Raw genomic sequence first — 57,671 nt, 5'->3', positions numbered from 1 at the left:
CTCATTTTTATTTTTTTTAATTGTAATTTCTAATCACAGCAATTTCCTGCTCATCATAATAGGAAAACAAAATTAGAAAAAGATATAAGGTCGTCAATTGCAATATTTCATTATATACGATACCCAAACTGAAATACAAATTAGTATTCGCTTTTTTGCTGTTCAATTTGATTGTAGAATGAATATAAATTGGTTTTACTTTCTCTTTTTGTGTTAATTTTGATTTGACTGCTTTAATTGTAATAGTTGGCAAATTTATCTCAAAATCATTACAGAATATAGGTTTTAATTGAAAAAAATGTAACAAAATGAATTAAAATAGTAATAATTGTTAGTTTTGGATTCTTTTGTATTTTTTTGAGATTACATGTAAAAAGACTTTTGATAGTGTAAAATAGAAGGTTTTAAAGGATGTTTTTTTTAGAATTTTTAATTGAAATACTACGACATCCAAGAAGTGTATTTTTATGAAATTTCATGAATTTTAAGAGAAAAACTGATTACTTAATAAGAATCATTTTTTAAAGATTTAACCGTTTTCTATCTCCAAAAAAAGCGTAAATTTGGACTTCCTCCAAATTTTATTTGTCGATTTTTATAGTTCATGTAATCAGTTATTTACAATGTTGAGAATTGGAATTTGGAATTTAATTTTTGCTATTTAAACTTATGTATTTAATATTCGATACCGAAACAACCGGATTACCAAAACGCTGGGATGCTCCAATTACCGATTCTGATAACTGGCCTCGCTGTATTCAGATCGCATGGCAGCTTCATGACGAAATGGGAACACTTGTCGAACATCAGGATTATCTGGTGAAACCTGACGGATTTAATATTCCGTATGATGCCGAACGTATTCATGGAATCTCGACCGAATTGGCTGAAGCCGATGGAATCACTTTGGCTGAAGTTTTGGAGAAATTCAACATCGCTTTGAGCAAAACCAAATTTATTGTGGGTCAGAATTTAGGTTTTGACGTTAATATCATGGGAGCTGAATTTCATAGAATGGGAGTAGATTCTTCTATGAGTTCAATGCCGGTTTTGGACACTTGTACTGAGGTTACGGCTTCATTATTAAAACTTCCGGGAGGTCGTGGAGGAAGATTTAAATTACCAACATTAACAGAATTACACGAATATCTTTTTAATAAACCTTTCGCGGAAGCGCACAACGCAACTGCCGACGTTGAGGCAACTACGCGTTGTTTTTTGGAATTAATCAGGAGAGAAGTTTTTACGAAAGAAGAACTGGATGTTGATAAGGATTATTTTAAGGAATTCCAAAATAGAAATCCACAGGAATTTCCTTTAATTGGTTTAAAGCACATCAATTTAAAAGCCGCTTCTGATAAAATTAGAGAGCAGCTAAAAGCATTAGAATCGGTTGGCAAAGAAACTACAGTTTCACATTCTGACAGAGAAGATTTTAAGGAGGCAAAATACGCGCATTTACACAATCATACCCAGTTTTCGGTTCTTCAATCTACTATAGGAATTGGTAATATTGTAGCGGCTACGGCCAAAAATGGTATGCCGGCTGTTGCGATGACCGATACCGGAAACATGATGGGAGCTTTTCATTTTGTGAGTGCCGTTATGAACCACAACAAAGCAGCATCTGCAAAAAATAAAGCTTTGGTTGAAGCTGGTGAAGAACCAACAGAAACGGAGATAAAACCAATCGTAGGTTGTGAATTTAATGTCTGCGACAACCATCTTGATAAAAGCAAAAAAGACAACGGAAATCAGGTTGTATTACTGGCCAAAAATAAAAAAGGGTATCACAATCTGGCCAAAATGTCATCGATTGCTTTTACTGACGGATTTTATTATGTTCCAAGAATTGATCGAAAAATTGTCGAACAATATAAAGAAGATATCATGGTTTTGTCCGGGAATTTATACGGAGAGATCCAGAGTAAAATCCTGAACGTTGGTGAAAACCAGGCCGAAGAAGCTTTGATTTGGTGGAAAGAACAATTTGGCGATGATTTTTATTTGGAAGTAATGCGACACAATCAGGAAGACGAAAATCGTGTGAATAAAACGCTGATTGAGTTTTCGCAAAAACACAATGTTAAATTAATTGCGACCAACAACACCTATTATTTAAATAAAGAAGATGCCAACGCACACGATATTTTATTGTGTGTAAAAGATGGCGAAAAACAAGCGACACCAATTGGTCGTGGTCGTGGCTATCGCTACGGATTACCCAATCAGGAATACTATTATAAGTCATCAGAAGAGATGAAAAAACTCTTCGCTGATTTACCTGAAGCCATTATTAATATTCAGGAAATCGTTGATAAGGTCGAGATTTATTCGCTTTACCGTGATGTATTGCTTCCTAAATTTGATATTCCCCAGGAGTTTGTAGTTCCTGAAGATGATGCAGATGGAGGGGTTCGTGGTGAAAATAAATACTTACGTCACCTTACGATGGAAGGTGCAAAAAGAAGATATGGCGAAATTACAGAATCGATTCAGGAACGTTTGGATTTTGAGTTATTAACGATTTCGAATTCCGGATATCCGGGTTACTTTTTGATTGTACAGGATTTCATCGCCGAAGCCAGAAATATGGACGTTTCGGTAGGTCCAGGTCGTGGATCTGCTGCCGGATCTGCGGTAGCTTATTGTTTAGGAATTACCAATATTGACCCCATTAAGTACGATTTGCTTTTTGAGCGTTTCCTAAATCCTGACCGTGTATCCATGCCCGATATTGATATTGACTTTGATGACGAGGGTCGTGGTCGTGTAATGGAATATGTAATCAATAAATACGGTAAAAATCAGGTTGCACAAATTATCACTTATGGTAAAATGGCAACCAAATCAGCGATTCGTGATACGGCTCGTGTACTGGATTTACCTTTATTTGAAGCCGATAGAATTGCCAAATTGATTCCGGCAATGATGCCATCAAAATGGAATCTGGCGCGTTTTATTTCTGAAAACGAGGATGAAGTTAAAAAAGCCCTTCGTTCTGATGAATTTGATAATGTAAAAGAATTAATCGCCATTGCCAATGAAGATGATTTGGCCGGAGAAACCATTCAACAGGCAAAAATCCTTGAAGGATCAATGCGAAATACCGGAATTCACGCCTGTGGGGTAATTATTACGCCATCGGATATTACGAATTTCGTTCCCGTAACCACCGCAAAAGATTCTGATTTGTATGTAACCCAGTTTGATAACTCGGTTGCAGAAAGTGCAGGATTGCTGAAGATGGACTTCTTGGGTCTGAAGACCCTTACCTTAATAAAAGATACCGTTAAACTTGTAAAATACAGAAACGGAATTGATCTTGATCCGGATACATTCCCGATTGATGATGTTGAGACTTATGCACTTTTCCAGAGAGGAGAAACGGTTGGAATATTCCAATACGAGTCACCCGGAATGCAGAAATACATGAAGGATCTGAAGCCAACGGTTTTTGGGGATTTAATTGCCATGAATGCCTTGTATCGTCCGGGACCTTTAGAGTATATCCCTTCTTTCGTAAGAAGAAAAAATGGCGAAGAAGAAATCAAATACGATTTAGATGCTTGTGAGGAGTATTTGGGAGAAACCTACGGGATTACCGTTTACCAGGAGCAGGTAATGCTTTTGTCGCAATCGCTGGCTGACTTTACAAAAGGTGAGGCCGACGTTTTGCGTAAGGCGATGGGTAAAAAACAAAAAGATGTACTCGATAAAATGAAGCCTAAGTTCGTAGAACAAGCGGCAAAAAAAGGTCATGATGCAAAAGTTCTGGAGAAAATCTGGAAAGACTGGGAAGCCTTTGCGAGTTACGCCTTTAACAAATCACACTCGACTTGTTATGCGTGGATTGCCTATCAAACGGCGTATTTAAAAGCACATTATCCGGCAGAATATATGGCTGCGGTGCTTTCGAATAATATGAATGATATCAAACAAGTATCATTTTTTATGGAAGAATGCAAACGAATGGGATTACAGGTTTTAGGACCAGATGTAAACGAGTCGTTTTACAAATTCACGGTAAACGATGAATATGCAGTACGTTTTGGAATGGGCGCTATTAAAGGTGTGGGTTCCGGAGCTGTGGCAACTATTGTAGAAAGCAGAAAAGACGGTAAATATAAATCGATTTTTGATTTGGCGAAACGTATCGATTTACGTGCAGCAAATAAAAAAGCGATCGAAAATCTGGCTTTGGCCGGAGGTTTTGATTCGTTTGAAGGAACCACAAGAGCGCAATATTTTCATGATGATGGCGACGGAATAACCTTTTATGAAAAAGCAATTCGTTACGGATCTAAGTTTCAGGAAAACGAAAATTCATCGCAAGTGAGTTTATTTGGTGAAACCAGTGAAGTGCAAATTGATGAACCAGTTGTGCCTCCTTGTGAAGACTGGAGCACGATGGAAAAATTAGCAAAAGAGAAAGAAGTCGTTGGAATTTACATTTCGGGACATCCTCTTGATGATTTTAGATTCGAGATGAAATACTTCTGTAATTCCCGACTAGAATCGCTGAAAAGCATGAATGAATATGTGGGTAAAAATTTAAATTTTGCCGGAATCATTAATAACGTTCAGCATCGTGTGGCAAAAAACGGAAAAGGCTGGGCGGTGTTTAATTTAGAAGGATACGATGAGAGTTATGAGTTTAAGATTTTTGGTGAAGAATACTTAAAATTTCGCCATTTCCTGATTCAGAATAATTTTGCTTTCATTAAAATATTAATAAAAGACGGTTGGGTCAATCATGATACAGGTAAAAAATCAGATCCAAGAATGCAGTTTGTTGAGATCAGGCAATTGCAGGATATTCTGGAAGCTTTTGCTAAAAAACTGATTTTGTTATTGAACATAAAAGATTTGCAGGCTGAATTTATTCATAATTTAAGTCAATTGTTTAGTGCAAACAAAGGAGATAATTCTGTGACTTTTGAGATTATGGAATTAGAAAAGATAAAGCGTTTGGTCGAAGTAGAAACTCCTACAGACTTTGAAGAAGCCGATGATGCCGTTTTCGTAGATGAAAATGCCGAAGATGGAGAAACACAACTTGAAGAAACTAAAATTCAGGAAGTGAATGAAGTCGAAGAAATAAAGGTTGTCACCAAGCTTGCTATGCCAAGTCGCAGGTTAAAAGTTAAGATTTCTACTGAGTTATTGATAGAATTAGAGAAAATGCAGGTAAATTTTAAGCTAAACTAAATTTTAACAGTTAAAATTTAATGGAAAGCATTTTTTTTAAGTTAAAAATATGCATGCATAATACTTTTTTAGTAATATTGCTTAAAATTACAACGATTTCGTACCAAGTCTAACAATGCAAACTATAAGAATATGTTAAAATAATCTAAGTTTGTAAAAATTAATTAAATCAGAATTATGAAAAAGAACCTATTTTTATTAGGATTATTAGTTTGCTCTATGGCCACAATGGCGCAAACAGAAAAAGCAGATAAACCAGAAAGTTGGTATTTTAAATTAGGAGGATCTTATTTTATTCAGACTGCTGCAACTGAATTTCCAACTGTAGGAGGAAATCTTCCATTGGATAGAACTTTTGTAGGAGGAAAATTAGTTTCTGAAGAAAGTGTTACAGGTTCATTTGGTGAAGGTTTTAGAACAGGAATAACAGCTGGATATAGATTTAATGCTCGTTTAGGAGTTGAGTTGGGAGTTAATTACTATACTAGTAAAGATAAGACAATGGCACAAACCAGATCAGATGTGCCTATTACGCCAGCTGGTGTATACGCTTTTAAATCAGTAGGTCAGATTACTGCTTTTGATTTAGCGCCTGCATTGGTTTTATTTTTAGGAGAACACAAAGGTTTTGAACCATATACTAAAGTAGGTGTTTTAGTTCCTATTCATGGGGATTTAGAAATCACTTCTGATGCGTACGCTCCAATTGCTTTTAATCCAACAACAGGAGCTCCGGTTGCTTTTGGAAATGTTCATAGTGTTGATAAAGTAAAACCAAATCCAACAGTTGGGTTTGTTGCTGCTTTAGGAACATCTTATAAATTAGGAAAAAACATTTCGGTTTTTGGTGAATTGGAATACCGCAACTTTACTGTACACGGAAAAACTAAAGAAACTACAGAGTTTAATGTTAATGGAAATGATGCTCTAGCTTCTAGAAGCACTTCTCAAATACATACAAATTACAGAGATAGATTAGACGTCAATTCTAATAATGCTTTAACAAATCCGAATGGTGTTGATAAAACAAAACCGATGGATGAGTTAAGTTCTTACGTTGGAATTTCAGGTTTAGGTTTGACTTTGGGGCTTAAATACAGTCTATAATTCTAAAGAAATTTATAGTTTATAAAAAGAGAAAGAGGATATTCGTTTAGAATATCCTCTTTTTTTGTGCTTTTGTCATTTCGACGAAGGAGAAATCTTCGCCAGAAGCTCGACAAAGATTGAATTCTCGTTGCGGAGTTTCTGGCGAAGATTTCTCCTTCGTCGAAATGACAAGATTGTGCGATATAAATTGTTTCAACAGATTAAAATCCGTTGCTACAAAATGCTCCGTTCCTCCCGAACCCTACGTAAAGAGCCTTCGGCTCGATTTATTTTGTAGGGATGGATTTTAATCCATTCATCGCGATGATGATATTTTAGAAAATTATTTCGAATTCCTAAACTCCTTCAAAACTTGATCAATTACCCAGGTTGTTCTTGCTGCTGATGTTCCTCTTGAAGGATTAATACCTTCATTGCCCAGAATTTCAGCCACTACAGTTTCGACAAGAGGCTGTTGAATATGAAGTGGATTTTCAATAGTGATGCTTTCTTTTTCGCCATTTGTATATTGAATATGTATCGGGTCGTTGCCGAAAGTAGAGAAAGAGATTTTTCCTTTATCACCAACAATATCAGTGTTGTCATAACGTTCAAAACTGGCAAAATTCCATAAACCCGTTCCGTGAATTCCATTTTCGAATAAAAAGGACATCGAAACCGAATCTTCAGCAGGATACGCTTTAAGCTGAGAACTTGCATGCCCGCGAACAGATTTGATCGGGCCTAAAACAAAATCAAGAAAATCTAACGTATGACAAGCCAGATCAACAAAGATTCCGCCACCTGAAATATGTGGCAAAACTGTCCAGGGCAAATTGATTTCGTCATCGTATCTTTCTTCAAACGGATGATATAAAACGCAATTTACATGTCTTACAGTTCCAATTTTATTTTGATCAATTAGTTCTTTTATTTTTAAAAAGCGAGGTAAACTTCTTCTGTAATAAGCTACAAATAATGGAACGTTGTGTTCTTTGCAAATACTGATCATTTCGTTACATTCTTCAAAATTTAGCGCCATTGGTTTTTCTACGTAAACCGGTTTTCCGGCTTTGGCACACAAAATAGTATATTCTTTGTGAGAGGATGGAGGAGTAGCGATATAAACGGCATCGACCTCAGGGTCATTAATTAAATCCACAGCATTCGAATACCATTTGGGAACATTATGGCGTTTCGCATAATCTTCTGCAAGTTTTGCATCTCTTCGCATTACCGCAACTAAAGCCGAGTTAGGCGATTTTTGAAAAGCAGGTCCGCTCTTAACTTCGGTTACATTACCACAACCTATAATTCCCCATTTTACAATTTTCATTTTTCTGGTTTTTTAGTTTCTCAAATTTAAAAAAGGTTTGCCACGAATTGCACTAATTTTCCCGAATTATTTTTTCATATAGATTTTGCAGGATTTAATTTTACCGCAAAGCACGCAAAGATTTTATGCTTAGAGGATTTTATAAAAACACAAAGTTCGCAAAGCTTTGTATTGAACCAGCTTTGCGAACTTTGTGTTTTTACAAAGCCAAGCTGATACAAAAACTTTGCGTGCTTTGCGGTAAAATTCTTCACAAAAAACAAAGCCACGAACTCACAAAAATAATTCGTGAATTCGTGGCTAATAAAATTAAAAGGTTAAAGTTTTATTTTTTAGGTAAAGCTTTAAATCCCATATTGTAAAGCGTGAACGCCTGAATGTCTACATTCTCCTGGATCGTAGCGGCAACAGATTTTCCTGCTCCGTGACCTGCTTTTACATCAATACGAATTAAAACCGGATTAGGTCCTGTTTGTTTTTCTTGTAATTCAGCAGCGAATTTAAAACTATGTGCAGGAACTACACGGTCATCATGATCTCCAGTGGTAACCATTGTTGCAGGATATTTAACTCCTGCTTTTACATTTTGTACAGGAGAATATCCTTTTAGGTATTCAAACATTTCTTTGTTGTCCTGAGCTGTTCCGTAATCGTAAGCCCAACCTGCACCTGCAGTAAAAGTATGGTAACGTAACATATCCATTACACCAACTGCCGGCAACGCCACTTTCATTAAGTCAGGGCGTTGAGTCATTGTTGCTCCAACTAATAAACCTCCGTTAGAACCTCCACGAATTGCTAAGAAATCTGATGAAGTGTATTTTTGGGCGATTAAATATTCGCCTGCCGCAATAAAATCATCAAATACATTTTGCTTTTGCAATTTAGTTCCGGCATCGTGCCATTTTTTACCGTATTCTCCACCACCTCTTAAGTTGGCAACAGCATATACGCCTCCGTTTTCTAGCCAAACCGCATTTGCAATGCTGAAACTTGGCGTTAAACTAATGTTGAATCCACCGTAACCGTAAAGAATAGTTGGATTTTTACCGTCTAATTTCGTTCCTTTTTTATAAGTAATAATCATCGGGATTTTTGTTCCGTCTTTTGAAGTATAGAATACTTGCTTAGATTCGTAATTTTCACTTTTAAAATCCACTACAGGTTTTTGATATACTTCAGATTTACCAGATTTTGGTTCCAATGAATAAATTGTTCCCGGAGTTGTGTAATTCGTAAAGCTATAGTATAAAGTTTTTTCTTCTTTTTTACCGCCAAATCCACCAGCAGTTCCTACAGCAGGAAGTTTGATTTCGCGAATAAGTTTACCACTGTAATCATATTGTTGTACAAATGAAACAGCATCTTTTGTGTAATTAGCAAAGAAAAATCCACCACCGGTTGAAGGTGATAGGATATTTTGAGTTTCTTTGATAAAATCTTTCCAGTTTTCAGGTTTTGGATTGCTTATATCAACAGTAACAACACGTGTATTTGGCGCATTTAAGTCAGTTTCGATAAACAATTTAGTTCCTTCATTCTCGATAATCTGATTGCTGCTGTTAAAATTATCTACAATCGTTACAATCGGACTATTTGCTTTCGTTAAATCTTTGATATATAATTCGTTTCCGTAAGTAGAATTAGCAGCAGAGATTACCAAATATTTATCATCTTCAGTAACATAACCACCTACGTATCTTCTTTTTTGATCAGCACCAAAAATCACTTTGTCTTCTTTTTGAGCAGTTCCAAGTTTGTGGTAATACAATTTATGCTGATCCGTTTTTGCAGATAATTCGCTTCCTTTTGGTTTTTCGTAACTAGAGTAGTAAAACCCTTCGTTTCCGTGCCATGCAACACCACTAAATTTTACATCTACCAAGGTATCTTCGATCGCTTTTTTAGACAAAGCATCAATAATGATTACTTTTCTCCAGTCGCTTCCGCCTTCAGAAATGGCGTAAGCCGCTTTATTTCCATCTTTAGAAAAATTTAAACCGCCAAGAGAAGTTGTTCCGTCTTTAGAAAAAGTATTTGGATCTAAGAAAACTTCTTCTTTACCATCTTTTCCTTTTCTATAAATAACCGACTGATTCTGAAGTCCGTTGTTTTTAGAATAATAAGTAAATTTTCCTTCTACAAACGGAGCACTGATTTTCTCATAATTCCAAAGTTTTTCCATTCGTTTTTTAAGTTCTTCACGAAACGGAATTTTATCTAAATACCCATAAGTAACCTCATTTTCAGCTTTTACCCATGCACCGGTTTCAGCTGATTTGTCATCTTCAAGCCAACGATAAGGATCGGTTACTTTTGTGTCAAAATAGACGTCAACTGTTTCGCCTTTTTTGCTTTCGGGATATTGAATTTTATTCTGCCCGAACGAAATTCCTGCAGTTGTAATTGCCATTATAAGAAATGTTTTTTTCATAATTTATGTTTAACAGTTGTCACAAAAATAGCGTTTTTTGTTAGATCAATGCTTATTTAACCGCAAAGTCCGTAAAGATTTTATTTAATAAAGCTTTTAAAAAATACAAAGTTCGCAAAGACTGAAATCAACATATTGGCTTTGCGAACTTTGCGTTGATGTAGAAAAAGACTTTGCGAACTTTGTTTTTAAATGAGATTACAGATTGAAGTTTACTCCCAGAACAATATTTCGTCCTATATTAGGAATTCCGTCTGTTTTTAATCTTGATAAATGCGCAATATATTTTTGGTCGAATAAATTGTTTCCGTTCAGGTTCACATCAAATGCGTGTTTGCCTAGTTTTACTGTGCCTCCAAAACCAAGATTTACCAATGTATATCCGTCTGAAGCGGTTTCAAAACCACTCACATTTTTCTGTGCAAAAGTTGATGAAACATTTAATGAAGCATATCCCTCTTCGAACCAGTTATTGATTTTAAATTCAGTTCTTAAAGTATTGTTCCAGTTGTTCGCAGGAATCAAAGGCAAATAATCATTGTTTGCTTTTTTACCTGTTACAGTTTCAAAACTCGTTTCAAAATGCAGCCAGTCTAATGGATGAGGATGAAAATGCAAACCAACTTCACCACCATATAATTTGGCATTGTCCTGAACATACGCAAAAACATCATTATCATCGCGAACTTCTCCCGTTGGCGAAGTGAAGATATAATTGTTTACGTGATTGTAGAATCCGTTAATAAAAAACTCAAAATGCGTGTTTTTGTACTCTAAATTCAAATCAGTCTGAACGTTTTGTTCTGTTTTTAAGGCAGCATTTCCAATTTCGTAGCGGTTTGTTCCTTCGTGAACCCCGTTTGAAGTTAACTCGGCTAAATTTGGAGCTCTAAATCCTGTCGCAACATTCAATCGAAGTGTCAATGGTTCTGCCAGTTTTGTTTTATATCCCAATGAAGCATTAAAACTATCAAAAGATCGGTCAAGAGGTAAAAAATAACCTTCTTCACCTTCGGTACCATGCGCTATTGAGGTAATGTTTCGATTGTCAAAACGTAATCCGGCTTGTAGAACACTATTGTCCCATTCGTAATTTGCAGTTCCAAAAACCCCGAAATCATTGGTTGTAGCATCCGGAATCAGGTATTCTTCGCCTGAATTTTTGTTTGTTTGATGCATTCCCTGAACGCCCAGAATAGTTTCAATTTTGCCTAGTTTAGGAAAATGATATTTGGCATTATAATTAAAAGTGTTCAGTTTCATGTGAAGCGAGGCTTCATTACTGTCTTCAAACTCGCTTCGGTCATTGGCGATATAGCCTAAATCAACATCTAATTTCGAATTTTCAAAAAAGATAACGTTGTTTAAACTCAATAAATGATTGAAAATTCCTTGTCTCGGAAACTCTGTGTTTTTACTTGTAGATTGTTCTCCAATTCCATTATCCGGCATTCCAAGATCAAGCTTGTTGTAATTGTATCTCAAAACACTAGAGAAACTAGAGTTGCTGTAGCCAATTCCGGTTTTAAAATCGGTTTCGTTGTAACGCGTGTTGGTTACACGATCGCCATCGGCAATTTTGTAATCAGAATGGGTGTTGAAACTTCCGCGGGCTAAAAATTTCCAATTATCAGTAGATGTTTTTAATCCAATAGAAGAATTGCTTCCTTGCGTATTCGTGAAGTATTTTTGACTAAAATTTGCCTTGAAAGTATTCGCATCAGCAAATTTTTCAGGATTAAAATATAAAACACCGCCCAAAGCATCAGAACCATATAATAAAGAAGCAGGTCCTTTAATGACTTCAACACTTTCGATTCCGGCATCGTTTAAACCTAAACCATGTTCGTCTCCAAATTGTTGGTTTTCGATACGAACACCCTGAGAATAAACCAAAACACGATTGCCGCTCAATCCGCGAATTACCGGTTTCCCAATAGATGTTCCCGTAGAAATTTGCGAAACTCCCGGAATTGTTGCCAAACCTTCGATTAAAGTTGAAGTTCCTTTTTGCTGCAACGTTTTAATGCTTTCATGCTCCACTTTCATTACGTTTTGCGATTGCAATTTGTTGAAAGGTGTTGAAACTACTACTTCATCCATTTCAAAAATAGATTCGGTAAGGGTGATATCAATAGTGTTTTCTTTTAATAATTTAGAAATTGATTTACTTTGAGTAGTAAAACCCACGAAAGTAAAAGTAAGTCTGAAGCTTCCGTTTGGAAGATTCTTAAATTCGTATTTCCCGTTTTGATCCGTTGTAGTTCCTTTATGCAATTCTGGCGCATATACAGATACATTGGCCAATGGCTGGTTTTCAAGATTTGTTACTGTTCCTGAAACCGAATTTTGAGCAGAAAGAATGCCCGAGAACCCTAAAATAAGGGCTAATATTATTTTTTTCATTTGAAAATGATACTATAGTTAATTGGAAGAATTTATCCTTTAAAGCAAAAACTAAAATCAATAGTAAAATTTGCCGATCCTTGAAGTTTCAGGATGGGGAAATTGACTAACTTTTTTTGAATTAGATTTAAAAGAATTTGATTGTATTTCGACTATTTCGAAATTAAGAAACTATAGCAGAAGGCGGCCCTCGTAATTGATAAGGGTTTTCTGAAATTGAAAATATTTTTTCGGAATGGGTGAAAAAATAAGGGATTTCGTAGTTGAAGGTATGAAATTCAAAAGCAAATTGTTCCGGTAAAATATAACTTCCAAAAACAAAATGACAAACAAAACACACATCGTAATCATTATGCTGATGCGTTATTTCACCATTAGGATCGTTATAATTATGGTGGCATTGTTTTTCTGAAAGTTGCTTTACAATATGCTCATAACTGTGTATCGACTGAAACAATATTGAGAACAATACCGTTAGAGCCAAAGAAACACTTAGTATGAGCTGTTTTCTTTTCATTTCACGACAAAGGTATAAAAGATCAAACTATAATTGATTTATTTTTTGATTTCTGTTCTTGATTTTGATGAAAAAAGTACAACGAATGATTTTATTCTTCATCAAAAAGAGAATAATTGAGATCTAATTGCATCCTGAGCTAGCATTATATTATATTTGTAAGTAAAATAAATTTACTCTAAAAAACGTTTACTTGAAAAACTCTTTAAAACCAAAATACGATATGCGATTACTTTTTAGTTGTTTGTTTTTAGTATCGTTTTTCAATTCTTTTGCGCAAGACGTTAAGCCGGAGATAAAACCTATTGTAAAAATAGATTCTTTGTATCGTGAAGATCAGTTTTATTTTTCGGTTACTTATAATCTTTTGGTTCAGGCGCCGTCTGGCTTAAAACAGGATAAATTTTCTGCAGGACTTTCTGCAGGTTTTTTGCGTGATATGCCCATCAATAAAACAAGAACCCTTGCAATTGCAGCAGGTTTGGGATTGAGTTATCAAAACTTTTATCAAAACCTGACCATTTCAAAATCTCAGGATGGTGCGCAAATTTATGGTGTAAATGGCTATGGCGAATTTGTGTCGAACAGATATAAGCAATATTCAGTTGATCTGCCAATTGAGTTTAGATGGAGGAATTCTACGTATGAAAGTTCCAAGTTTTGGAGGATTTACAGTGGAGTAAAACTGAGTTATGTTTTCTCAGACAAATCGATTTTAAAAGATGGAGAAACAACGTATAAAATTTCTAACAACAAAGATGTCAATCAGTTTCAATATGGAGTTTACATTTCAGCAGGTTATAATACCTGGAATGTTTATTGTTATTACGGACTAAATAGTTTGTTTGATAAATCAGTAAAAACCGTTTCTACCGGCGAAAGTATCAGTATGAAAGCCATGAATATTGGTTTGATTTTTTATATTTTATAGCCACAAATACAAAAACAGTAACTGCGGAACGATTCCTATAAAGGTTCCAATCAATAATTCATTTGGCGAGTGCGCTTCCATTTCTAAACGAGAAGAGGCTACAACGCCTGTCATTAAAATCAAAAAAGCAGCCCAATACGGATTGTGCATTTGAAGATGCATGTTTAATCCGATAGCAAAAATGGTAAATCCGCTAATGGCCATCATGTGCAAACTCGCTTTTATTTTAAGCATAGCAAAAACCAAAGCTAAAATGGTACTAAACAAAGCGCCCAGGAAAAAGAAATGCAACTCTGGATAACGTGCAATAACAATGCTTCTTTTTACCAGTAAAATATATAAAAAACATTGCAGTACAAGCGGAATTTTGCGCTGTGAAGTTTCATGAACCATGACTGATTTTACATGCCCGGTTGAACGAAGCAATAAGAAAAACAATATAGGTACTAAAATCGTAATGATTAGAATCTGGAATAAAACATAATATTTTTCCTGATTCGTAAAAGCATCGTTTTTGCAAAAAAGATAAAATAAGGTGGCATACATCGAGATAAAAATCGGATGTAATATATACGAAAATAAAGGAAGGATTCTTTTCAAAACGTTGTAATTAGTGGTGTTAGCAAATATAAACAAATAATGTTTTTTTGCCACGAATTGCACGAATTAGCACGAATTATTTTTTTTGCCACAGATTAAAATAACTAAAAAAGATTTCTTTTTCTATGCCGGTTTTTTGCCACGAATTTCACGAAATAACACGAATTATTTATTGTAATTCTTAGCAACTTTTATTAATCTGCGAAAATCTTTTTAATCTGTGGCAAAAAAATAACCACAAAGAATTAGTGAGAATTTGTGCAATTCGTGGCAAATCTTTTTATTAATCTGCGAAATCATTTTAATCTGTGGCAAAAAAAACAACCACAATAATTAGTGAAAATTTGTGAAATTCATGGCAAACCTTTTTTTAAATTTGACAAAAAGAATTTTCAATGAGCATAAACTTAAAAAGCCTTATCCCGGTTCTTGATGCCGAATGGATTGGCTCAGAAACTGATATTTTTATTAATCATATTTCAATCGATAGCCGTTCCTTACAAAACGGATCTGAAACTTTGTTTATTGCCTTATCAGGTGTTAATAATGATGCTCATTTGTATATCGAGGAACTCATTGCACAAGGTGTACAAAATTTTGTTGTACAATATATTCCTGAAAATTGTGTCGGAAAAGCTAATTTTCTAGTCGTTAAAAACACTTTAAAAGCGTTACAGGAATTTGCAGCTTATTATCGTAATCTTTTCGATTTTCCTGTTATCGGGTTAACCGGAAGTAATGGTAAAACGATCGTAAAAGAATGGCTTAATTTCTTGTTGAGTCCTGATTTTAATATTATCCGAAGCCCAAAAAGCTATAATTCTCAGGTAGGAGTTCCGCTTTCTATAATGGCAATCAATGAGAAACACAATTTAGGGATTTTCGAAGCCGGAATTTCTACTGTTAACGAAATGGTAAACCTGGAGAAAATCATTAAACCTACAATTGGTGTGCTAACTAATATAGGAAGTGCACATGATGAAGGCTTTTTAAATTTAGTGCAAAAGATCGACGAAAAATTGATTTTATTCAAAGACTGTCCAGTAATAATTTATCAAAAAAATGAAATCGTAGATTCTTGTTTGTCTCAGTTCGTTGCCGAATATATGATGCATCCCAGAACACTTTTTTCGTGGAGTTTTACAGATGCTTCTGCTGATGTTTTTATTTTAAATAAAGAAAACAAAAGCGATTCAACACATATTAAATACCAATATAAAGAGGAAGTTTTTAATTTAGAAATTCCTTTTAGTGATACAGCTTCTATAGAAAATGCCATTTCATGTCTGGCAGTTTTACTGTATTTGAATTATGATTTCGAGACCATTCAAAATAGATTTAAGCGTTTGTATCCTGTGCATATGCGTCTGGAAGTTAAAAACGGAATCAATAATTGCAGTATAATAGATGATAGTTACAGTTCAGATTTTGAATCGCTTACAATTGCTTTGGATTTTTTAGAAAGCCAAAAGAAAAAAAATGCTTCAAAAACAGTTGTTTTGTCTGACATTGTTCAAAGCGGATTTTCTAATGAAGAATTATATTCGAAAGTAGGGCAATTAATTGCCGATAATAAAATAAACAGAGTAATAGGAATTGGAACTACAATTTCGGCTTTTAAATCTAAATTTTCTAATGTTGTTACTTTTCAAAACACCGCCGAATTTATTGCTCAGATCGAAAACCTGAATTTCGAAAATGAAACTATTTTAATAAAAGGAGCAAGATCATTTCAGTTTGAAGAAATTGTGTCACTGCTGGAAGAGAAAACGCATGAAACAGTTCTTGAAATCAATCTGAACTCGATTAGTTATAACCTTAATTATTACAAATCAAAATTAGCCAATAACGTGAAGTTAATGGTGATGGTGAAGGCGTTTGGTTATGGCAATGGAGGCTTGGAAATTGCCAAATTACTCGAACATCATAAAGTTGATTATTTAGGTGTGGCTTTCGCCGATGAAGGAATCTCGCTTAAAAACGGCGGTATAAAACTGCCTATTATGGTGTTGAATCCTGAATCGACCAGTTTTCCTTCGATTATTCAGTACCATCTTGAACCTGAAATTTATAGTATAAAAGGTTTAAAAGCTTTTCTGAAAATTGCCAGAGAAAAGAATTTAAAAGACTTCCCAATTCATATTAAATTAGATACAGGAATGCATCGTTTGGGTTTTGAAGAAAATACGCTCGAGGAACTGATTCAGACTTTAAAAGGAAATTCGACAGTAAAAATAAAAAGTGTTTTGTCGCATTTGGCCACAAGCGATGAATTACAGCATTATGATTTTGTGATCTCTCAGATTAATTTATTCGAAAAACTGTCATCGAAATTAATTTCAGAATTAAATATAAATCCTATTCGTCATATTCTAAATACGTCCGGAATTAGCAATTTCCCGGATGCACAATACAATATGGTACGTTTAGGAATTGGTTTGTACGGAGTTTCAAACGATCCGGCAGAACAAAAATATCTGGAAAATGTAAGTACATTAAAATCGATTATTTCTCAGGTTCGCACCATTCCTGCCGGCGACAGCGTGGGTTACGGACGTCGTTTTATGGCTTCGAAAGAAACTAAAATTGCAACAATACCCATTGGTTATGCTGATGGTATTTCTCGTTTATGGGGAAATCAGGTGGGTTATGTAGTGATAAAAAATCAGAAAGCATTTATTGTAGGAAGCGTTTGTATGGATATGCTCATGGTTGATGTAAGCCATATTGATTGTAAAGAAGGCGATTCGGTTATTATATTCGGCGAAAGCCCAACAGTTATGGAGATGGCTGCAGCACTAAAAACCATTCCGTATGAAATTATGACCAGCATTTCGCAACGCGTAAAAAGAGTATTTTTTAGATAGATTTTGAAACTTTGCTGAAAATTCCGTATTTTCGATATGAATTAATTTATAAACTAAAAGAACAATTATGGGGATGTTTTCAGAATTTAAGGAATTTGCAATGAAAGGCAACGTAGTCGATTTGGCTGTCGGTGTTATAATTGGAGCTGCTTTTGGCAAAATTGTGAGCTCATTAATTGAAAATGTAATTACGCCATTAATATTAAAACCGGCTTTAGATGCAGCACATTTATCTACGATAGAAGAGCTAACAGCTTTTGGCGGTGTAAAATATGGTTTGTTTCTTTCGGCAGTAATTAACTTTCTAATTGTTGCTTTTGTTTTATTCTTGATTATTAAAGGAATAAACCATGCAAAAAAGAAAGAAGTTCCGCCACCGGCTGCACCAGCAGGACCAACTCAGGAAGAATTGCTTATACAGATTAGGGATTTATTAAAAAATAAACAATAATATACTATACCGCTACACTAAGTCTAACTTAACCGCTTCTTAATTGAGGCGGTTTTTTTTATTTTGTTTGATTTGTAACATTTTGTTATTTTTTGTGAAGCGCCTTGTTTTGACTTTTATATTGTATACTTTTGCAGAGTAAATTAGATTAATTCATACTAAAGATATAAAAATGAGAATAGCCGTTGTAGGTGCCACTGGTATGGTTGGCGAGATAATGCTTAAAGTTTTAGCAGAAAGAAATTTTCCTGTTACAGAATTAATTCCTGTGGCTTCTGAAAAATCAGTTGGAAAAGAAATTGAATATAAAGGTCAAAAATATAAAGTTGTAGGATTACAAACAGCAGTTGATTTAAAAGCTGATATCGCTCTTTTCTCAGCCGGAGGAGATACTTCGTTAGAATGGGCACCAAAATTTGCTGCAGCGGGAACAACGGTTATCGATAACTCATCGGCATGGAGAATGGATCCGACAAAAAAATTAATCGTTCCGGAAATCAATGCAGATACTTTAACAAGTGCAGATAAAATTATTGCAAATCCAAACTGTTCTACTATTCAAATGGTACTCACTTTGGCTCCATTGCACAGAAAATACAACATCAAAAGAATCATTGTTTCTACTTATCAATCGATCACCGGAACTGGTGTAAAAGCAGTAAGACAGTTAGAAAATGAATACGCAGGAGTTCAGGGAGAAATGGCTTATAAATATCCAATTCACAGAAATGCAATTCCACATTGCGATAGTTTTGAGGAAAACGGATATACTAAAGAAGAAATGAAATTAGTTCGTGAGACTCAAAAAATCCTTGGTGATAACACGATCAGAGTTACCGCTACTGCAGTTCGTGTACCAGTTGTTGGCGGACATAGTGAAGCAGTAAACGTAGAGTTTACAAATGATTTTGATGTAAACGAAGTTCGCGAAATTTTGCACCATACAGATGGAGTAGTAGTTCAGGATAATTTAGATACATTTACCTACCCAATGCCATTGTATGCTGAAGGTAAAAATGATGTTTTTGTAGGTAGAATTCGTCGTGACGAAAGCCAGCCAAATACATTAAACATGTGGATCGTTGCCGATAACTTAAGAAAAGGTGCTGCAACAAACACGATTCAAATCGCTGAGTATTTAATTCAGGCAGGTTTGGTATAAACCAGAGATTAAAGAAAATTGTTATAAAGAAAAAGCCGTAATTGCAGTAATGTAATTGCGGTTTTTTTGTTTCTTGTAGTGACGTTTGATGTTGCACAAAATAAAATGAAGAATTGACGTTTAAGTAAAAAGGAAATAATATTATGAATGAATTAATCGAAAAGTTAGACAGGCAATTAGCGGGATTACGGCCAGAATATTATCAGGAACTTAAACCTTCATTGAGCGATTTAGAAATTCAAAACTTAGAAGAGCAATACAAAATCCGGCTTCCTGAAGATTTAAAAACGCTGTACAAATGGAAAAACGGGCAAAATCAAAACTGTTACGAGTCTTTTGTAAACAACTCTATGTTTGTCTCTTTAGAAGATGCATTAGATACAGCAGCAGAACTTACATCAATGATTGGTTCTGATTTTGAAATTGAAAATTGGTGGAATGAAAATTGGATTCCTGTTTTTCATAATGGAGGAGGAGATTATATTTGTTTGGACTGCGAAGGGACTTTTACCAAAAATCCTGGACAATTAATCGAATTTTGGCATGCGGACGAGGATAGAAATGTAATAGCTTCCAGTTTAGAAGTTTTTATTTCGCAAATCGTTAAGTATTATGAAGAAACCAATCCTCAGGATTTTGATGAGTATTTTGAAATAGAAAATGCAGATAATTATCCGCAGGTATTCACCGTTGAATAATTTGCAATAATTGGTAGGGATTAAATTTAAGGGGCAATTAAGAAGCAATATAATCATAAAGTAGAAAAACTATGAAAACAGAGACAAGTCATTTTTGGTTGGGGAAATTCAAATCAGAAGAGGAGTATTTTGATTTTGTGGGTGAAGATAATGCGTATTATGAAGATGATGAGGTAGAGGAGAAATTCATCTCTGATTTTGCAAAATCACAGGGAGAGAATTTTTTAGATCATGATTTTATGGAAAGCGGATTTGAAAATGAAGCTATTTCTTTCGAAGAAAAATTTTTGAAATATTCGTATGCTAAGCAATGGATTGCTGAAGTAAAAAAGAGATTAAGTGACCAAAATCAAAATCTGGAAGATGTTAATACGCTTGTATTTATTTCGAAAGACCAAATTGAAAAACCTGTTTCGATAATGAATTCTAAATGTGATTTGTTATATATAGGAGAAATCGAATACGATATTTGAGTATCAGAGATATAGTTTTATAATTGTGCTATGTGTTTTTTAAAGTGAAATGACTGGTATACATTTTCAAAATCTATGTTTCTATGTGTTAAAATAAAAGACAAAGATTGATGAAAAACGTATCTTAGCTATTATAAATACAAATAAAATGAACTTCGACAATTATAAAATAATTCCAAATTACAAGACCAATAAAACCGACTTATTTCTTGCTGAAAATGAAGATATTCTGGCTTGCGAAAAGACTTTGAATATTGCTTTTGATGAAGATTATAAAGAGTATGTTTTGAATTACGGAAGCGGAATTCTGGGCGGAACTTACGTGCGTATCTATCTTCCGGAAACTATTATACTAACGATGGATGAATGGAAAAGCCGCATTACCGAATATTGGTTTTGGGATGATGGTAAGGATGTTTTATCAAAAGAAGAAGTGCTTCGTTCAGTTCGAATTGGAGATACTTACGACGGAGATGAAATTATTCTTTTTAAAAACGAATACTTTATTCTGCCTAGAGAAAGTGAAATGATCTATAAAGCAGGAAATACACTTGAAGAAACCATAAACTGGCTCTGTTCCTCAGGAATTCTCACAGAAGCCTTTTCTGAAAGAGAATTTGAGCCTTTTGAGCAGCAAAGCTAAATGTTGTGGAGAAACAATAAATGGCGACTATTTTTTACCGCAGAGAAACAAAGATTTTATCTAAGAATGTTTTATAAAACACAGAGTTCGCAAAGCTAAATCAAGATACAGCTTTGCGAACTTTGCCTTTATAAAAAGCTAAGAGTATAAAAACTTAGCGATCTTTGCGGTAATTTTTTTTGCTTCAGAGGTTTTAGGATTGACTGCCTTTTGATTCAGTGAGCTTGCATAAATTCTAAATAAAAATTCCAAATCCCAAAGAGCAGTTGCTAGTTGAAATTTGGAATTTTTAAAAATTGTAATTTATTTTTTAGTATTCAGGTGCTAATTCTAATTCTAATCCTTCTAACTCGGTAGTAATTGGAATCTGACAACCTAAACGGCTATTTGATTTAACGTAAAATGCTTCCGACAGCATGGCTTCTTCTTCATCTCCCATTTCAGGTAATGCAACATCATTAAGAACATAACACTGGCAAGAAGCACACATGGCCATTCCGCCGCAGGTTCCTTCAACAGGTAGTTCGTATGCTTTGCATAACTCCATTATATTCATTGCCATATCAGTTGGAGCTTGTAACTCGTGTATAACTCCTTCTCGATCTTTAATCTTTATTAATACATCCATTTTAATTATTTGGAATTTTACTGGTTAGGATTTTATAACGTGAAAAAATCCCTAATTACGTTAACTATTTTTTAAACTAAATGCGTATTCTTTTTTGCTTCCTTCTTTAGGGCGCATTTTTACGCCAAGGATATTTCCGTTTTTTTCTAGTATAGTAACAAAGGCAATTATAGAATAATAATCTTTATCTGATTGAAAGATCAGAGTCCCTTCGTAAGTCGAATTCATTACTCCTTGTTTGTCTGTTGTAACAGATACTTTTCTCGGATGCGCAAATTGTGCTGCACTATAAGTTGCTTTGTTTGCAAATTTAGCTTTTCCATTGCAGAAATCGTATAAGAAATCATAATTTCCAATTCGTAGACTTCCTTCTTCATCATTTGCGTTAGTCGAAAATATAATCTGACCTGAGTATTTAAAGTCTGACCATTCTTCTGATTCGTTTAACCAGGCTTTGTCAACAATTAGTGTTTGCGTGGTCTGCTGCGCATAATTCACAGAAACAAAAAATAGGAACAAAAATAAAGCGTAATAATTCTTCATAAATTTAAGATTTTGGGGTTATGTGACAAATTTAAGTTAAATATGTAACAATTCCTTAACAAAAACTCTTAAATCTTTACGTTGTTTTTTGCTAAATCCGCAATAAATAGCTTTATTTATGGTGTGTTTTTTTTAAATCACAAATCAAAGTGCTTTAAGAACTAATATTCTTGTTAATCGCTCAGATTTAAAAAGACAGGAAAAATAACGTTTTGTTACATTATATTTACCACAGTTTCTATTTGTGGGGCGTATTTTTTTATTGTTGTTTCAACTCCTGCTTTTAGCGTCATTTGGTTTACACTACAGCTAATACATGCTCCTTCAAGACGAACTTTGACATGTTTGTCGTCGTCTATAGAAATTAGCGTAATGTCTCCTCCGTCAGAATTTAAAAAAGGTCTGATTTCGTCCAGAGCTAATAATACGTTGTTTGTTAATTCTTCTGTTGTCATAATATTTAATGTGTCAATTAGAGAATTAGATAATGAGATATGTATCAATTAGATAATTGTCTTATGCTCATGATCTCACTTTCTAATTTTTATCTTAATTATCTAATTATTTTTTTACTGCTGAACAACCTGCCATAGTTGTAATTTTAATGGCTTCTGTTGCAGGTAAAGTATCATTTCTGTTTACTGTTTCCTGTACAACATTTCTGGTGATTTCCTCAAAAACAGTTTCTATTGTTGATGCTGTTTGCATTGCTGCAGGGCGACCGTAATCTCCTGCTTCACGAATAGATTGTACAATTGGTACTTCGCCTAAAAACGGAACATCTAGATCTGCAGCCAGGTTTTTTGCACCTTCTTGTCCAAAAATATAGTATTTATTGTCAGGTAATTCTTCTGGTGTAAAGTACGCCATATTTTCGATAATTCCCAAAACAGGAACATTGATATTGTCCTGCATAAACATAGCCACTCCTTTTTTAGCATCGGCAAGAGCCACAGCTTGCGGAGTACTTACTACAACAGCACCGGTAATAGGTAATGATTGCATGATCGAAAGATGAATATCTCCTGTTCCCGGAGGTAAGTCAATCAACATAAAGTCTAATTCTCCCCAATCAGCATCAAAAATCATTTGGTTCAATGCTTTTGCAGCCATTGGACCTCTCCAGATAACGGCCTGACTTGGAGCAGTAAAGAAACCAATAGAAAGTATTTTAATATCATAACTCTCAACAGGTTTCATTTTTGATTTTCCGTCAACGTTTATCGAAATTGGTTTTTCGTTTTCAACATCAAACATAATTGGCATCGATGGTCCGTAAATATCGGCATCTAGAATTCCAACATTAAAACCCATTTTAGCAAGCGTTACAGCAAGATTTGCAGTAACAGTCGATTTTCCAACACCACCTTTACCAGAAGCAACGGCAATAATATTTTTGATTCCAGGAATCGCCTTTCCTTTTATTTCGTTAGGATTTTCTTTGGCTTCAACCTTAATGTTTACTTTTATTTTTGCTTCAGGAGATACCAATTCAAGAATTGTTTTTTTGATATCATCTTCGGCTCTTTTTTTAATGTGCATTGCTGGTGTGTGTAAAAGTAAATCTACCACAACCTCGTCACCAAAAGTAATGACATTGGCAACAGCACCACTTTCAACCATATTTTTTCCTTCTCCGGCTATAGTGATTGTCTCTAGAGCTTTAAGAATTTCTTTTCTATCTAATTTCATTTTAATCTACTGTTTTCTATTGAAAGAAATCAATTTGTGCATTGTATTTATTTAAACTGATTTCAGACTACAAAGATAACAGATTATGTTCGGATTCAAACCCTTTTAAATTGTATTTATTGATATAGAGATTAGTCAAAATGATTCTGATGGTTTGTATTTGCTTTCTTACAAGAGAATTAAAATGAAAATTTCACTTAAACTCGTGTATTAAAAATGTTTTTTTAAAGGAATAACAAAATTTTTTAAGTTGAATTTTAAAAAATTGAAGACCAAAATGTCAATAATCTTAGCTATATTTGAGTACCCAAATTTAGGATTGCCATTGTTTGAAAAGTATGTGAAAGCTTGTTTTTGGATAAATTATGGGGTTTCGGTATTTTTTGAATAGAATTTCTTTTCTAATTTAAATCTAAAAATATGCGAAACTTTACTTCTGTATCTGTAATTATTGTAGTTAGTTTTTTGATGTCTTTTTTTCAATCTACGGCCAGTGAGATCCTGACAAAAGACACAAGGTCCGAATTTGGAAATGTTTCTGCATTTACCAAATATACTTCAAAAGCTACTGTTGACGCTGAATCAATTAATCAGTTTTATAAAAAATATCCCAAACTCAAAAAATACCAAAGTGATGTTCAGGATCTTTATAAAAAGAAAGAATACAAATTGCTTTGGTACGACGATAAAAGTGTTAGCGAATTTGGAGCATTATTATATCATAAAGTTCGCCTGCTAAACGATCAGGGTATCAAGGCAACTATGCCGTATATGGATTTGGTAGATGATGTTTTTAATGAAAACGTGACAGAAGATTTACCTCAGATAGACACAGAGCTTTTGTTGTCTAATATGTATGTGTTTTATGCCAGTAATGTTTATTCTGGTGTTGATCCCGCAACTTTAAAAAAAATTGGATGGTTTTTACCTGCCAAAAGTATTTCGTATTCAAAAATATTAGACTCTCTTATGGTTGATCCTGGCCGTTTAAATAAGGATGAAAATCTTTTATTCGGACAATATTATAAACTTAAGGCAATGTTGAAAAAATACAAAGCTATCGAGAAAAACAATCAATGGAAAAAGATTGATATTGACGTTGCCAATTATAAAGATTTAAAGCCTTTTGATAGTGGAGTTGCTGTAAAGCAAATCAGGGAACGTTTGTTTGTCGTGGGAGATTTGCCGCAAGATTCTAAAAGAGATGTGTATGACGAAGAGATGATGGCTGGTATTTTAAAATATAAAAAAAGATACGGACTTAAACTTAATTATACCCTTACCATAGACCACATTAACCAAATGAATGAACCTGTTGGTAATCGTATAAAAACAATAATGCTCAACATGGAACGTTGCCGATGGATACCGGCACAATTGGCACAGGCAAGCGAATATGTTATGGTCAATATTCCGTCGTTTAAACTGGTGTATGTTAAAAATGGCAAGTACGAATTGGTGTCGGATGTTTTTGTTGGAACCAGAATGACCGAAACTGTAATTTTTAGTGGTAATATAGACAGGATTGTGTTTAGCCCCTATTGGTATGTTCCGCAGAGTATCATTAAAAACGAATTAAAATCAAAAATAGCAGAAGACAAAAATTATCTCGCCGATCATAATATGGAGTGGAACGGAGGAAATGTGAGACAAAAACCGGGACCTAAAAATTCTTTGGGATTGGTAAAATTTATGTTTCCAAATCCTAATGATATTTACTTGCACGATACGCCGGCCAAAAGTTTGTTTGAATTCGAGAAACGTATTTTTAGCCATGGCTGTATTAATGTAAAAGAAGCGAAAGGTCTGGCACTTGCTATTTTAAAAAACAATCCGGATTGGCCCGTTGATAAAATAGATCAGGCAATGAGCGGCGAAAAAGAAACCACTTGTATGCTCAAAAACAAAATCCCTATTTACATAGGTTATTTTACAGCCTGGGTAAGTGAGGAAGGGGAAATTGGTTTTTATCCCGATGTATATGACAGAGATCCGCAATTAGATAAACTATTATATTCAGACACTCTAGTTTCAAAATAAGAAGAAACCCGCCAAACTTTAATAATTTGGCGGGTTTCTTAAAAAAAAATGGTCTACAAGCTTATTCGTATTTTAAATATTTCAGGATATCTATTTTGGTTACCTGGTAGGCTTTGGTTAAAACAATAATCAAAGTTAATACCAGTAAAGAAATCAAAGCAATACTAAACGGAACAAATGAAATATTGATTCTAAAGGCAAAATCTTCGAGCCATTTTTGAAGTAAAATGTAAGCCGGTACAATACCAATTACAAATCCCATCAAACAAAAACCAATATATTGTCTTGAAAGTTCTTTTAGTAAAGCATCAGTTTCTGCACCCAGTGTTTTTCTAATCGCAATTTCTTTAAGTCTTCTTTCCATCGAGAAAGAAGCCAGAGCAAATAATCCAAAAACGGCAATAATAATTACTACAAGATTTAGAATAAAAAACAAATCCTTTTGTTTTACTTGTTCCTGATACGTTTTTGCAAATCCTTTGTTTACAAACTCATAGAAAAAAGGATAGTCAGGATTTACATTTTTTCCCCAGTACTTTTTTAATTTCTCCAGTGTTTCGGGTAAATTGTTGGGAGAGACTTTTACAAAAACATTACTAAAGTTATTCCATTTTAAAGTTTTAAGATTAATGAAAACCATAGGAGGTACTTTATCTTTTAAGCCAGTAATATGAAAATCTTTTACCACGCCCACAACTTTAAATTTCATGTTTCCTTTGTCATTTCCCCAGCCCGAAGATATTATGGTATTTATTGGATTTTTAAGTTTTAGCTTTTTAACAAGAGTTTCATTTATCAGCCAATTATCAATAGTATCCGAGGCAAATTGTGGAGAAAGATCACGTCCCTCAACAATTTTAATTTTCATCATCTCCAGAAAACCAAAATCCATTTCGACATTTCGGGGCTGAACAAAAATACTATTATGAGTTAATCCTGAACTCGAGCTCGTGCTATTGCCAAATGAACCGGCAAAAGTAGAAACATCCTGAACACCTGAATACTTTTTAATTTCCTGTTTCAGTAACATATATTTAGCAGCTTTTTGTTTGCTATCATTATAGTTAAACGGAATTCTAATGACCTGATCACCGCTAAAACCAAGCTCCTTGTTGGTCATATAATCAACCTGTGAGTTTACAATTAGCGCCCCGATGATAAAAAATGCCGCTATACCAAACTGAAAAATAAGCATCGAATTTCGAATCCAGATACCGCTTTTGCTTCTGGAGAAATTTCCTTTTAAGACCTTTAAAGTTTCAAAATTTGAGATATAAACGGCAGGAAATATACCTGCAAGAATGATTACTAATCCAAAAATCAAAACGAGCTGCAGATAAAATTCACCACCATTCATAGTCAAAGTTTTCTTTAAAAAGGTATTGTAGTATGGCAATGAGAGCTCGACTATTGCTAAAGCAAACAGAATGGCAAGAATAACAATTATAGCAGTTTCAAATATAAACTGGGCAATAATTTGTTTTTTTGATGCCCCGACAATTTTACGAACACCAACTTCTTTTGCACGTTTTATTGCTGAAGCAGTGGCAAGATTAATGTAGTTTACTAATGATAAAACTAAAATTAAAACAGATAACCCGGCCATAATATAAAGAAGCTGTAAGTTTCCTTTTCCTTCCGGAGTAGATGTTCCGGAAGATTTGGTGCCATAAAGGCGCAGGTTTTTCAGCTGGTCCAGAATGATTTTGATTTCGCCATTTTCTTTGATATATTGTTCAACCGTCTGACCGCTTTCTTTAGCATCTTTTAAAGTTCTGTTGACGTAATTTACATTATGCATCTTTTTTAAAACCAGGGCAGGATCTACACCTTTTTTGATTTTAACCATCAATCCATAATTAAAATTCCCCCATTGATTAAGATCGTAATCACGAACAGCTCCTCCAAAAACATAGTTAGGTTCAATAGAAGAGGGTTTTATAATACGATAAACGGCTTTTACAGTATAAGATTCATTTTCATAAGTAATAGACTTGCCAATAGGATCTTCATTGTTAAAAAGTAACGTTGCCTGCTCTTCTGAAATGGCAACACTGTTTTTCTCTTTTAAGATGTCTTTTTTAGAACCCTTGATTATTGGAAAAGGGAAAAAATCAAAAAAGTTATTATCAGATACGGTTATTTTTTTATCTATTAATTTCTTGTTTTTATATTTTATTACAGATTCATAGTACCAATTATATAAAAAGCAAATTTGCTCAATTTCAGGAATTGTAGCTTTGCAGGTGTTTCCAAAAGGTATAGAACTTGTTGCCCAGGTATCGCCCGTTGCGCCAATTACATTGAGAACCTGATATACGTTTTCTTTTTCCGGATTCCATCGATCGTATGCGTGCTCATTATTCCAATATAAAATAGCAAAAATTACTCCGGCGATCCCAATGCTTAATCCCATGACATTCAAAAACGAAAACAGTTTGTTTTGCTTCAAATGATATATAAATATTTTAAACCAGTTAAAAATCATGATAGTTTTTTTATAGTTATTACAGTTGCTTTTTAATGTAGTCCAGCAGGTTTCTTGAACCTGCCGGATTTTTATATTGTTGCCAATATCTTGCAAACAAATCCCACCAGGATTAAGATTGCCGTTACAATAAATTTTATCATTTTAAAATTATTTAGCGTCCATAAAAACATCAACATTTCTCTGATTTAATTTTTCAGAAAATATAACACCATCTTTCATGTGAATCGTTCTTTGCGAAAATGAAGCATCATAATCAGAGTGTGTAACCATCAAAATAGTAGCGCCTTTAGCATGCAGATCCGTTAAAAGTTCCATTACTTCATTCCCATTTTTACTATCCAGATTACCGGTTGGCTCATCGGCCAAAATGATTTTAGGATCGTTTACCAAAGCTCTTGCAACCGCAACCCTTTGTTGTTGTCCTCCGGAAAGTTGTTGCGGATAATGTTTTAATCGATGCGAAATATTAAGCTTCTCAGCAATTGCCTCTATTTTTTGTTTTCTTTCGGATGCTTTTACGTTGTTATAAAGCAAAGGCAATTCGATATTGTCATAAACCGAAAGTTCATCGATTAAGTTGAAATTCTGGAAAATAAAACCAATATTTTCTTTACGAACAACAGCTCGTCCTTTCTCTTTTAAGCCCACCATTTCCTGATCTAACAATTTATAACTTCCGCCGGAAGCACTGTCTAAAAGACCAATGATATTAAGTAAAGTCGATTTTCCGCAACCAGAAGGTCCCATGATAGTTAGAAAATCGCCTTTTTTTATTTCTAAAGAAATACCGCTTAAAGCGGAAGTTTCTACTTCTTCTGTTCTAAAAACTTTGGTTAAATTTTGAATTGTTATCATAGTTTTGATTTTAGTTGTTATTGATTATTTTTTGATTGATGATTGAAACTTTTTTAATTATTAATTGTGAATTATTAATTGTAAACTGCGACTGCGAATGAAAACTGCGACTGAAAACCGTTACTGAGTACTAATCGACAACTCTTCGATGTCTTTATAATCAGAATAAGATGAAGTAACCACAGATTCGCCTTCTTTTAAACCTTCCAGAATTTCATAATACGAAGGATTTTCTCTGCCTAATTTTATATTTCTTCTTACTGCTTTATTGCCTTTTACGACAAAAATCCATTTTCCACCTGTATCCTGATTAAAACTTCCTTTTTGAAGTACAAGAGTTGTGTTTTTCTCGGATAAAATTAATTTCACACCAAAACTAAGTCCGTCTTGTAATGTAATATCTTCTTTAGAGGTAAAAGCCAGTTCTACTATAAAATGTCCGCCTTTCACTTCCGGGATTACTTTGGTTACTAAAACTTCGAGGGTTTTTCCTTTAAATTCTACCTGTCCTTTCAATCCTTCGCGTATTTTTTCAAGATAAAATTCATCTATATCGGCAGTAAGTTTATAACCTTGTTTAGAATCTATTTTTCCAATGCTTTCTCCGGCCTGAAATGTTTTTCCTAAAACAGGCTGAAACGAAGTTAATCGGCCGGATTCAGGAGCTGTAATCAGGAAATTCTTTTTATTGTTTCTCAAAATATCCAGACTTTTTTCCATAGTCTGAATCGAATGATTGATTTGAGAAATCTGAATTTTATTGGTTTGTTTTTCTTTTTGAATACTTTGCTGAATCGTTCTTTTGCGTTCTTCCTGAAAACGTAAACTTTCCTTAAACGTATTCCAGTCATTTTTCGAAATCACCTCTTTTTCATACAATCGGGCATTCATATCATACAATCTTTTGGCATCATTATAATCGTGTTCGATTAAAACCAAATCTTTGTTTAAGTTTAATTCCTGATTTCTTATGTTTAGTTTTCCGGTATTCAAGTTGTTGATTTGCTCAATAATTGCCGTTTCCTGAGTCAGGTAATTCAATTCGGTATTAGGGTTGTACAAACGCGCCAGCGATTGGCCTTTTGTAACCATGGCACCGTTTTCGACAAAAATCTCTTTTACAGATCCTCCTTCGGTAACATTCACAAGCATCACATTCAAAGGTTCTACTTTGGCCTGAAAAACAACAAAATCTTCAAAAAAGGCTTTTTCAACTTTCTGGATACTTAGTTCTTCTGCTTTTACATTTAAACTTCTTTTAGTGTTAAACGAAAAAAACACGATTGTTGCCAGAACTAAAAAAACTCCAATTGCTATTGTGAGATATCTAAATTTTCTATTTTTACGAGGAATTATTTTGTCCATTTCTTTAATAATTTACTGATTACCAATAGGTAAATACTGTGCCATAAAATTTATTATTTGTAAAGTATTGATTTTAAAGAGGCTTTAGAAATCATTCAAAAAACCAACTGTTCGATAATGAACAGTTGACCGTTCATTATCGAACAAAAAAAGACATCATGCGAAAGAAACAAGCTCAAATATTAATCGTTGACGACCAGGAAGAAATTCTTTTTTCGGCAAAAATGATTCTCAAAAAGCATTTTGAAACCATTTTTACAGAAAATAGTCCCAAAAAAATCATTTCTATTTTAAGCGAAAATGAAATAAATGTAGTTTTATTAGATATGAATTACCGAATTGGTTTTGAAGACGGGCGCGAAGGTATTCATTGGCTCAAAGAAATAAAAACACTTTCGCCACAAACTGTCGTGATTTTAATGACGGCTTTTGGTAAAATTGATACCGCTGTTGAAGGAATAAAAATTGGTGCTTTTGATTATGTTTTAAAACCGTGGAATAACGAAAAATTACTCGAAACAATAGATAAGGCTGTCGCCGAAAGTAGAAAAAACAGCAAAAAAGTGGTAGAAGAAAAACCGGCAAAAAACTATTTTGTTGGTAATTCTCTTAAAATTAAACAAGCTTATTCTATTGCCGAAAGAGTGGCCAGAACAGATGCTAATGTTTTGATTTTGGGCGAAAACGGAACCGGTAAATATGTTTTTGCAGAATTTATTCATCTCAATTCAGAGCGTAAAGCACAGCCATTTGTGCATGTTGATTTAGGATCTTTGAGCGATAATTTATTCGAAAGTGAACTTTTTGGTTATGCAAAAGGCGCTTTTACAGATGCCAAAACAGATACTGCAGGCAGATTTGAAATAGCTTCTGGCGGCACGATTTTTCTGGATGAAATTGGGAATATTCCGTTGCATTTACAATCGAAACTATTGCACGTTTTGCAAACCAAAACCGTTACCCGTTTAGGAGAAAGTAAGGCAAGACCTTTGAATGTTCGGGTAATTGCAGCTACAAATAGTGATATAAAAGCTGAGGTAAAAAATAAAACATTTCGCGAAGATTTGCTGTATCGCATCAATACAATGGAAATTCATTTGCCTTCTTTACGCGAACGAAAAGATGATATCGTTCCGATGGCACATTTTATCCTGGATAAGATTGCCGAAAAATACAATCAGGAAAACTGGCATTTTGATGATAATGTAGCGCCATATCTGGAAAAATATCCCTGGAAAGGAAACATTCGTGAATTGGAAAATAAAATAGAGCGCGCTTTGATTTTGGCAGATAATAATACCATTTCTGTAACCAATCTGGATATTTTAGATTTCGAAGAAATTCAGGAAAATGACGAGAATCCTTTATCTGAAATGGAAAAAAGTGCGATCGAAAAAACACTCTTCAAATACAACGGAAACATCAGTAAAACAGCCGAAGAATTAGGTTTATCAAGAGCAGCCTTGTATAGAAGAATCGAGAAATACGATTTAAAGAACTCTTAAAACGAAAAATAGTTTTGCCACAGATTAAAGGATTAAAGTGATTCTTAAAATTGATCTCTCGCAGATTTTGCAGATAAAATTTATTGTAATTAATCTGTTATATCTGCAAAATCTGCGAGAGTAAAAAAATCATTTCTAATCTTTTAATCTGTGGCAATAAAAAAAACAATAATGAAAAACTGGAAATTCTATAATGCTTTGTTTATAAGGGTTCTCTTTATTATGATGCCCTTTTTCTTTTGTGTTTTTCTGATTTATAAAACGCTTTACTACAATGCAATTTTGGTAGGTTTTTTTATATTCTTACTGTTGTGCGAGATGTATTTTTATATCAAAAATCACTCTTTATTTTATGATAAAATATTGCTCTCCATTTTGCAGAAAGATTTTTCGACCAATTTTCCGCAAGAGAAAAAAGAACAGAAATTTAGCAACTTATATCTTTTATACAATACTTTAAAATACCAACAACAAGAACAGACTTCGAAAGAAATGGTTTACCAGTCGATATTGAATAATATAGACACGGCCACTTTGATTCTCGAAAAAGAAAACGAAGACTGGAGTATTTTTTTAATGAATGATTGCTTTTCAGGTTTGTTTAAAGTACCCAAAGTGAGTCATTGGAAATATCTTAAAAATTATTTGCCATCACTTTGTAATGAGATTGAAAAAACAGCATTTACAGAGTTGAAATCGGCAATTTCGATAAAAATAGAAGAACAGGATGTACAGACATTTGTATTGCAGACATCCTCTACAAAGACTTATGAAAAAGAATATTTCATTATTTTGTTAGACAGTATTCAGCGCGTTATTGAGAAAAAAGAAAAAGAAGCCTGGATTAATTTAATGAAAATTATTTCGCATGAATTGATGAATTCCTTAACCCCAATTCGTGCGCTTTCGCAGAATTTACTTCAGATTGTCGATCAGGAAAAACTCGAAGAAGATGATTTCGACGATATCAAAAGCAGTATTTCGACCATTATCAATCGAAGTGACCATTTGCAGGTATTTGTAGAAAATTACCGAAAGCTGGCCATGCTCCCAACTCCAACAAAACAAATGACGCCAATAAATTTACTTTTAGAGGATTGTATGCGCATCATGAGTCCAATTTTGAAAGCGGAAAATATAGAAATGGTAAACGAAATCAGTAGTCCAAGATCTATTTTGATTGATAAAAATCAGATCGAACAAGTGATTATTAATCTAATAACAAATAGTGTTTATGCCTTAAAAGAAAAGACAGAAAAGAAAATGTTCTTGTCCAGTTATACCGAAAATAATCGCTTTTTTATTGCTATTTCAGACAACGGAAAAGGCATCGATGCCGAGATTAGAGAAAAAGTCTTTCTCCCGTTTTTCACCACCAGAAAAGATGGCGCCGGAATTGGTCTTACACTTTCTAAAAACATCATCGAAGCACACGGCGGTTACTTGAGCTACCAAACCGACGAAGATAAAACGAGCTTTGTGATTTGCTTGATTTGATTTTTTTGAACCGTATAAGTGATATAAGTTCATATTAAATTGTTGCTTTACATTATCATTTAATCCCGCAGCGTCGCAAAGGTTCTTGTTTTTTAAGTTTTTCTTTGCTCATTTTTTGTCATCCCGAGGAACGAGGGATCTCCATTAGCAGCTCGACAACGATTGAAAAAAAACCATGCTTACGGAGTTTCTTGCGGAGATCCCTCGTTCCTCGGGATGACAAACTCGACGAAAATATTTTTATGAAAACGGGATTAGCTCCTGAAAAAAAGATTTGATTTTTATCACAGAAATCGGGATTACAAGATTGCGGTTAGAATTCAACTTCAGGCGTCCAAAAGTGCTTTTCTAAATCTATAATTTGATTGTTTTCTACAACAATACCTTCGCTTTCCAGTAATTGCTGCATTAAATTAGTTCCGTCAAAATGATGTTTTCCGGTTAAAAGACCTTTTCGGTTTAACACTCTGTGTGCGGGAACATCTTCCATATTATGGCATGCATTCATTGCCCAGCCTACCATTCGCGCAGAACGAGCGGTTCCTAAAGCTTTCGCAATTGCACCATAAGAAGTTACTTTCCCGTACGGAATTTGTCTGGCGATTGCATAAACTCTTTCAAAAAAATTATCTTCAGCCATACGTTTAAGTTATTTTTACCATTAAGATATTAAGGTTCATGAAGTCAAAACTTAACTTTTTTTTATTGAAAAATAATTAAGAAAGTGAAGTTTTGCAAAGTAGTGCTTAATTTTTCTTAATTACTTAATGGTTCAATTTTATAAACCTAAATTTTAATCTTTAAAAATACTTTCACCCAAAATAGTAATTCAGGATATTAAAAAGCGTTGCAACGGCAATTAAACCCGTAATGCTTCCTATAATAGTATTCATGTTGCGCATCAGGTAATCGGTTTTCTTTTCGATCCTGCCAAAGAAACCAATATAGCTGTACAGAGCCGCAAACGAACCTAAAACAGATCCGAACACAAAAGTAAAAATAATGTTGTTTTCGAAGGCAAAAAGATGGTAAGAAGCCAGCGTAACACTCACGACAACATAATACGGAATAGGGAAGAAGTTCAAACCAGACAAAAGCATTCCTAAAAAGAAACGGCTTTTTTTGCTGCTCTTTTTAATCTTCGATTTCTTGGCTTTGGGTTCTTTTGCGATAAACAAAAAGTAAATCGTAAGAATAGAAAAAATAGCAAATCCAACCTCACGCAACAACGTTACCACATCAGGGCGATTGTCGATTACCTGAGCGAATAAAACGGCTAAAGAAACCTGAAAAAAGATTACTAAAACCGCTCCGGCAACAAACCATAAGGCGTTCTTTTTCCCCTCTTTCATGTTCACTTTGGCTGCCGTCATATTGATTAGTCCTGGCGGAATAATTCCAATGAAAGCGGCAATAAAACCTGAAAGTAATGGGGTAAGTAATGCCATTCAGTTATTTAATGGGTTGGAAAAACGTTCACAAAATTAAATTAGTCTTTAATTTTAAAGCGAATATACGTAATTGCCTTGTTAATTTCTAAATATTGTTTCTCGTAAAAAGTCTGAAAAGCAGTAACTTCCTCAGGACTTCCTTCGTTTGTATATACGTTATGGTTCGCGTATAAAACCTCATGTCCTTCACCGTGAAGCAATCCAAGAGTATAACCGTGCATAAATTCGCTATCGGTTTTAAGGTTTACAACACCGTCTTTTTTAAGGATTTTTTTATACAATTTCAAAAACTCAGAGTTGGTCATTCTGTGTTTTGTTCTTTTGTATTTAATTTGCGGATCCGGAAACGTAATCCAGATTTCATCCACTTCATTCTCATTAAAAATATGGTCGATCAATTCGATTTGAGTACGAATAAAAGCCACATTATGAAGACCTGTTTCTACGGCAGTTTTAGCACCTCTCCAGAAACGAGCCCCTTTAATATCGATTCCGATAAAATTTTTGTCAGGATATCTTTCTGCTAATCCAACAGAATATTCTCCTTTTCCACATCCTAATTCTAAAACTAAAGGATTATCATTTTTAAAGAAATCAGAGTTCCATTTTCCTTTTAAAGGCATCAAATCGCCTACAACTTCTTCTCTGGTTGGTTGAAAAACGTTTTGAAACGTTTCGTTTTCTCTGAATCTTTTTAGTTTATTTTTACTTCCCACTTTTACAAAAATTTTCAGCAAAATTAAGGAATATAAACGAATGAAAATAGTTTGAATTCGGTTTTAAAATTTTTAGCCACGAATTCACGAATTTTAATTATCTGTTGTCGTCAATACAAGCAGAAGAAATTCGTGAATTCGTGGCTAATTTAATGCAAAGAATATTTTTTCTTAACCGTAATGCGCCTCAGTAATAGGTTTTAATTTAGGATCAAGCGTTTCATCGTGTTGCGATAAATCAAGACCAATATGCTCGTTTTCTTCAGAAACACGTAGCGGAATAATAAAGTTCGTTACCTTAAACAAGAAATATGCTCCGAAGAAAGTAAAAATCGAAACCAAAACTAACGCCATCATGTGGTGGCCAAAAACGTTCCATCCGCCGTGTAATAAACTTGCATCTTCGCCGTGCGCAAAAATGGCGGTTAAAATCATTCCCATGATTCCGCCAACACCGTGACAGGCAAAAACGTCAAGTGTATCATCAAATCTTTTTGAGAAACGGCAATTTACGACTGAGTTAGAAACCAAAGCGGTGATGAAACCAAAGAACATACTTTCAGGAACTGATACAAAACCTGCTGCAGGAGTAATGGCAACTAAACCTACAACAGCTCCGATACAGGCACCAAGTGCAGAAACTTTTCTTCCGTTCATTCGATCAAAGAAAACCCAGGTTAACATTGCTGCGGCAGATGAAGTTGTTGTGGTAGCAAAAGCCATTGCTGCAGTTCCGTTGGCCGCAAGAGCAGAACCAGCGTTGAACCCAAACCATCCAAACCATAACATTCCGGTTCCTAATAATACAAACGGAATATTGGTGGGTATATGATCGCTATTTTTTCTTTTTCCTAAAACCAGAACCCCTGCCAAAGCAGCAAATCCTGAACTCATATGTACTACAGTTCCTCCGGCGAAATCTTTTACGCCAAAATAACTTCCTAAAACACCTGTTGGATACCAAACCGAATGGCACAAAGGCGCATAAATAAATATGGTAAACAAACTAATGAAGAGTAAATACGATATAAATCGAACACGTTCTGCAAATGAACCCGTAATAATTGCCGGAGCAATAATGGCAAATTTCATTTGGAACAAAGCAAATAACATAAACGGAATCGTATTGGCCAATTGTTTATGAGGTAAAACACCCACATAATCCATAAAGGCAAAAGTAGTTGGATTCCCGAAAAAACTATAAAAATGTTCTCCTGAACCAAAACCTACAGGATCACCAAATGCCAGACTAAAACCTACTACAACCCATAAAAGGGTTACAACGCCCAAACAAATAAAACTTTGCAGCATGGTCGAAATCACATTTTTGCGGCCTACCATTCCTCCGTAGAAAAAAGATAATCCGGGTGTCATGATCAAAACCAGACAACAAGAGGTCAACATCCAGGCAACATCGGCAGGAACAATATGATCTGTAGTGCCAAATTCTGATAATACGTAATTGTTTTCAGTAACAGTTGGCCAAAATGCGCCCGTAATACAAACAATACTTATAATAATAAAGGAAATGATCCAGCGTCTTTCTATTTTCATTTTTCAAATACTTTATTTAACCCTATTTTTTTTGGGGTCAAAGTTAAAAAAAAATAAAGATTTTGATTTTCGGGGCTAATAAAATAGAGGTCGATCTTTTATTTTAGTCAATTTTGTAAAATTCGATCCGTTTTTTTGAGAGTATCTTATTTTGAACTTCTAATTTACGGATAAAATTGCCAATTGTATTATAATTAATTTGATATACGGCGCTGTAAAGCACTAGAAAAGTTAGAATTATAAAAAGAAACTTCTAATTTGTTTATTTTTTCTGAAGCTTTGCAATCAGAACGTCTTCGATTGGCGCTTTTATCTTAGTAACCGCATCGACTTCATCATTAGGAATTGTCATTGATAAAACATAATGCTGAATTTTCCATTCTTTCCCTACTTTAACCAAAACACCCGAACCGCGGCAAATTTTCATTTGTGTATTGAGCAATTCATCAAACCACGCAATTTTTCCTGATTTGTCAAAAAAGATATGACGTTCTAAGGCTGTAAAATTCCAAGTAGTGCCTTTATCAAAAAACGGTTTCGCCCAAACTTTAAAATCTTTTTTGGTCCAGTTTTCGGTAGCATCAGTTCCAATAAAAATTCCGTCTTCGGCAATTAAATTAAAGTAGTCTTCAAATTTCACATCGGCCGCAGCCTTATGCCAGGTATCAATGGTTTGACTGACTTTGTCTTTCTCAGAAGTTTGTGCATTTGCAAAAGTGGCAACGAATAATAAAAGTAGAATTGATTTTTTCATGAGGTTTTATTTTGGATTTAAAGTTAGTAAAAAATTTTTCAGAGGTGCAAAGTTAAAAGGTGCAGAGTTTTTTAATCGCGCAAAGACGAAAAGGCGCAAAGTTTTTGGTTCACGCAGATTTAAAAAGATTTAAGCTGATATACGCAAAGCATTTTAAATCTGCGTGAACCAAAATTTATTTGAATCTTTTTAATCTGTGGCTTTAAAATAAAAACTTTGCGCCTTTGCGTCTTTGCGTGAAATTTTGGCTCAACGATTATAATCCAAATAGCGAAAAATCTTAAATTATCTTATATTACTTATATGGTGAAATCTTACTATATTTGAGAGCTCTAAAAACCTACATCATGAATCCAAAAATACTTATCACCTCAATATTTGTCACTTCTTTGGTTTTTACCTCTTGTAAAAAAGAACTCGAACCACAGGAAAACACACCAACATCTGAATTGGTAAAACTAGGACTAGCAAAAGACACCACAAAAACGCAGTCGGTTGTTCAAAATCCGGCAACGAATCCTAATACCGTAATGGGCGCAACGCAAGGATTAAATCCTGCACACGGACAACCCGGACATCGTTGCGATATTGCAGTTGGCGCACCTTTAAATTCGGCTCCAACGCAAGGACAAACCACTACGCAACAACCACAAACAGTACAAGTAAATTCAGGACAGCAAAATGTAGTAACCACAACAACCATAGCACCTACGAAAGTAGCCAAAGGAATGAATCCCGCACACGGACAACCCGGGCACAGATGTGATATTCCTGTTGGATCACCTTTAAATTCTCCTGTAGCAAAACAACCCGCTGCCAATACAGCACAAAGCGGCACTACAACGCAAAACTTTACCGTTACGCCACCTGCAAACAATGCAGTTCCGGCCTTATTAAGCACCGAAGAAGTAGCAACAGCAGACGGAATGAATCCAGCGCACGGAAAACCCGGACATCGCTGCGATATAGCCGTTGGAGCACCATTACCAAAATCATAACATTTACGTCAATTATAACTTTGACTTGCTACCAATAAAAAAAGGCATTATCCGTATTTGAGATAATGCCTTTTTTAGATTTTGATGCTATATGAATTAATGCGCTTTCATTTTTTCGAAAGTCGTAGTAAGTGATTTTTTTGCTTTGGCAAGAGCACCGCTAAAAGCTTTTTCAAGCGTATCGGCGTGATCTGTTACGGTTAGGGGTTGTAAATTAGCAATACGAACTTCGATCACACATTTTTTATCGTTTAGGCTAAATTTTTCTCCGTTTTCATCTCCAAAATGTACTTCGATGCGGGTAATTTTTTCTTCAAAACGAGCTAAACCTTTTTCTAATTCTTCAGAAAAATAAGTTGCTAATCTTTCGTGTCCTTCGATGTTCTTGTCGGTATTGATTTGAATTTTCATATCGGTTTATATTTAATGATTATTCTCAAAGCTATCTTTTTTAGAATGAAAACCCAAGTGAGTTAATAAAACATTATGAAAAAATGGTAGAAAATTTCAAGGCCATTTTTTTGTTAGACATGGCGATACTGGAATGTTAATATGGAACGCGGATTTAACGGATTCACTTCGTGAAAACGCGGATAAAAACAGATTTTTTATTGTGTTTTTTTTCGTCAGGCTGAGCGCAGCCGAAGTCTTCGCAACAATTATAAAACTTGTCTTTCTGCGATTGCGTTTTAACAATTTAGATTCTTTTAATTTTAAATTTTGTTATGTGATCGCAAATGTCACATTTTACAAAACTATTATCATCAACAAACATATTTATTTCAATTTCATAATCACAAACAGGACAATTGTAAATTACATCTATGACTTTGATAGGTGAATTAAGTACAGTTGGGATTTCTAAGATTGAATATTCTATCATGTTTTTTAACCTATTGACATTTTTGCAGACTCTTTCCAAAGATAATTAGGCATTGGCTCATTTAGCTCCCATTTTATATTCATAGGTTTCGAACCTTCAGTTTCTTTAAAAATACCTTCGCCAATAAAAACATATCCAAGTGTATTTCCATTTTCATCTTTTCCTTTTTCTCTAATAAAAAGTAATATTTTTTTATTGCTTTCAATATGTCTTATGTATGAAACTCCTTTGCTTGTTTCTGGTCCATAAGCATTATGTGATTGCCAATGAAATAATGTTTCACTTATGGCATAATCCTCATACATAGTTGTTGGCGAAAAGTTCTCTTCGGATTTAATCAAATTAATAAAAAGTATTTCTGTGTTTAAGCTCTTATTTTCTGCTGCACCTTCTCGATTAGATGATTTTTTATCGAATGTACTTAAACGGAAAGCTGCTAGTATTTGATCTCTCGTATATCGAGCGTGTAATTTTAATGGTTGTTCATAAGGTAATTGAATATCAATTTCTTTAAAACCAATTTTATCAATTAATATTTCTAAAACTTCGATAATTTCATTAACAAGAGTTTTATTTTTTCCTATTTGAATTATACTTTTTTCTAAAGAATCGAATCCTCCAGCATTTTGCCATACATCATAATGTAGCATTAATAACATGGTTTTTTGGTTTTCATCGAAATCATCAATTCTAATATTGAAACCTTGTTTTGCGATCGTTAAAATGAAATTAAAATAACTTGTTGAGTTGGTAGAAAGCCATTTGTTGCTTATTGCAGAGTAAATTTGTTTTTCATTTATGTTTTCAAAATCATCAGTTATTCCTGCTCGTTGACATAATCTTGACCAGCTATCTTTTTTGTAAATAGTTTCAATGGGAATATGATACAATTCAATGAAATTATTTAAAGTTAACGGTAAATTTGTTTGATGTTGAAAATTTATAATTTTAGTAATTATTTGATTTACATTTAAGGATGTAGCTTTTTTAATATTTTCAAGAATTGTTTCTTTTGTTTTCTTCTCCAAAACAATGGAACAGCCTAAAGGAAGATGAGGGAAATCATCTTCAATTTCTTTTTGAACGGAAGTTGTTGTTTTACCAATTAATGCTCTGAATTTACTTTCAAAATCATATTCAGGTCTTGAGTTTCCAACAAAATCTAAGACAGTCAAACAATCCTTTCCTTCTGCCAAACGTAAACCGCGACCTAATTGCTGAAGAAAAACGGTTAAACTTTCGGTTGGTCTTAAAAATAAAACGGTATCAATTTCAGGAATATCCACACCCTCATTGAAAATGTCAACTACAAATAAATAATTGAATTCTTTTTTCTTGAATTCTTCTCGAATTCTGTCTCTTTCGCTTGCATTTTTAGATGTTAAGTAATTTGCTTTTAATCCTGCCAAATTAAATTTTTCAGTCATAAAAATAGCATGTTCAACAGTTACACAAAAACCGATTGCACGAATGTCATTTATATCATTAAGATATTTATTAAGATTTGTAATTATCTCCCCAACACGAATATTGTTTTTAGTATATAATGCTGTTAGTTCGCTTGCAACATATTTACCCTTTTCCCATTTTACATTTGTCAAATCAATACTATCAGTAATTCCAAAATATTGAAAAGGACTTAACAGTTTTTTATTTAATGCTTCAGGAAGTCTTATTTCTGCTGCAATACGATTACAGAAATCATCTAGAATATTTTCATTATCCATTCTTTCTGGAGTTGCCGTTAATCCTAATAAAACTTTAGGTTTAAAATAATTTAGAAAAGGTCTGTAACTTGAAGCTGATCCGTGATGTGCTTCATCAAGAATAATAAAGTCGTAGTATTCTGGAGAAAGTTTTAAATCTTTTAATCTATTGTTTAAAGTTTGTACTGATACAAAAAGATATTCATTAGAATTGGGCTCAATTCCGTCAACCCATAAATCACCAAAGTTGTTATCTTTTAAAACTCCTTGAAAAGTTGCTTTTGCTTGTTGTAGAATTTCTTTTCTATGTGCTACGAAAAGCAATTTAGAGGATTTATTATTGGTCCTGAAATTCTTGTAGTCAAATGCAGAAATTACAGTTTTCCCCGTTCCAGTAGCAGCTACCAAAAGATTTCTATATCGATTATGAACCGTTCTTTCAACTTCTAGTTTTTCAAGAATTTCCTTTTGATAAGGAAAAGGTTTGATGTCAAAATAAGCTGTAGTAAAAGTATATTCTTTTGAAAATCTTCCTTGTTTAAGAGCATCAACTAATTTTTCAGAATGAATACTTTCATCATATAATTCAAAGTCTGCATTTTGCCAATACGCCTCAAATGTTTTTTTAAATTTATCAATAATATGTCCAACTTCTTTAGTCGTAACTTTTAAATTCCATTCTAGTCCATCAGTTAAAGCTGAACGGGAAAAATTTGAAGAACCAATATAGCCAGTATGAAATCCTGTATTTCTTTGAAATAAATAAGCTTTTGCATGTAAACGCTCATTTCCTGTATTATATGAAACCTTTACTTCTGTGTTTTCTAATGACGCCAAGAATTCAACAGCTTTAGAATCTGTTGCGCCAATATATGTAGTTGTAATGACTCTCAGTTTTCCTCCTCTTTCTGTAAATTCTCTTAATTCACGTTCAAGAATTCGAATACCTTTCCATTTAATAAAAGAAACTAATAAATCAATTTTATTTGAAGATAATATCTCTTTTCGTAATTCACTTTCTAAAGTTGTTCCTGCATTTCCTCCAGTAAAAAGCTCGCTATGAATTAGTCTAGTGTAAGGTGTAATTTCTTTTAAATGTAGATCTAAGTCTTTAAAATGAGCATCGACTTTTGTGAAAACAGCGTTCAATATTTTTCCTTCTGTTTCAATTAAATCGCCTTCAAACTCTTCGTTTTTTAATTCATCTCTTAATAGTTGAATTATCTTATTCGAAATTTTTATTTGATTATCTATTAAATCAATTTCCTTTTGTTTAGGTAAATTTTCTAATGCATATTTGATGACTTTGCCAATATGCTGTGATAATAATTGAGATGCTTCGGCTTTGTCTATTGAAGTCTTTTTTATTTGAAATATATCTTTATCTAATTCGTTTATTTTGTAGTTTATTAGCTTGGTAACTAATTCTTCATATAATCCTTGGTTCATATTTCAAGTTTTAAAAATTCTTCAACGATTGGTAAATCTGCTTCTGCCCAATCAAGGTTTAATAATTGTGATCTTTCTAGTAATCTGTAATCTTTATGTTCTGCTAGTTTGATTTCACCTGAAATATATTGAACTAGGAAAGGAATTAAATTGATTTTGAAAGTACCGTAATCATGAATGTTATTTGATAATTTTTGCAACACCTCAATATTGATATTTATTTCTTCTTTAATTTCTCTTTTGATACATTCTATTTCACTTTCATTAATTTCTAATTTACCGCCAGGAAATTCCCATTTTAAAGGTAATTTCATTTTTTCATTTCTTTGCGCAACGAGAATTTTTTTATCCTTTAAAATAATTGCACAAGTAACATTTATGATTTTAGACATTTTTAATAATGCGGTAAATGATTTATAAATAATAATTTGATAACGAAGTTTAATATTAGTGAAATATAATCACATTAACTATTCTTATTAATTTTTAGGAATAAGATTTTCAGGATAAGCAATATTAAAATAATTTTCAAAAGCTTTACAAAGTAATTCTTTATCTACTTCAAATAATTCGTTCCTAATATCCCAATCTTTAATATTCTCTTCGTCTTGCTCGCAAATCTCTTCACCCACAAGTTTTCTAGTTAATATATCGCTTAGTAAAACATTATCACAGTGATAATATTTTGGATAATATTTCTCAATGAATGCCCAATAATCAAATTTATCGTCATCTTCTTTTTCTTCTTTGCTATCTTTCTCTTCGTATTCTTTAATTACTTCGAATTCTAACCAGCCCATTGCTTCACCAAGTCCTTTGTAAAATGCATTTCTTTCTACCCAAGTTTCGAAAGTATACTTTTTTAAGTTGATGATTTTTTCAAAGTCATTTAAAGGTTCATTATTATGAAATTTCCTTACTGGATCCTTTCCGAAAATTATTTCTGCTAAATATTTCATTTCTTAATAATGGATTTTGGTACTAAAAATATTTTAAAATATGCTTAATTCAAATGTAGTTTTTAGTCGATAATTGAGCCGCTTACAATTGGCCTCGTTAATAATATTTAAAAATTACTATTATTTTAGTTTTAAATTTTTCCATAAAAAACGCCAATCATTTCTAACTGGCGTTAATTTATATTTATAAACTTCTTATGAAAACAAAAGCCCTAGCCCTGATGGGAGCGGCATCCTTTTGTGGCGGGGTTCGCCACAAAAGATATAGTGGACAGCAGGAAATAGCTCCTGAAAATTGAAATTACAATATTTTTAAATTACAAATTACAAGTTGAAAAAGCTCTTCGACTTCGCTCAGAGTGACAAATCTTTGGCGAGTTTCTAGTGTGATTGCTTTCGCCGAGGCGAACAGGTCTTTCCTCAAGAATGACAAGATTGAGATGAGTTTGTGTTTTATTATGTGGTAAAATCATTTTTCTTTATCCTTCTTCCCCCATTTAATTTTCATTTTTCCTTCGTCATCCAGAGCAATTAGATGCAGGACAATTCCGCGGTCGCGAACGGCGTCACGTTCGGCTTTGGTGGCGAGTTTGATGTCGTTTTTGGAGTTTCGGAGCGGGATGGTGAGGGCGAGATTGGTGCCTCGGCCAAAGGAATAAATACCTTCGGCATCGAGGTTTAAGACGCTGGAACTAATGGTGAAATTATTGACATCGATTTGTTCTCCGCGCAATTTTAGAGTACCGGATAAATCGCTAAACGTAATATTCTCGACATCGCGGAACGGAAAAGCAAACTTGCCAATTTTTACGATAGGGTCGAAATTGACCAAAGCGCCCTGATTGACATTGAAAGTCAGATTTCCGTGCATAGAATTGGTGATCAACTCGCCGTTGCTGTTGATAAATCCGGTAACATTGGCCTCGCTGCTGAGTTTTCCTTTGATGTTATTGGGACTAAAAGATTTCACTCCGAAGTTATTAAACGAACGTAAAAAACTCGCAATATCAACACGGTTTACCTGTGCGTTAGAGCTAAAAGCAAAGTTTTTTCCGCTGGGTTGTACTTCGCTGTTAAACGTAATACTTCCACCAGAAGTTTGCAGCGAACCGTTTTTAATCACCAATCTCGAATCGATCATTTGTACGGTTGCGATTGTGTTGGTCGCAGTTAGTTTGTTGTAACTAATTTTATCGGCTTTGATGTCGATTACTACAGCGCATTTGTCGATTGCGGTTCGTATCTGGTTCGAAATTGTGGTTCTTTTATGGGTTTTCGCCGTGGCTTTTGTTTTTTGCGAAGTGGCTAAAACGCCCAGAAATTGTTTCAGATCAATATATGGAGAATAGATTTTCCAGTTTACAATCATTTTTTCGGGCGCATCGTAATAAAGGTTCAGGAAATTGTCGATTTTGCCTTCGATTAAAATTGTGTTTTTAAGATGTTTGTATGTGATTTGTTTGATAAGCAATGCTTTCTCGGTAAAATCAAGGTGAATATTGGTTTTTACGGCATGAACATTTTTTGGGATATAATGAAATGAGGCATCATCAACATCTATTTTGCCAATAAAACGCGGTTTTGTAATGTACAAATCGACGATATCAAACTGAAATTTCAGGTTGGCTTTTGCATGTCCGGCTGAAAACTGAATCCATTTGTCGTTGCTGATTTGGTTGAGTCTTTCTACATCAAAATCAGAACTTACGTTTCCGGTTGCCAATGGTTTTTCGAGATTGTTAATCGCCAACTGCGGAATCGTAAGTGGAATATTCTCGTATTCGCCCACAAATCTGGTCAGAATAATAGCCGAATTGGCGTCGTTGTAACCGTCTTTTGGTTTAAAATTATTGGTAAAAATCCCTTTAAAGTTGCATTTTTTAATTAATCCGTCGGGAATACTCAATTCGTTGTCTTTTATAATGGCCTGAACGACAATTCGTGGATCTCCTTCGGCATTAAAATCGCCTTTTATATCGCAATTTACGTCGATGGGTTGACTCAGATTAAAGCGATTTAATTTAGAACTAATATTTCCGGACAATAAATTCGATGCATTTTGCCATAAAATCGAAGTCCCAATATTGATTCCGAAAAGGGCATTTCCTTTGGCAAGATTAAAAAATGCGGTAATATCAAAAGAATCTGTTCCTATTTTTAGACCTCGGGTTAAGACATCAATTCGTTCTTTTTCGGCAGAATACGCAACATTAAAAGTTCCTTTGAGTTCTTTTTCTTTGGCAAAACTTCCGTGTACGGTATTAAAGGCTAAACTCTTTATTTGAGTATCCAGAAATACATCGGTTTGCCAATTGTCGCCATCAAAATCTACTTTTGTTTTTAAACTGGCAACATCAAAATCAAACAATTTATGCCCAAGCCTATTGTCCAGAATAAAGTGAACATCGTTGAGGTCGATTTGGTCAATGGTAGTTTCGCGATCTGATTTATTTTCGGGCGATTTTTTCTTTTTAGGTTTAAAGATATCGGCGTTCGAATAGCCATCTTCGGCTTTATAAACATAAATATCCGCGTCGTTGATGAGAATTTTATGAATATTGATTTCGTTTTGCAGTAAACTCCAAACGTTCAAACGTGCCTCTACTTCGGTAGCTTTTAGTAAAGTATGTTTGTGCGTTGCCCATTGATTGTCTTTGAGTTCGACATCTTTTAAGGCCAGGGTAAAATTGGGGAAACCGGTTAAAAACTTATAATGAAAATCGCCAACATGAAATTTTCCGTTGATGTTTTCATTGATTTTTGTATTGATCTTGGCGATGATTTCGGTTTTATTTTGATTAAAATAAATTGACAATCCACCACAAGCAATCAATAACAATGCGATAAGTCCTAAAATAAAAAAGCCAAAACGCTTGGCATATTTCTTAAAACGAGCCGATTGAAAAAATGTTTTTATGTGCTGTAAGGTTTCTGCCATCGCGAATAATTTTCTGTATCATTAAAGATAAGGTAAAAAACCGACGTTATGTTAAAAAGATAACACAACAACAATGCGTAAGTTAAAACTTATGATTTATGAACATGGGAATGATATAATAAATGACAATGCATTTATAATTAAAACTAATTTAAGAATGGTGTTTGATTAGTATTTAATTTTTAAATTTGTACTCTAGTTTGAAACGAAACAATTCAGACAATAATTTTAAAAGATAAGAAATTATGGCATTAGCAATAACAGATGCTACTTTTGATGAAGTAGTTTTGAAATCAGATAAACCAGTAATGGTAGATTTTTGGGCAGCATGGTGCGGTCCTTGTAGAATGGTTGGTCCAATCATTGACCAAATCAGTGAAGAATATGCAGGTAAAGTAGTTGTTGGTAAAGTCGATGTAGATGCTAACCAGGAATTCGCTGCAAAATATGGTGTGCGTAACATACCTACCGTTTTGGTTTTTCATAACGGTGAAGTAGTAGGAAAACAAGTAGGAGTTGCTCCGAAACAAACCTACGCAGATAGTTTAGACGCTTTGTTGTAATCGTAAGATTATGATTTATATAAAAAAGGTTTGGCGAAAGTCAAGCCTTTTTTATTTGTGTTTTTTTGCCACAGATTAACACAGATTCAAATGATTTTTTTGCCACTAATTACGCTAATTTTTACTAATTATTTTTCTCACGCAGATTTTGCAGATCAAGCAGATAAAAGTGATTTAAATTAATCCGCAAAATCTGCGTGAGTATATAATATAAAGTAAAGCAAAGAATCATTTCAATCCTTTAATCTGTGGCTAACTTTTTAAGCAGCATCAAAATAAATAATTGGTGAAAATTAGTGCAATTCGTGGCAAACCTTAATTAGAACAAACTTTAATCGTAAACGTAGTTCCTGAATCCGGTTTTGAGCTTACTTCGATTTTGCAATTGATTGCGGTTGCCAAATCCCTTATTAAATGCAATCCTAAACCAGATTTGATACCTATAACTTCTGAGTCGTCGTATAAAGCTTTAAATTTTTCCTGAGTTCCGCCAATGCCATTGTCTGTGATAGAGAGATAAATTTGGTTGTTTTCCTGCCAGGCTTTCCAGATTATTTTTCTGTTTTCTGTTTTTTCTAAGGCTTTTATGGCGTTTCCGGTAAGGTTTCTAATAATGGTTTTAAGGTAGTTCTCATCGGTATTTAAGATGATATTGTTTTGATCTTCAAATAATATCACGATCTTTTCTACACCCGAAAAATGATTTTGCATTTCTTCGAATACAACAGCTACGGAAACTTCTTTAAAATGGGGCTTGAAATTTTCCATTTGGCCTTTGCTCCACAATAAAATATCTTCCATGGACGATAATAAATTCTCGGCTCCGGTTATCACTTTGGTTTGCATTCTTAACGCTGTGGCTTCATCAATGAGTTCCGGACTTTCTTTTTGAAGATGTAGAAAGTGAATTAAATTCGAAACCGGACTTCGTAAATCGTGGTTTAAAATACTAAAGAAACGCGCTTTTATTTTATTGGCTTCGTCCAGTTCCTGATTCAAAAGCTGTAATTTCTCATTGGTTTTTTTACGGTTCTGACTTTGTTTGAATAATAATATTAGGATGATTCCAACCAAAATTAATCCTGAAATTAAATAAACTCTTTGTTTTTGCGCATCAGCAATCTGAATGTTTTTTAGTTTGTTTTGTGTCGAAAGATTTTTGATTTCCTGCCCTTTGGTTTTATTTTGATAACGTGCTTCGGCATTGGCAATATTTTGTTTCGCCGATTCCTGCATCATTTCATCATTGTGTTTGGTGTAGATTTCGTTGTAATAAAACGCCTCTTTCCAAAGCCCCAATGCGGCATAACTTTGTGATAGTTTTTTATTGATATTTACAAAAGATTCTTTGTCGTAAGTCAAAGCATTTTTAGAAGCATTTTTCAGGATTTCGATTGCTTTTTTATATTCTCCTTTTTCATATAAAACCCTTCCCATTACAGCATTGGCTTCCATAATAATATCCTGATCATTCGATTTTTTTCCTAGTAAAACAGCTTTTTTAGCATAACTAAATGCGGTGTTGGTTTGGCCTTCATTGGCATAATATTCAGATACGCTTCGGTTAGCAAAACTTAGATTAAGAAATAAAGAATCTTTTTTGGAAGGATACGTATATATTAAGGTGTAATATTTTTGAATGCTATCCGGATTTTTTAAAGGAACAAAACATTGCAGATAATAGTTGCAGGAAAAAGCACTGATATAAGGTGACGTTTTGATATAAGGCCGGGCATAATTTAAATATTCAATCGCCTTATTAAATTGTTTCATCTTGGTATAAGCAGCCGCAATCTGACTGTACGAAACACCAATTGTTTCATCATTGGCTATCGTTTTTTTGAGCTGTTTTTTGTAATTAATCGCTTTTAGCTGATAATCAATAAAGGTTTCATATTGGGCATTATCAAGGTAATATTCGCCAAGACTTCCGTAGAGAACAGATTTTGTATACGTACTTTTTGTAGTGTCAAGAACTTGTTTGATGTAGGTTATTAATTCTTTTCTTTTGGATGTTTCATTCAGCGCATAATAAGCATAATTAAGGCGCATTAAAATAGAAGTTTCATTTTTAAGATGCCTCGCCTTTTGTGCATATTGTAAGGCAATTTCATAATTTACTAAAGCGTTTTTTGTCTGATTATTATTGAATTCGTATGCATTACCTTTTAAAAAATAAAATCTTGATTTGTAGGCCAGCTGATTTTTAGAAAGGTCAATTCCTTTTTGTGCAACGATTAAAAGTTTAGGATAATCTTCAGCATCTAAAACTTCATTGCTATATTTTAGCCAGGCTTTTAGTTTTTCATTTGGGTTTTGATAACTTGCCAAATTAGGTTCCTGCTGTGCAAAAACAGTTAGGTTGATGAAAAACAAAAACAAGAACCTCATTTTTTTCATGAGAACAGGTTTAGGTTTTCCTTATAACTTCTGCCAACCGGAATTGAAATGTTATTGTTCAGAATAATTTCGCTTGAATTTATCTTTTGAATAAACTGTTTCTGAACCGCAAAACTTCGATGAATCCTGATGAAAGACTGAAAGTGATCTTCTTTTAACAAATTGCCAATGCTTGATAAAACGCAATGTCTTTTTTTATCGGTAATAATCAAAGTATAATCTTTTAAGGCCTCAAGATATAAAATTTCATGTAGTTTAACTTTTGTCTGTTCGTGACCTTCTTTTATATAAATCGTATCGCCGCCAATACTGGCTTCAAAAAGAGATGCTTTAAGTTTGATTTCCATAAACTCCTCGATACGACTTACGGTTTGTGCAAAGCGATCCAGTTTTAAAGGTTTTACAATAAAATCTAATGTTTCGATCTCAAAACTTTCTACGGCATGTTCAGGATGTGCGGTGATAAAAATACAAACCGGAATTTCTAAGGCCTTTTTTCTAAACTCAATTCCGTTTAAACCCGGCATATCAATATCCAAAAATAAAATGTCGACTTTTTCTTTTTCGATAAAAAGAACAGCTTCTTCAGCCGATTCAAAAACACCCAGAATATCCAGAAGCGGAAATTTTTTGGCAAACGACAATACCGTCAATCTGTCTATTTCGTCATCGTCGATAATAATACAAGTGTATTTTTTAGCCATTTTATTCGGTTTTACGTCGTCTGTCTATTTAAAATGTTGTTTGTCTATTAGTGGTTTTTCGGCACATTTTAATCCTGCAAATTTGTCTTGTAATTGAGTCATCAGATAAAAGAAACATTCTTTTACGATCATTTGATTATTGCAAAAATAATGTTATTGAATTAAATACGAATCATTTAGCCAAATTTAAAAACCAAAATTATCATGAAATTTTCAAAAACCATTTTTACCATTTTATTAGTTGCCATTGCTACCATTTCATGCAGCAGTGATGACGGGACCGACGGAGTAAACGGAGTTGACGGACAAGCAGGTCCGGCGGGAGCAGCAGGAACAGCAAATGTTATTTATAGTGCGTGGCTAACAGCTCCAACGGCAGTTGCAGAGATAATAGACGGAACTTCAGGAATGTCTACATCGATTAATGCACCACAACTATCAGAAGATATTCTGTCAAAAGGAACCATATTGGTTTATGTGTCTTTTGGCTCAGGTACATATGCACTGCCTTATACATCAACAGCAGGCGGATTTGTTAATACGATTACAGCTATTTCTACAGCAAAGAAAATTAAACTTTTCAGATTCAGACACGATCAGGCCGCAACAGTAAATCTTCCAACATCACTTAGCTGGCGCTATATTTTAATTCCCGGAGGCGTTGCTGCAACAACAGGAAAAGCAGTAAAAACAGATTACACTAAAATGAGTTACGAAGAAGTGTGCGCACATTTTAATATTCAGCAATAATAATCCATCTATTCAATCCTATAAAATCACTAAAATTAATTATTATGAAAACTATAAAAACTCTTTTTACCATTTTATCAGTTGCATTATTAACCATTTCGTGCAGCAGCGATGACGATAAAGAAGAAGCTGTGAAATACAACGAAGAAAATCCTCTTGATGCTTATATGGCCGGTTCAGGATTTAGCCAGAAAGCAGTTGATGTCAAAAATTCAGGAATTTACGAGTACGGTTTTAGTTTTAAACCAACAGTAACGGGTAAAATAAATGCTTTGGTAGTAAAAATTCCAGATGTAAATGCTGCTTTAAGAATCACTTTATGGGATGCGGCTACCAAAACCGTTATAAAATCTGAAACGATAAATGTACCAACCGCAAATGTTACCGTAGAAAAAGCAATTACACCAATCGCTCTAACAAAAGACAAAGAGTATTTCTTTACCGTAAACAGCGACGATTGGATCAACAGAACAAAAACAGACGGATCTGCTGCGACGTATCCTATTACGGCAGGAAATATAGTAATTACGGGATATGCGTATATTTCAAGTACGGCTGCGGAAACTATTTTCCCAACCAATGCACGTAATACATATTATGCCGGAGATATGACTTTTAAATTTCAGCAAACTCAATAATTTTATTTTTGGATAGTTAGAATTAGTATGTTTGGAAAAGGTCTGGCAATAGTCAGACCTTTTTTTAGAATTTAACGTAAATTTGATAACATTTTTTTAGATAATTAATCACTTTAAATATTTGAATATGAAAGCAATATGTTTATTAATCGTAATGTTGAGCACTACAATTGTTTTAGCTCAAAACAAAGAAGAAGCACTTAAAAAAATTATTGAGCAGCAGGAATTAGACTGGAACAAAAATGATATTAAATCTTTTTCTCAGGCCTTTAGTGAAGATGCTGTCTTAATCAATTTTTTAGGAATGTACTGGAAAGGGAAACAAGAAATAATAACTCAGTTTTCTCATATTAACGAATGCTGTATTAAACCAACAGCAGTAAAATTGGACTGGATAGATGCTAAATTTTTATCAGAAAATGCGGCTTATGCACATATAAAAGAAACTTTGACTGCAAAAGAAGATTATGCTGTTCCGGGAGGAGTTGTTAAAAAAGGAACTGTAAACACTAAATTTATAACGGCGTTTTTCGAAAAACAGAATAATAGCTGGAAAATTACTACTATGCAGGTAACTCAGGTAAATGCTCCACCAAGATAATTTCGAAATAACCCGTTTAAAAAATTAGCGACTCCAGATAGTCATCGGGATAAATGATTACACAGATTAAAAAAATCATTTTAATCTGTGTAATCTGTGGCAAAAAGAATTTTAATTCGTGCTCATTCGTGAAATTCGTTGCAAACTTTTTTTATTTTTACAGATCTAACATTCCTTTAAAAATGAAAATTTTCTACAGCTTTCTTTGTGTTCTCGCAATTACTGCAATTGGTTTTTCTCAATCGAAACAAAAAGAAAATATTCTTTTAGAAAACGGTGTTTCGGAACAATTGGCTATTTTTCGAAAAAAACAAGTTTCAGATGTTCGCTATGATTTGGGATTTGAAATTCCGGCTCAGAAAACCAAAGATATCAAATCAGATTTGAAACTACATTTGACTTTGTCAGATTTGAGTCAGCCCTTATATTTAGATTTTAAAGAGAAAACATCCAACATAAAATCAATTCAGGTAAACGAAAAAAGTATTGCCATTGTTCACGAAAAAGGTCATATTGTTATTGCTCCTGAAGTTTTAATTTTAGGAAAAAATACAATTGCGATTTCGTTTACAGCTGGAAATTTATCACTAAACCGAAACGATGATTTTCTCTATACATTATTAGTTCCGGATCGTGCCAGTACATTATTTCCTTGTTTGGATCAGCCAAATATCAAAGCAACTTATAAACTGAATTTAACTGTGCCTAAAGACTGGACAGTTTTGGCTGGAGCCGATGTAAAAGAGAAAGTCGAAAAAGGAGATTTTACGAGTTATACTTTTGGAGAATCAGATAAAATGAGTACGTATTTGTTTTCGTTTGTTGCCGGAAAATTTAAATCAGTAACGAAGAAACCAGGAAACCGTGAAATGACAATGTTGTATCGCGAAAACAATCCGGAAAAATTCAGAGTAAGTGCTGACACTATTTTTAATTTACACCAACAATCGTTAGACTTTTTAGAAAAATATACAAACTATCCATTTCCGTTTAAAAAGCTGGATTTTGCTTCAATTCCTGTTTTTCAATATGGCGGAATGGAACATGTTGGGGCGATTCAGTACAGAGAATCGACTTTGTTTTTAGATAACAGTTCAACCGACAGCGAGAAATTAGATCGTGCAAAACTGATTGCACATGAAACCTCTCATATGTGGTTTGGCGATTTGGTCACTATGAAATGGTTCGACGATGTCTGGATGAAAGAGGTCTTTGCCAATTTTATGGCAGATAAAATCATGAATCCAATTTTCCCGAAAGTCAATCATAATTTACAATTTTTAACAGCGCATTATCCTAACGCTTACGCGGAAGATCGTTCGTTGGGCACACATCCGATAAAACAGCATTTGGCTAATTTGAAAGATGCCGGTTCACTTTACGGAGCCATTATTTATAACAAAGCACCTATTATGATGCGACAGCTTGAAGCTTCGATGGGAAAAGAAGCTTTTCAGAAAGGAATCGAAAAATACATTAAAAAATACGCTAACGACAATGCCGACTGGAACAATCTGGTAGAAATTCTGGATGCCGAAACGCCGCTGGATATGCAAAAATGGAGTGAAGTTTGGGTAAATAAATCAGGAAGAGCCATTTTTACAGATAAAATAGAATACGATTCTCAAAACAAAATCAAAAAATTTGAAATAAGCCAGGAAGCCGAAGATAAATCAGGGAATATCTGGCCTCAGATTTTTGAGATTGGGCTGGTTTATCGCGATCAGGTAAAAGTAATCAGTGTCAATATTAAAGATCAAAACCTATCATTGAAAGAAGCAATAGGGCTTGAAAAACCGCTTAGTTTCATTTACAACTATAATGGTTTTGGTTATGGTGTTTTTCCGCTTGACGGAAATACTTTAGAATCTGTTTTGAATTTGAAAGATGAGGTAGCAAGAGCGTCAACATATATCAATATTTATGAAAATACCTTAACAGGAAATGTGGCTCCATCAAAAGCTTTTGATTGTTTTTTAAAAGGAATTCAGCAGGAAGAAAACGAATTGGTTCTAAAAACAATTACCAACCAGATAAGTAATGTGTTTTGGAAATTCCTGACAACAAAACAACAAAACAAAGCGCAGAAACAATTGGAGGATGTTTTGTACAAACGTTTACAAGCCAATTTACCAAGCAATATCAAAAAGACATTATTTAATTTATTCAGTTCGATTGCGTATTCAAATTCGGCGAAAGCCAAATTATATTTGTTATGGAATAAGGAAAAGGTAATTCAAAGCTTAAAATTAAATGAAGATGATTATACCAATATGGCAATGAATCTGGCGATATTTAAACATGCTAAAGCCGATGAAATTCTGAGTAAAGCAAGAACAGCAATCACAAACCCGGACAAACAAAAACGATTTGACTTTTTGCTCCCGTCTTTATCAAAAGACGAATTGGTTCGTGATGCTTTTGTAAAATCATTGAAAGATGATGAAAACAGAGAAAAAGAATCATGGGTTGCTGTAGGTTTGGCCAATATCAATCATCCGTTACGTCAGGAAAGTGCTCAAAAATATATTAAATTTTCATTAGATTTGATCGAAGAAATTCAGCGAACCGGAGATATTTTCTTTCCAAAAGACTGGTTGAATAATACAATTGGGAAATATTCTTCGAAATATGCTTTTGATGAAGTACAGCGATTCTTAAAAGAAAATCCTAATTTTAGTCCTATATTAAAACGAAAACTGTTGCAGGCGACAGACGGTTTATACCGCGCACAAAATATTAAAAAAGAAACCGAATGAAAATCGAATCGGAAATAGAGAAAGTATCCAGTTTTCAACACCTCGAAATGCTGGCAAATCAGGTTGTAGAAGGTTTTATATCCGGAATGCACAAGAGTCCGTTTCATGGGTTTTCGGCAGAATTTGCTGAACATAAAGTGTATAACGCAGGAGAAAGCACCAAACATATCGATTGGAAATTGTTTGCCAAAACGGACCGTTTGTATACCAAACGTTTTGAGGAAGAAACCAATTTGCGCTGCCATCTTATTGTCGATAATTCGTCGTCGATGCATTATCCGGAACTAAAATCAGGTCAGCCTTTTTATGAAAAGAAGATTGGTTTTGCGGTTTTGGCTTCGGCAGTTTTAATGAATATTTTAAAGAAACAGCGCGATGCCGTGGGTTTAAGTGTTTTCTCGGACAGTTACGAATATTATGCCCCCGAAAAAGGAAGCGATCGCCATCATAGAATGTTGCTCAATAAACTGGAGCAATTATTAGAACAGCCAAAAGTCAAAAAAACTACTGATACAATCACGTATTTGCATCAAATTGCAGAAAAAATGCACCGTCGTTCGATGATCATCATATTTACAGACATGTTTCAGTCAGAAGATGATGAAAAGCTATTTAATGCCTTGCAACACCTTAAACACAATAAACATAAGGTAGTCTTGTTTCATGTTGTGGATGATAAAACAGAGCTTAAATTTGATTTTGACAATACGCCAAGAAAGTTTATCGACTTAGAATCAGGTGAAGAAGTATCTATTTTTGCCGATAATGTAAAAGCAGAATATGAAAAGAGGGCAGAGGAGTACTTTAAAAAACTCTCTTTGACCTGTGCAAAGAACCAAATTAAATACGTTCCGGTGAATGTAGGCGATAATTTTGAAAAAATATTGACCACATATTTAGTTGAAAAACAAAACTTTGGCTAATGATTTGAAAATATATTTAATTTTTTTTAGCAAAACGCTTGCAGAAATGAAATTCTGTACTATCTTTGCAACCGCAATAACGCAGAGGTTTGGTAGTTCAGTTGGTTAGAATACATGCCTGTCACGCATGGGGTCGCGGGTTCGAGTCCCGTCCAGACCGCAATATTGGGAAAAGCCTTTCTTAACGGAAAGGCTTTTTTGCCCAAATACGGTATCTAAGATTAGTTGTGTTGTTTTGCTACGACTTTGTAACTCGTAGCTGGTTTAGTAGTTAGACCAATGAAAAGCTTTCCACTTTTGTGGATGGCTTTTTTGATTTATAGCCTTTTGGCAAATCCCCTATTTTATTTATAAATCCAATATAAGTCTCCATTTTGTATTGAATCCTTTTTAGATATAGCCTGTGGTTTCGATCACGGGGATACGCATTGTGATCCTGATTTTTTTTACTTTTAATTATACAAGGATAAAGTTCGCAAAGTTCTATATTGGCGGCTTTGTGAGTTTTCTGTTTTTAAAAGCATTCTTAGTTGAAAAAACTTTGTGCTTTATGGTAAGATGCTTACTTAGTGCTTTTTTTGTGTTCTATATAAGGGTTTTTGGTAGAGTGTGAATGGGGGTATATTTTCATTATTATATATTAAGGTAGGATGTGTTCTTAAAACACTAAATAGTTATTTTAATTTTTTCGACAGTACTAAGTTTGGTTTGATTAAATATATAAGTATGTTGTTTTTATTTCTTCTCGAGTTTTGTTTGAAATGATTTTTTATCTCGTACTATTTTGGAGTCGGTAAATAAATAGTTTTCATAAAATGGCAACCGTTAGTCGGGTTGGTGGTTTTGGTGTTTTTTAATACATATATAATAGGTAGCTAAACGGGAATCAGCTTTTAAATTTGAATTCGAATGCTGGAAGGCGGGCAAGGCAATTTAGGAAATTTGAAATTTAGTTTTAATGAGTAGTTTAATCCTGTTTCCGATGCTTTGAGGTGTTCTGGTCTTTTGGGTCTCCTGATAGCGATCTTGACCGACACAATAGGATTTCCTCTCGAAGTCTCGGGAATATCGGTGCAAGGGCAGTAGTTCTTAAGATAAACATTAAGAAGGGAGAAACCGCTTCAAAAGAAGAGGCTTTGCGTATTTGCGTCTTTGCGCGATAAAAATGAACTTTGAGTCTTCGTGGCAAGCTGATCCAGAAGGATTGATATACTTGTTGTGAAGAAGTCAGTATCCGCTCAATAAAGTTGTGAAGTCAATAAAAGTAGTAGTTGTTTAAGAACTGCTGTTACGAAAAACACATCTCAAATCAGAAAATTCCTAAAATCTATAAAAAAGACAGGTTGTTAAGTTTTGTGTTATCAGAGTGTTAAGAAAAAGTTTTAAAAAAGATGGAAAATATATAATAAAAAGGCTTGTAAATGTAAATAAAGGGTCTACTTTTGCACCCGCAACAGCGACAGACGTTCCCTGAAATACTGACAAGCATTA

44 protein-coding genes and 1 tRNA gene (1 of these 45 running past the window's edge) are annotated in these 57,671 nt (G+C 33.9%); 20 read left to right on the top strand and 25 right to left on the bottom strand.

Annotated elements, in window-relative coordinates:
* A protein-coding gene (gene leuC / locus FLP_RS21355) for a 3-isopropylmalate dehydratase large subunit (protein WP_065451533.1) crosses the window boundary here: on the bottom strand, positions 1 to 5 show its beginning. It extends 1,390 nt beyond the left edge of the window; 5 of the gene's 1,395 nt are visible here — the first part of the coding sequence; the start codon lies at positions 3 to 5; the stop codon falls past the left edge of the window.
* A gap of 664 nt (positions 6 to 669) precedes the next feature.
* On the opposite strand from leuC, the gene dnaE reads away from it, so the two are divergent.
* Positions 670 to 5,211 carry a DNA polymerase III subunit alpha gene (gene dnaE / locus FLP_RS21345; protein WP_065451531.1) on the top strand — a complete coding sequence of 1,514 codons (4,542 nt, stop codon included), beginning with the start codon at positions 670 to 672 and terminating at the stop codon, positions 5,209 to 5,211.
* A gap of 177 nt (positions 5,212 to 5,388) precedes the next feature.
* Complete coding sequence (locus tag FLP_RS21340) at positions 5,389 to 6,318, top strand: outer membrane beta-barrel protein (RefSeq protein WP_065451530.1); 930 nt, start codon at positions 5,389 to 5,391, stop codon at positions 6,316 to 6,318.
* Between the two features lie 325 nt (positions 6,319 to 6,643).
* On the opposite strand, the gene FLP_RS21335 is transcribed toward FLP_RS21340, so the two are convergent.
* The 4 genes from FLP_RS21335 to FLP_RS21320 all read right to left on the bottom strand — a co-directional run bounded on the left by FLP_RS21335 (position 6,644) and on the right by FLP_RS21320 (position 12,993).
* On the bottom strand, positions 6,644 to 7,636 hold the full coding sequence (locus FLP_RS21335; RefSeq protein WP_065451529.1) for a Gfo/Idh/MocA family protein: 993 nt from the start codon (positions 7,634 to 7,636) through the stop codon (positions 6,644 to 6,646).
* 325 nt (positions 7,637 to 7,961) lie between these two features.
* Complete coding sequence (locus FLP_RS21330) at positions 7,962 to 10,070, bottom strand: prolyl oligopeptidase family serine peptidase (protein ID WP_065451528.1); 2,109 nt, start codon at positions 10,068 to 10,070, stop codon at positions 7,962 to 7,964.
* 198 nt (positions 10,071 to 10,268) lie between these two features.
* Complete coding sequence (locus FLP_RS21325) at positions 10,269 to 12,476, bottom strand: TonB-dependent receptor (RefSeq protein WP_065451527.1); 2,208 nt, start codon at positions 12,474 to 12,476, stop codon at positions 10,269 to 10,271.
* Between the two features lie 163 nt (positions 12,477 to 12,639).
* Complete coding sequence (locus tag FLP_RS21320) at positions 12,640 to 12,993, bottom strand: hypothetical protein (RefSeq protein ID WP_065451526.1); 354 nt, start codon at positions 12,991 to 12,993, stop codon at positions 12,640 to 12,642.
* A 193-nt stretch (positions 12,994 to 13,186) separates the two neighbouring features.
* Here FLP_RS21320 and FLP_RS21315 point away from each other — a divergent pair, with 193 nt between their 5' ends.
* On the top strand, positions 13,187 to 13,924 hold the full coding sequence (locus FLP_RS21315; RefSeq protein WP_317044553.1) for a porin family protein: 738 nt from the start codon (positions 13,187 to 13,189) through the stop codon (positions 13,922 to 13,924).
* Here FLP_RS21315 and FLP_RS21310 read toward each other — a convergent pair.
* Positions 13,919 to 14,524 carry a hypothetical protein gene (locus FLP_RS21310; protein ID WP_065451998.1) on the bottom strand — a complete coding sequence of 202 codons (606 nt, stop codon included), beginning with the start codon at positions 14,522 to 14,524 and terminating at the stop codon, positions 13,919 to 13,921. The two genes, FLP_RS21315 and FLP_RS21310, sit on opposite strands and share 6 nt — an antisense overlap.
* A gap of 395 nt (positions 14,525 to 14,919) precedes the next feature.
* Here FLP_RS21310 and FLP_RS21305 point away from each other — a divergent pair, with 395 nt between their 5' ends.
* The 6 genes from FLP_RS21305 (at position 14,920) to FLP_RS21280 (ending at position 20,818) form a co-directional block, all read left to right on the top strand.
* Positions 14,920 to 17,391, top strand: a complete 2,472-nt coding sequence (locus FLP_RS21305; RefSeq protein ID WP_065451525.1) for a bifunctional UDP-N-acetylmuramoyl-tripeptide:D-alanyl-D-alanine ligase/alanine racemase — start codon at positions 14,920 to 14,922, stop codon at positions 17,389 to 17,391.
* Between the two features lie 67 nt (positions 17,392 to 17,458).
* Complete coding sequence (gene mscL, locus FLP_RS21300) at positions 17,459 to 17,842, top strand: large conductance mechanosensitive channel protein MscL (RefSeq protein WP_065451524.1); 384 nt, start codon at positions 17,459 to 17,461, stop codon at positions 17,840 to 17,842.
* 172 nt (positions 17,843 to 18,014) lie between these two features.
* Positions 18,015 to 19,004: an aspartate-semialdehyde dehydrogenase gene (locus FLP_RS21295; protein ID WP_065451523.1), complete on the top strand. Its 990-nt coding sequence runs from the start codon at positions 18,015 to 18,017 to the stop codon at positions 19,002 to 19,004.
* Positions 19,005 to 19,147: 143 nt separating this feature from the next.
* On the top strand, positions 19,148 to 19,702 hold the full coding sequence (locus FLP_RS21290) for an SMI1/KNR4 family protein (protein ID WP_065451522.1): 555 nt from the start codon (positions 19,148 to 19,150) through the stop codon (positions 19,700 to 19,702).
* 71 nt (positions 19,703 to 19,773) lie between these two features.
* Entirely contained in the window at positions 19,774 to 20,175 is a 402-nt protein-coding gene (locus FLP_RS21285) for an immunity 22 family protein (RefSeq protein WP_065451521.1), read from the top strand.
* Between the two features lie 148 nt (positions 20,176 to 20,323).
* Positions 20,324 to 20,818 carry an SMI1/KNR4 family protein gene (locus FLP_RS21280; protein ID WP_065451520.1) on the top strand — a complete coding sequence of 165 codons (495 nt, stop codon included), beginning with the start codon at positions 20,324 to 20,326 and terminating at the stop codon, positions 20,816 to 20,818.
* A gap of 310 nt (positions 20,819 to 21,128) precedes the next feature.
* On the opposite strand, the gene FLP_RS21275 is transcribed toward FLP_RS21280, so the two are convergent.
* The 4 genes from FLP_RS21275 to FLP_RS21260 form a co-directional block, all read right to left on the bottom strand.
* Positions 21,129 to 21,446 carry a 2Fe-2S iron-sulfur cluster-binding family protein gene (locus FLP_RS21275; protein ID WP_026982672.1) on the bottom strand — a complete coding sequence of 106 codons (318 nt, stop codon included), beginning with the start codon at positions 21,444 to 21,446 and terminating at the stop codon, positions 21,129 to 21,131.
* A gap of 60 nt (positions 21,447 to 21,506) precedes the next feature.
* Positions 21,507 to 21,989, bottom strand: a complete 483-nt coding sequence (locus tag FLP_RS21270) for a hypothetical protein (protein WP_065451519.1) — start codon at positions 21,987 to 21,989, stop codon at positions 21,507 to 21,509.
* Positions 21,990 to 22,204: 215 nt separating this feature from the next.
* Positions 22,205 to 22,444 carry a NifU family protein gene (locus tag FLP_RS21265; protein ID WP_055097397.1) on the bottom strand — a complete coding sequence of 80 codons (240 nt, stop codon included), beginning with the start codon at positions 22,442 to 22,444 and terminating at the stop codon, positions 22,205 to 22,207.
* Positions 22,445 to 22,550: 106 nt separating this feature from the next.
* Positions 22,551 to 23,681 (bottom strand): Mrp/NBP35 family ATP-binding protein, encoded by a 1,131-nt coding sequence (locus tag FLP_RS21260; RefSeq protein WP_065451518.1) that lies wholly within the window; start codon positions 23,679 to 23,681, stop codon positions 22,551 to 22,553.
* 420 nt (positions 23,682 to 24,101) lie between these two features.
* Here FLP_RS21260 and FLP_RS21255 point away from each other — a divergent pair, with 420 nt between their 5' ends.
* Positions 24,102 to 25,721, top strand: coding sequence for a L,D-transpeptidase family protein (locus tag FLP_RS21255; protein ID WP_065451517.1), 1,620 nt, complete (start codon positions 24,102 to 24,104; stop codon positions 25,719 to 25,721).
* Positions 25,722 to 25,782: 61 nt separating this feature from the next.
* Here the strand turns inward: FLP_RS21255 and FLP_RS21250 are convergent, their stop codons facing one another.
* The 3 genes from FLP_RS21250 to FLP_RS21240 all read right to left on the bottom strand — a co-directional run bounded on the left by FLP_RS21250 (position 25,783) and on the right by FLP_RS21240 (position 30,432).
* The gene (locus tag FLP_RS21250) at positions 25,783 to 28,209 is read right to left on the bottom strand and encodes an ABC transporter permease (RefSeq protein ID WP_065451997.1); all 2,427 of its coding nucleotides are present in this window, start codon (positions 28,207 to 28,209) and stop codon (positions 25,783 to 25,785) included.
* Between the two features lie 150 nt (positions 28,210 to 28,359).
* Positions 28,360 to 29,067: an ABC transporter ATP-binding protein gene (locus FLP_RS21245; RefSeq protein ID WP_065451516.1), complete on the bottom strand. Its 708-nt coding sequence runs from the start codon at positions 29,065 to 29,067 to the stop codon at positions 28,360 to 28,362.
* A 120-nt stretch (positions 29,068 to 29,187) separates the two neighbouring features.
* Positions 29,188 to 30,432, bottom strand: a complete 1,245-nt coding sequence (locus FLP_RS21240; protein WP_065451515.1) for an efflux RND transporter periplasmic adaptor subunit — start codon at positions 30,430 to 30,432, stop codon at positions 29,188 to 29,190.
* 158 nt (positions 30,433 to 30,590) lie between these two features.
* Here FLP_RS21240 and FLP_RS21235 point away from each other — a divergent pair, with 158 nt between their 5' ends.
* Both FLP_RS21235 and FLP_RS21230 read left to right on the top strand, forming a co-directional pair.
* Positions 30,591 to 31,937, top strand: coding sequence for a sigma-54-dependent transcriptional regulator (locus FLP_RS21235; protein WP_065451514.1), 1,347 nt, complete (start codon positions 30,591 to 30,593; stop codon positions 31,935 to 31,937).
* A 171-nt stretch (positions 31,938 to 32,108) separates the two neighbouring features.
* The gene (locus FLP_RS21230; RefSeq protein WP_065451513.1) at positions 32,109 to 33,434 is read left to right on the top strand and encodes a sensor histidine kinase; all 1,326 of its coding nucleotides are present in this window, start codon (positions 32,109 to 32,111) and stop codon (positions 33,432 to 33,434) included.
* A 313-nt stretch (positions 33,435 to 33,747) separates the two neighbouring features.
* Here the strand turns inward: FLP_RS21230 and FLP_RS21225 are convergent, their stop codons facing one another.
* The 5 genes from FLP_RS21225 to FLP_RS21205 all read right to left on the bottom strand — a co-directional run bounded on the left by FLP_RS21225 (position 33,748) and on the right by FLP_RS21205 (position 37,909).
* Positions 33,748 to 34,074: an MGMT family protein gene (locus FLP_RS21225; RefSeq protein WP_065451512.1), complete on the bottom strand. Its 327-nt coding sequence runs from the start codon at positions 34,072 to 34,074 to the stop codon at positions 33,748 to 33,750.
* 172 nt (positions 34,075 to 34,246) lie between these two features.
* The gene (locus FLP_RS21220) at positions 34,247 to 34,882 is read right to left on the bottom strand and encodes a LysE family transporter (RefSeq protein ID WP_065451511.1); all 636 of its coding nucleotides are present in this window, start codon (positions 34,880 to 34,882) and stop codon (positions 34,247 to 34,249) included.
* A gap of 41 nt (positions 34,883 to 34,923) precedes the next feature.
* Complete coding sequence (trmB, locus tag FLP_RS21215; RefSeq protein WP_026982683.1) at positions 34,924 to 35,601, bottom strand: tRNA (guanosine(46)-N7)-methyltransferase TrmB; 678 nt, start codon at positions 35,599 to 35,601, stop codon at positions 34,924 to 34,926.
* Between the two features lie 171 nt (positions 35,602 to 35,772).
* A complete protein-coding gene (locus FLP_RS21210) occupies positions 35,773 to 37,155 on the bottom strand; it encodes an ammonium transporter (protein ID WP_065451510.1) in 1,383 nt (460 codons plus the stop codon).
* 262 nt (positions 37,156 to 37,417) lie between these two features.
* Complete coding sequence (locus FLP_RS21205) at positions 37,418 to 37,909, bottom strand: nuclear transport factor 2 family protein (RefSeq protein ID WP_065451509.1); 492 nt, start codon at positions 37,907 to 37,909, stop codon at positions 37,418 to 37,420.
* 347 nt (positions 37,910 to 38,256) lie between these two features.
* On the opposite strand from FLP_RS21205, the gene FLP_RS21200 reads away from it, so the two are divergent.
* Entirely contained in the window at positions 38,257 to 38,907 is a 651-nt protein-coding gene (locus tag FLP_RS21200) for a hypothetical protein (RefSeq protein WP_065451508.1), read from the top strand.
* A 96-nt stretch (positions 38,908 to 39,003) separates the two neighbouring features.
* Here the strand turns inward: FLP_RS21200 and FLP_RS21195 are convergent, their stop codons facing one another.
* The 5 genes from FLP_RS21195 to FLP_RS21170 all read right to left on the bottom strand — a co-directional run bounded on the left by FLP_RS21195 (position 39,004) and on the right by FLP_RS21170 (position 46,842).
* Positions 39,004 to 39,318, bottom strand: a complete 315-nt coding sequence (locus FLP_RS21195; RefSeq protein WP_065451507.1) for an HPF/RaiA family ribosome-associated protein — start codon at positions 39,316 to 39,318, stop codon at positions 39,004 to 39,006.
* Between the two features lie 477 nt (positions 39,319 to 39,795).
* Complete coding sequence (locus FLP_RS21185; RefSeq protein ID WP_065451505.1) at positions 39,796 to 42,945, bottom strand: DUF3427 domain-containing protein; 3,150 nt, start codon at positions 42,943 to 42,945, stop codon at positions 39,796 to 39,798.
* Positions 42,942 to 43,337 carry a (deoxy)nucleoside triphosphate pyrophosphohydrolase gene (locus tag FLP_RS21180; protein ID WP_317044554.1) on the bottom strand — a complete coding sequence of 132 codons (396 nt, stop codon included), beginning with the start codon at positions 43,335 to 43,337 and terminating at the stop codon, positions 42,942 to 42,944. The genes FLP_RS21185 and FLP_RS21180 overlap by 4 nt, the downstream gene beginning before the upstream one ends.
* 87 nt (positions 43,338 to 43,424) lie before the next feature.
* Entirely contained in the window at positions 43,425 to 43,904 is a 480-nt protein-coding gene (locus FLP_RS25190; protein WP_083195922.1) for a hypothetical protein, read from the bottom strand.
* Positions 43,905 to 44,373: 469 nt separating this feature from the next.
* The gene (locus FLP_RS21170; protein ID WP_065451504.1) at positions 44,374 to 46,842 is read right to left on the bottom strand and encodes an AsmA family protein; all 2,469 of its coding nucleotides are present in this window, start codon (positions 46,840 to 46,842) and stop codon (positions 44,374 to 44,376) included.
* 245 nt (positions 46,843 to 47,087) lie between these two features.
* Here FLP_RS21170 and trxA point away from each other — a divergent pair, with 245 nt between their 5' ends.
* The gene (gene trxA, locus FLP_RS21165) at positions 47,088 to 47,405 is read left to right on the top strand and encodes a thioredoxin (RefSeq protein ID WP_041516662.1); all 318 of its coding nucleotides are present in this window, start codon (positions 47,088 to 47,090) and stop codon (positions 47,403 to 47,405) included.
* A 315-nt stretch (positions 47,406 to 47,720) separates the two neighbouring features.
* On the opposite strand, the gene FLP_RS21160 is transcribed toward trxA, so the two are convergent.
* The gene (locus FLP_RS21160; protein ID WP_065451503.1) at positions 47,721 to 49,805 is read right to left on the bottom strand and encodes a tetratricopeptide repeat-containing sensor histidine kinase; all 2,085 of its coding nucleotides are present in this window, start codon (positions 49,803 to 49,805) and stop codon (positions 47,721 to 47,723) included.
* Positions 49,802 to 50,509, bottom strand: coding sequence for a LytR/AlgR family response regulator transcription factor (locus tag FLP_RS21155; RefSeq protein ID WP_065451502.1), 708 nt, complete (start codon positions 50,507 to 50,509; stop codon positions 49,802 to 49,804). Before FLP_RS21155 ends, FLP_RS21160 begins: the two co-directional genes overlap by 4 nt.
* Before the next feature lie 204 nt (positions 50,510 to 50,713).
* Here FLP_RS21155 and FLP_RS21150 point away from each other — a divergent pair, with 204 nt between their 5' ends.
* From FLP_RS21150 to FLP_RS21125, 6 genes are all read left to right on the top strand, one after another.
* Entirely contained in the window at positions 50,714 to 51,259 is a 546-nt protein-coding gene (locus tag FLP_RS21150; RefSeq protein ID WP_065451501.1) for a hypothetical protein, read from the top strand.
* A 44-nt stretch (positions 51,260 to 51,303) separates the two neighbouring features.
* On the top strand, positions 51,304 to 51,897 hold the full coding sequence (locus FLP_RS21145; protein ID WP_065451500.1) for a DUF4082 domain-containing protein: 594 nt from the start codon (positions 51,304 to 51,306) through the stop codon (positions 51,895 to 51,897).
* Between the two features lie 127 nt (positions 51,898 to 52,024).
* The gene (locus FLP_RS21140) at positions 52,025 to 52,498 is read left to right on the top strand and encodes an SgcJ/EcaC family oxidoreductase (RefSeq protein WP_083195921.1); all 474 of its coding nucleotides are present in this window, start codon (positions 52,025 to 52,027) and stop codon (positions 52,496 to 52,498) included.
* A 182-nt stretch (positions 52,499 to 52,680) separates the two neighbouring features.
* Complete coding sequence (locus tag FLP_RS21135) at positions 52,681 to 55,257, top strand: M1 family metallopeptidase (RefSeq protein WP_065451994.1); 2,577 nt, start codon at positions 52,681 to 52,683, stop codon at positions 55,255 to 55,257.
* Positions 55,254 to 56,180 carry a DUF58 domain-containing protein gene (locus FLP_RS21130; protein ID WP_065451498.1) on the top strand — a complete coding sequence of 309 codons (927 nt, stop codon included), beginning with the start codon at positions 55,254 to 55,256 and terminating at the stop codon, positions 56,178 to 56,180. The genes FLP_RS21135 and FLP_RS21130 overlap by 4 nt, the downstream gene beginning before the upstream one ends.
* An 86-nt stretch (positions 56,181 to 56,266) precedes the next feature.
* Positions 56,267 to 56,340, top strand: a tRNA-Asp gene (locus tag FLP_RS21125).
* Positions 56,341 to 57,671: the final 1,331 nt, after the last annotated feature.

This window comes from Flavobacterium piscis, from assembly GCF_001686925.1.
Taxonomy (GTDB): domain Bacteria; phylum Bacteroidota; class Bacteroidia; order Flavobacteriales; family Flavobacteriaceae; genus Flavobacterium; species Flavobacterium piscis.
Note: the sequence above shows the minus strand (reverse complement) of the source record. Positions and strands in the feature narration are given on the sequence as shown.

What these genes read in the sequence shown, in the direction of transcription:
- dnaE (WP_065451531.1), top strand. Translation starts at nt 670, where the DNA reads ATGTATTTAATATTCGATACCGAAACAACCGGATTACCAAAACGCTGG.
- FLP_RS21340 (WP_065451530.1), top strand. Translation starts at nt 5,389, where the DNA reads ATGAAAAAGAACCTATTTTTATTAGGATTATTAGTTTGCTCTATGGCC.
- FLP_RS21335 (WP_065451529.1), bottom strand. Translation starts at nt 7,636, where the DNA reads ATGAAAATTGTAAAATGGGGAATTATAGGTTGTGGTAATGTAACCGAA.
- FLP_RS21330 (WP_065451528.1), bottom strand. Translation starts at nt 10,070, where the DNA reads ATGAAAAAAACATTTCTTATAATGGCAATTACAACTGCAGGAATTTCG.
- FLP_RS21325 (WP_065451527.1), bottom strand. Translation starts at nt 12,476, where the DNA reads ATGAAAAAAATAATATTAGCCCTTATTTTAGGGTTCTCGGGCATTCTT.
- FLP_RS21320 (WP_065451526.1), bottom strand. Translation starts at nt 12,993, where the DNA reads ATGAAAAGAAAACAGCTCATACTAAGTGTTTCTTTGGCTCTAACGGTA.
- FLP_RS21305 (WP_065451525.1), top strand. Translation starts at nt 14,920, where the DNA reads ATGAGCATAAACTTAAAAAGCCTTATCCCGGTTCTTGATGCCGAATGG.
- mscL (WP_065451524.1), top strand. Translation starts at nt 17,459, where the DNA reads ATGGGGATGTTTTCAGAATTTAAGGAATTTGCAATGAAAGGCAACGTA.
- FLP_RS21295 (WP_065451523.1), top strand. Translation starts at nt 18,015, where the DNA reads ATGAGAATAGCCGTTGTAGGTGCCACTGGTATGGTTGGCGAGATAATG.
- FLP_RS21290 (WP_065451522.1), top strand. Translation starts at nt 19,148, where the DNA reads ATGAATGAATTAATCGAAAAGTTAGACAGGCAATTAGCGGGATTACGG.
- FLP_RS21285 (WP_065451521.1), top strand. Translation starts at nt 19,774, where the DNA reads ATGAAAACAGAGACAAGTCATTTTTGGTTGGGGAAATTCAAATCAGAA.
- FLP_RS21280 (WP_065451520.1), top strand. Translation starts at nt 20,324, where the DNA reads ATGAACTTCGACAATTATAAAATAATTCCAAATTACAAGACCAATAAA.
- FLP_RS21275 (WP_026982672.1), bottom strand. Translation starts at nt 21,446, where the DNA reads ATGGATGTATTAATAAAGATTAAAGATCGAGAAGGAGTTATACACGAG.
- FLP_RS21270 (WP_065451519.1), bottom strand. Translation starts at nt 21,989, where the DNA reads ATGAAGAATTATTACGCTTTATTTTTGTTCCTATTTTTTGTTTCTGTG.
- FLP_RS21265 (WP_055097397.1), bottom strand. Translation starts at nt 22,444, where the DNA reads ATGACAACAGAAGAATTAACAAACAACGTATTATTAGCTCTGGACGAA.
- FLP_RS21260 (WP_065451518.1), bottom strand. Translation starts at nt 23,681, where the DNA reads ATGAAATTAGATAGAAAAGAAATTCTTAAAGCTCTAGAGACAATCACT.
- FLP_RS21255 (WP_065451517.1), top strand. Translation starts at nt 24,102, where the DNA reads ATGCGAAACTTTACTTCTGTATCTGTAATTATTGTAGTTAGTTTTTTG.
- FLP_RS21250 (WP_065451997.1), bottom strand. Translation starts at nt 28,209, where the DNA reads ATGATTTTTAACTGGTTTAAAATATTTATATATCATTTGAAGCAAAAC.
- FLP_RS21245 (WP_065451516.1), bottom strand. Translation starts at nt 29,067, where the DNA reads ATGATAACAATTCAAAATTTAACCAAAGTTTTTAGAACAGAAGAAGTA.
- FLP_RS21240 (WP_065451515.1), bottom strand. Translation starts at nt 30,432, where the DNA reads ATGGACAAAATAATTCCTCGTAAAAATAGAAAATTTAGATATCTCACA.
- FLP_RS21235 (WP_065451514.1), top strand. Translation starts at nt 30,591, where the DNA reads ATGCGAAAGAAACAAGCTCAAATATTAATCGTTGACGACCAGGAAGAA.
- FLP_RS21230 (WP_065451513.1), top strand. Translation starts at nt 32,109, where the DNA reads ATGAAAAACTGGAAATTCTATAATGCTTTGTTTATAAGGGTTCTCTTT.
- FLP_RS21225 (WP_065451512.1), bottom strand. Translation starts at nt 34,074, where the DNA reads ATGGCTGAAGATAATTTTTTTGAAAGAGTTTATGCAATCGCCAGACAA.
- FLP_RS21220 (WP_065451511.1), bottom strand. Translation starts at nt 34,882, where the DNA reads ATGGCATTACTTACCCCATTACTTTCAGGTTTTATTGCCGCTTTCATT.
- FLP_RS21210 (WP_065451510.1), bottom strand. Translation starts at nt 37,155, where the DNA reads ATGAAAATAGAAAGACGCTGGATCATTTCCTTTATTATTATAAGTATT.
- FLP_RS21205 (WP_065451509.1), bottom strand. Translation starts at nt 37,909, where the DNA reads ATGAAAAAATCAATTCTACTTTTATTATTCGTTGCCACTTTTGCAAAT.
- FLP_RS21200 (WP_065451508.1), top strand. Translation starts at nt 38,257, where the DNA reads ATGAATCCAAAAATACTTATCACCTCAATATTTGTCACTTCTTTGGTT.
- FLP_RS21195 (WP_065451507.1), bottom strand. Translation starts at nt 39,318, where the DNA reads ATGAAAATTCAAATCAATACCGACAAGAACATCGAAGGACACGAAAGA.
- FLP_RS21185 (WP_065451505.1), bottom strand. Translation starts at nt 42,945, where the DNA reads ATGAACCAAGGATTATATGAAGAATTAGTTACCAAGCTAATAAACTAC.
- FLP_RS21180 (WP_317044554.1), bottom strand. Translation starts at nt 43,337, where the DNA reads ATGTCTAAAATCATAAATGTTACTTGTGCAATTATTTTAAAGGATAAA.
- FLP_RS25190 (WP_083195922.1), bottom strand. Translation starts at nt 43,904, where the DNA reads ATGAAATATTTAGCAGAAATAATTTTCGGAAAGGATCCAGTAAGGAAA.
- FLP_RS21170 (WP_065451504.1), bottom strand. Translation starts at nt 46,842, where the DNA reads ATGGCAGAAACCTTACAGCACATAAAAACATTTTTTCAATCGGCTCGT.
- trxA (WP_041516662.1), top strand. Translation starts at nt 47,088, where the DNA reads ATGGCATTAGCAATAACAGATGCTACTTTTGATGAAGTAGTTTTGAAA.
- FLP_RS21160 (WP_065451503.1), bottom strand. Translation starts at nt 49,805, where the DNA reads ATGAAAAAAATGAGGTTCTTGTTTTTGTTTTTCATCAACCTAACTGTT.
- FLP_RS21155 (WP_065451502.1), bottom strand. Translation starts at nt 50,509, where the DNA reads ATGGCTAAAAAATACACTTGTATTATTATCGACGATGACGAAATAGAC.
- FLP_RS21150 (WP_065451501.1), top strand. Translation starts at nt 50,714, where the DNA reads ATGAAATTTTCAAAAACCATTTTTACCATTTTATTAGTTGCCATTGCT.
- FLP_RS21145 (WP_065451500.1), top strand. Translation starts at nt 51,304, where the DNA reads ATGAAAACTATAAAAACTCTTTTTACCATTTTATCAGTTGCATTATTA.
- FLP_RS21140 (WP_083195921.1), top strand. Translation starts at nt 52,025, where the DNA reads ATGAAAGCAATATGTTTATTAATCGTAATGTTGAGCACTACAATTGTT.
- FLP_RS21135 (WP_065451994.1), top strand. Translation starts at nt 52,681, where the DNA reads ATGAAAATTTTCTACAGCTTTCTTTGTGTTCTCGCAATTACTGCAATT.
- FLP_RS21130 (WP_065451498.1), top strand. Translation starts at nt 55,254, where the DNA reads ATGAAAATCGAATCGGAAATAGAGAAAGTATCCAGTTTTCAACACCTC.